Consider the following 57,671-nt stretch of genomic DNA (forward strand, 5'->3'; position numbering starts at 1 on the left):
GGCTGTCTAAGCGTGAGGTCGAGTCGCAATGCAGTCAAATCGAAGAGAAGATAGAGCGGACAGTAGATGCGCGGGTGATGAATGTTGAGCGGGAGTTTATTTAGGTGAGTTGGTTTTATATTTTAACTCTAAAAAATATCTAACTTGTAGGTTGGGTGGAGCTTGCGACACCCAACATTTACTTTAAAAAAGAATATCCTCACCCGCCCCAATTGATAGGAAGCAAGCCATCTGCCACAAATCGATGAAATGAAGAATATTGCCAGTCTTTAACCTGTTTAACATACCCATGTTTAATAGGGTTCATATGAATATAGTCAATATGTGCTCGATAGTCTGATTCATCGCGAATGCAATGCTCCCAAAATCGACGTTGCCAAATACCACGCTCGCTTTTTTTAAGTCTACTACTCGAAATAGATTCTGTTTTGGCAATATTATAAGAAAAGTAATATTTAATGAGTTTTATTCGTTTAGAGAAGTCTGCATCATTATTTGGCATAGTACATAACATATGCAAATGGTCTGGCAAGATAACAATGGCATCAATGTAGAAGGGGTGTTTTTGTTTAACGAGTTTGAAGGAGTGTCTAAGTGTTGCAATTTCTTTGACTAGCAAATCGCTAGACCTATCAGCTAGGTTGATAGTGAAAAAGTAGGTTGCTCCTTTTTGATAGTGCCTTCGATATTGCATGCCATTCTAAAAATGATAATTGATAGCTGATAGTACTTAATTTTGTTGGGTGTCGCAAGCTCCACTCAACCTACGATGGATTCAATGTTAACTATGAACAATGCAAGGTAGGTTGGTGTCGAGGAACGAGACCCAACATAGATAATTTTGTATAATATGAATCGTTGGGTTTCCTTCGTCAACCCAACCTACGAGCTAATACCTTTAGCGTTGAAGAAGTTTGTATCATTTAGAAAAATAAAGGTAATTGGTAGGATTATCTACAAACTTCTACTATAAAAAAGGCCACTCCCTAAAGAGTGGCCTTTTATCAATCATTCACTAACCTGTCTTAGCTGACTTCTTTTAACCCCTGCTTAAGCATCGGCTTTAAGAACTCACCCGTATACGAGCCTTTCACTTCTGCCACTTCCTCTGGCGTTCCTTCCGCAATAATCAGTCCGCCACCTTTACCGCCTTCAGGACCAAGATCAATGACCCAATCGGCCGTTTTGATAACGTCAAGATTGTGCTCGATGACCACGATGGTATTACCTTTATCACGTAGGGCATGTAAGATATTGAGCAGCTTATCAATATCATGGAAATGCAAACCAGTAGTCGGCTCATCCAAGATATACAGCGTTTGCCCCGTATCGCGTTTAGCAAGCTCACGTGCCAGTTTGACCCGCTGTGCTTCACCGCCAGACAGCGTCGGCGCAGACTGACCCAAGCGAATATAGCCAAGACCGACATCCATGAGCGCTTGTAGACGGCGATAAATCGCTGGGATCGCTGAGAAGAACTCAGTGGCATCTTCAACGGTCATATCGAGCACTTCAGCGATGCTCTTGCCTTTATAGTGAATCTCTAAAGTTTCGCGATTATAGCGTTTGCCTTCGCAGGTATCACACGGCACATACATATCAGGCAAAAAGTGCATCTCAACTTTGATGAGACCATCGCCTTGACACATCTCACAGCGACCGCCTTTTACGTTGAAGCTAAAGCGACCTGGTTTATAACCACGTGCGCGGGCTTCTTGCGTTTGGGCGAACATTTCACGTACAGGGGTAAATACTCCTGTATAGGTCGCAGGGTTTGAGCGCGGCGTACGACCGATTGGGCTTTGGTCGATATCGACCATTTTGTCCAAATGCTCAAGGCCACTGATGCTGTCATGTTTATCCGCGATAAGGGTAGACGCATTGTTCAACTGAGTCGCTGCAATCGGCATCAAGGTACGGTTGATCAAGGTTGATTTACCCGAGCCTGATACGCCAGTGATACAGGTCATCACACCAACTGGCAAGCTCAGATCGACATCTTTTAGATTATTACCAGAAGCGCCTTTTAGCTCAATCGTCATCGGTACTTTTTTGGGTTTGGCTTTACCTTTAGCTTCAACTTCTACTGTTTTAGCCTTATGACGAATGGTAGGAATTTCAATTTTTTTCTCACCAGACATGTATTGTCCGGTCAGCGAGTCTGGGGTCGCCATGATCTCATCGATCGTACCTTGCGCGATGATGTGACCGCCGTGCACGCCGGCACCGACACCGATATCGATGACGTGATCGGCTTGACGTATGGCGTCTTCGTCGTGCTCGACGACAAGGACGGTATTACCCAAGTCACGCAGCCGCGTTAGGGTTTTAAGCAAGCGATCATTGTCACGCTGATGCAAACCAATAGATGGCTCATCGAGTACATACATCACGCCCATGAGACCCGCTCCGATTTGGCTGGCAAGACGGATACGCTGTGCCTCCCCGCCCGATAACGTCTCGGCAGAGCGAGCAAGGGTCAGATAATCTAGCCCGACACTGACGAGGAAGTTCAAGCGCTCATTAATCTCTTTAAAGATTTTTTCTGCGACTTCGCCTTTATGACCGCCAATCTTTAAGGTTTTATAGTAATCAGCTGCATCGCCAATGGACAGCTTAACGATCTCAGCGATAGTTTGCTCATCGACCCGCACGTTGCGTGAAATTTCATTGAGACGCGCACCATCGCAGACGTTACAGGTAGTATCAGCCAGATACTTTGCCAGCTCATCACGCACAAGGTTACTTTGGGTCTTGGCATAACGACGCTCAAGATAGGGCAGTACGCCTTCAAATGGTACCGTCTTATTGGTCTTACGACCACGCTCATCGGTGAAGTTAAAGGACAGCTTTTCCTTACCAGAGCCGTGCATGATAAGGTCTTGCTGCTTTGATGACAGCGCTTGCCATGGCGTATCCATATCGATGTCAAAGTGCTTGCAGACGGTAGAGAGCAGACCAAAATAGTACGCATGACGTTTGTCCCAACCATTGATTGCGCCTTGGTTGAGCGATTTTTCATGATGGGTAATCAGCTTCTCAGCAGCGAAGTACTGACGTTTACCTAAACCATCGCAGCTTGGGCAAGCGCCGTATGGGTTGTTAAAACTAAACATCCGCGGTTCAAGCTCAGGTACTGCTCGGTCACAGACAGGGCATGAGTGCTTCGACGACATGACTTGATTGGCGTCCCCGCCCTCGGTAGGATTGCCATCCATAAAGTGTAGCGTGACAAGACCTTGACCCAAGCGCAGGGCAGTCTCCAAACTTTCAGCGACACGGTTACCCAAGTCGTCACGGACTTTAAAGCGATCGACGACGACTTCGATGGTGTGTTTTTTCTTTTTATCGAGCGTGGGTAGCTCGTCAGTATCATAGACGTCGCCATCGACACGCACGCGCACAAAGCCTTGTCCAATTAATTGCTCGAGCAAGACTGTATGCTCGCCTTTGCGCTCACGAATCACAGGAGCCAGTATCATAAGCTTGGTATCAGTAGGCAATGCCATGACCTGATCGACCATTTCAGTCACTGATTGGGCAACCATGGGTTCGCCATGCTCAGGGCAATAAGGCGTGCCGATACGGGCATAAAGCAGGCGCAAATAATCGTAAATCTCCGTAATCGTTCCGACGGTTGAGCGCGGATTATGATTGGTTGATTTTTGCTCAATGGCAATGGCAGGAGAGAGTCCTTCAATACTATCGACTTCGGGCTTCTCCATTTGTGATAAAAACTGACGCGCATAGGCGGACAGGCTTTCGACATAACGGCGTTGTCCTTCAGCATATAGGGTGTCAAATGCCAAAGACGACTTACCAGAGCCAGATAAGCCTGTAATTACCACGAACTTATCACGTGGGATGTCCAGATCGATGTTTTTTAGGTTATGAGTGCGGGCGCCGCGTATTGCAATGTGGTCATTTGCCATCGGTTACAGGTTTCCTATTTGCTAAAAACGTTATTAAAACAACTATATGTGTATGGTCATAAAATGTGAAACAAATTAAATGACATAAGGATGCTACTTCATTTAAATATAACGCACTTAATTGTAAGTCATAAAATTTTATGACGGCTATTTATGAAAATAGCTGCATCAACTGTTTATCAAGTACTACTTATTCAAATGTTAAGCCATTCTTTTTGTCAAAATATTGAAAGCTAAAATTAACAAAAGTTCAAATTAAAGGATAATTAATAAGATTGTTGTTTGGTTGCTAAGTTTTTGATACTTTTTTTAACAACTAAGTCAGTTTTTAATTTTGTATAAAGTAGTCAGTTAATACTCTAGCTTTACAAGAAGATAGACTCATATTAAAAGTATACTATTAAGCCGATTCTACATTTTTAAATGTTATACAACACAGATTACGATAACATTGCTCATGTTCGTAAAATTATTCTATTCGGATGTTTTTTTATCATATTTTGTATAACGTTTTACTTTATTGTCATGCAAGTGCCATTATTCAAGGTATGATTCTGTATTAGATGCACTTAGTAACAAAACTGTCTAGTAAGATAAATGGGTTGCGAATAGATAGTCTATGGTCAGTCTACTTTTAGAGAGAGGCGACTATAGGCTGCCTTGGTGAGCAGGTAAAAGTTTCGGCAACCAAGGAGCGAATGTTTTATACTGTGGGGCTTGATTGACAAGTTAGGCTGATCGCATAAGTCTGTATCGATGACATTACATCGTTGAAAGTCAGATAGATATGATAGATCAATAACGATAAAAGCAGTGAGGCAAGTATGAATAGCGTAGAAAAACGGGCAATCCTCGGGGTCGGCGGCATCTTTGCCCTGCGTATGATTGGTCTGTTTATGATTGTGCCTGTATTTTCTGTATATGGTGACAGTTATGCGCATGCCACACCGTTTTTGATTGGTTTGGCTGTTGGTATTTATGGGCTGGGTCAGGCGATTTTTCAGATACCGATGAGCCTTGCCGCTGATAAATTTCCGCGTAAACCGATTATCTTTTTGGGTCTGATATTGTTTGCTTTGGGCGGTATCATCGCGGCCAATGCGACCGATATTTATGAGGTCATCATCGGTCGGGCGCTGGCAGGGAGCGGTGCGGTGTCGGCGGTACTCATGGCGTTACTCGCTGATGTAACGCGCGAGGAGATGCGTACCAAAGCGATGGCAACTATGGGGCTGACTATTGCCACCTCCATTATGCTAGCTTTTGCCTTTGGCCCACTGCTGGTGGGTTCGCTTGGTATTTCAGGTCTGTTTTGGCTGACATCAGGATTTGCTGTTTTGGCGATGCTGCTACTTTTTGTCGTACCCACGCCGCTACGTGTGCTCAAGCATAATTTAGACAATAAATCGATTGGTCAGCAGTTGGCAAGCGTGCTAAGAATTGGCGATTTAAACCGTTTGCATATCAGTATTTTTGCGCTACACCTGACCATGACGGCGATATTTGTGATTTTACCGCACCAGCTTTCTGACGTATTGGGTCTATCGGTACGTCAGCAGGGCTTGGTGTATTTGCCACTATTATTTATCGGCTTTGCGGTGGCGATACCCTTTATTATCATCGCTGAGAAGAAACGCAAAATGCGTCAGGTGTTTTTGGGTGCAATTGGTCTGATGACCGCTGCCCTTGCGTTACTGGCGCTGGGTAGTCAAGTGGGTGTCGGAATTATCTTGGGGTTGCTCTTATACTTTATGGGTTTTAACTTACTCGAAGCGACAATTCCTTCTTGGATATCCAAACGCGCGCCAGTGGCAAATAAAGCGACGGCCATGGGGCTTAATTCGTCCAGTCAGTTTTTTGGGGCATTTGTTGGCGGGGCGATGGGTGGCTTACTGTTGACGCAGCCAAATTTGCTAGCGTGGGGCATACTGGCACTGATTATGGGCGTCGCGCTACTGATCATTATTCCAATTGCGCAGCCGCCTTATTTGTCGAGTACTACCGTCACTATTCCCAAAAATATTGATATACAAGATTGGTCACGGCAGATGTTGGCGGTAGATGGCGTCGATGAGCTGGTGGTCATGGCAAAGGAGCAAGTAGCGTATCTTAAACTTGACAAAACCCAACTGACAGATTCTTCACGACAAGCGTTGTCGCATTTGGCACAAAGCCCCCTAGATATTTAAACAAAAATTGGTTAAAGTAAAATTAAATTACTGATAGTATGAATTGGTTTCAATAAATGACAGTTCACACGATCTATTAAATTATTCATAAGTAAAAGGACGATATCATGCGCGGAGTTAATAAAGTTATCATTATCGGTAACCTTGGAGCAGACCCTGAGGCACGTCAATTTAATAACGGCGGTAGTGTGACCAATATTTCGGTCGCAACGTCAGAGCAATGGACAGACAAACAAAGCGGTGAAAAAAGAGAAGCGACAGAATGGCACCGTATTGCATTGTTTAATCGTCTAGGAGAGATTGCCGCGCAGTACCTTCGTAAAGGCAGCAAAGTATATATCGAAGGCAGTTTGCGTACGCGTAAATATCAAGATCAAAATGGCCAAGATCGTTATATTACCGAGATTCGTGCTGAGCAAATGCAGATGCTAGATAGTGCAGCCGGTGGTGGTCAAAGCCAAGGTGGAGGCTATGGCAATCAAGGCGGTCAAAACAGCTTTGGTCAGCAAGGTGGGTACAACCAAGCTGGTGGCGTAGCAGCTCAAGGTATGGCGCAGGGCGGCAACCAAGGTGATTATAACAATCAAAACACTTATAACAACCAAAGTGCCCCTCAGCAAAACCAATTTAATCAGCCTAATCAAGCGCCAACTCAAAAGCCTACAGCGATGCCAGATGGTCCTGTCGATGATGATATTCCGTTCTAGGATACTTCTAAGGCTTATCTGTAAAGCGTATTAAAGAGTATATAAATTCAAAACAAAAGAGCCTATATTTATGGGCTCTTTTTTATGGCGTAATTTTTTATGTAGATGATCCAATTTTAAAAGAACATAGTGTCACTAAAGGAGAACTATCAAATTGACGAATTCTTATAATAAACTTATGTCTATAAAATTACTGTCTTATATATCATTTAGCTGCTTTTTATAAAAGGTATGATTTTAATATCAACAACACACTCTACTATTAAAAAATTTGAACATTATTATTGATATTTAGTTGTTCATTAAATAATGAAACTATGTTAATCTCGCACAGTTACTATAGCTAGCTAATTAGACATTGAAAATTATATAATAAATCAAATCGATTTGTATTAAGTCTGGTTTGATTATTAATTTCAAAAGTTATTAATAGTTATAAAGCAGTACTGCTGGTTACCTATCCTTTGCTTAATAAGTTGCAAAACCATATTGAGCTTATCTCTATTTTTAAGACTGAGGTTGTTATGAATAAGAATAATCCAATTGATTTAGATAATCTAAATGTAGATGAGTTACGTGCTATTACAGAGAACGCACAACAACTTATCGCCAAAAAACAGCATCAGCGTCTATATGATGCATATATGCAGTTCGAAAAAATTGCAGAAGACAGTAATAGTACGATTGAAGAGATTTTGAAGGCTGGTGAAAAGCTAGAAAAAAAACGCAGTATTAAATATCGCAATACTGATAACCATCAAGAAACTTGGACTGGCCGTGGTCGTAAGCCCACATGGTTGGTGGATGCACTAGCAGCAGGTCGTGATCTAGAAGATTTTGCTGTATAAAATTCGCTCTAATATAACGACGTATTTATAGTAGATGTAGTTATTATATTGCATTAATTGTACGAGCTATTTATAAACGAGTTATATAATAAAGCGATAATACGTTCATTTGATTAGATTCTAAAAACCAGTATCTTTGTTTGAAGATACTGGTTTTTTTGCTGTCATCTATAGGTAATAGTTTGTTATCATAATATCATTTTTACCTCCAAGAAGAGTAATCTAACTGTGTCCAAAGCATCTGCTTCGTCTCATAAGCGTCCCCGTAAGCTGTGGTGGCTGGTTGGATTTGTTTTTTTTGCTCTGTTTGCGTTATTGCAAATGCCAGCATCTTGGGTCGTTGAGAAGTACGCACCTGACTCGATCTATATACAACATGTCTCAGGTAATCTGTGGCAAGGTTCAGCAATCTGGCAGTTACCAGTAGCGACTGTTCCATTGACGGGATCGGCCGAATGGTCTTGGCAGCCATGGCAATTGTTATTGGGTAAGATAGGCGCTAATGTCAAAATTACTACCGGGCAAACCCGTCTTGATGGGCAAGTCAATATAGGACGAAATTCTTGGCAGGTTGATGATATGAGCGGTAAAATCGCTTCTGACACGCTATCTAGTGTGGTTGATTGGCAACTGCCAAATACACCTGTTCAAGTAAATGCCGTCTCATTGCAACGCCAATCAGGCTCAAAAGTGACTGGCTTTACGACAGCAGATGGTCAGCTCACATGGGTGGGCGGTGAAGTTGGTTATCCAAGTGGGGGCAAAGTGTTTTATATCACGATGCCAGCGACCCGTGCTGAGTTAAATACAGAACAAAAAAACGATAAAAACTTGCTGCATATCAATTTATTAGACAAACAAGATAAGCGTTTGGGTGATTTATATCTTGATGGTGATAACATGCTAGATGTCAGCTTAACGCAGCGATTGTTAGAAAATATGCCCGAATATCAAGGTCAAGCACCGAAAGACACACCGGTAGTAAGTGTTCGCCAACCACTGCTGACAGGCTTAGGGGCGCGTTAAATGACGAGTATTCCAGCACGCCTAAAACCAGTGATAGACAACCTAAATAGGTTCTCAGTATGGTTGTTATTATTAGCGACTGGCTGGTTGGCTTGGACAATCGCACGTTTATTGTGGCTTATACTAGCGCCGCCGACAGCACCTGCACTGCAAATGCAGACATTGCAGAGTAATCCCGCATCTAATGCGGACACCAGTAGTTTGTTTGCGATATTCGCCGATCCCGAACCGGTAACTGCAGCTCCAAAGCCGCCACCTAATGTAAATTTAAAAGGGGTGCTATTGGCGATACCAGAGAGTCTGTCATCAGCATTGTTAGATGTAGAGGGTGAAGTCAAAAACTACCGTATCAATGAGAGCTTACAAGATAGTGGCTACGTGCTGGTTGCTGTCGATTGGAACGCTGTCGTTATCGCTGATGCTAGTGGTAGGGAGACAGTCATTAGCATGGCGGACTCTATGCCACTTGATCAAAGCGATATGGCAGCAGGGAATGTGAGCAATCAGCGCTTGCCAAGTAATGAACCAGTTGATGATTTGCAACCAATGCCATTACCTAATGCCATGTCTAATGACAATGTTGTCAATGCGGCTACTAGCTCCAATGATGGCTCTGACATCGACTCTACAGACAGTGACTCTACGAATAATAACAATGGAACAGGCAACTCAAGCTCTACCATTGATGAAGCTGTCACTGCATTACAAGACAGTCCAGCCAGTTATTTGAGTCGTATGGGAGTTATGGCTGCTGGTGAAGGTTATCAAGTCACCGCTGCAATGCCAGCCGGAATACGCAATCGACTGGGGCTCGAGCCGGGCGATCGAGTACTTAAGGTAAATGGCCAAAACATCGGTAGCGATCCTACACAAGACGCTGGTTTGTTGAAGCAAGTACAGCAATCAGGTGAAGCTCAGATTGAAGTAAAACGTGGAGAGCAAGTGATTACGATTCGTCAGCAGTTCTAAAAGATCTAATTGTGTTTAAATAACGCTGTTTGATCAAACCACTACTATCTTGACCATATAACAATATTGTTAGCGCTATCTTAGCAACGTTTCAGTTTACACTGAGTGATATCACAATGGGTAATTATAACCATGATAAGTTTTTATAAATTTTCAGTAACGCCTCTACGCCATTCATTGCAGCGTCTGCTGTATATATGTCGGCCATTGTGTTTAGCACTGCCGTTATGGGCTGCAACGTTTGGGTTTGCCAGTGCCGAAAGCTGGAAGGTAAACCTGCAAGATGCAGACATTAAAGCCTTTATTAACGAAGTGGCAACGATTACCGATCAAAACTTTGTCCTTGATCCGCGCATCAATGGCAATGTCACCGTAATATCTAATAAAGCCTTGTCTCGTGATGAGATTTATCAGCTGTTTTTGAGTGTCATGCAGGTCAATGGCATTGCAGCGATCGATTCAGGAACGACGATTAAGCTCGTTCCTGATAACGTCGCAAAGCAGTCGGGTGTCGAAGTCGATCTGCGAGGGGATAGTGTGGGTGAAGCCTTGGCAACTCGCGTTATTTATTTGACCAATACACAAGCAGCAGAAGTACTGGGCGTTATTCGGCCGCTAATGCCGCAATCTGCCCATGCTGCTGCTGTGCCTGGAGTCAATGCGCTGGTATTGTCAGATCGCGCTGACAGCTTAAATCAATTAACTACCCTAATTCGCGATTTGGATAACAATGTAAATGATAGTTTGCAAGTCATACCACTGCGCCATGTAGACGCTGAGCGTATGATGGATCTTATCAGTGCTTTAGTTTTAAATACAGGAGGTCAGGCACAAGGAGGCGGCAATCAGCTCAAAGTGATCGCTGATACTTCTAGTGATAGACTGCTGGTTAAGGGCAGTCCTGAAATGATTGCTAAAGTGCAAGAAATGGTCAATCAGCTTGATACAACGCCTTCGCGTCGCTTAAGCGGCTTGCGAGTCTTTCGCTTAAAATATGCAAGTGCTGGTCATATCGCCGAGATGTTACGCGGCTTACTTGCCAACCAGTCTATTAATAGTACGGGAGCGACATCGACTTTAGAGTCAGCTTCACTAAATAGTGCCAGCAGTACAGGTAGTGCATTGGGGAGTAATACCAACGATACACTCAATAATAATGGCTCCACTGGCAGTAATAACTTGACCTCAGATTCTGCGAGCAGCTCAGGCGGGGCAGGCGCGAGCAACGGTGGTCGGCAATTTAGCATTATCGCTGATGAAACGCAAAACTCAGTTATTGTCAATGCAGATCCCGAGCTTATGTTTGAGATTGAATCAGCTGTTAATCAGTTGGATAATCGCCGTGCGCAAGTACTTATTCAAGCTGCTATCGTTGAGGTCTCAGGCGATGATGCCGCCCAACTCGGTGTACAATGGGCACTTGGCAATGCAAACAGTGGCTATGGAGTAGTGAATTTCAATAACGTTGGTGCCAGCGCTGCATCATTAGCAGGCGCAGTATTGTCTGGAGGCGCATCAGGCATTAGCTCTGCGGCAGGCTCTATTGCCGGCGCGTTACTTGGTATTGGGGATAGTAGTACAGACAGTAATGGTAATACACAGTTTTATGGCGCTATCTTGCAAGCGTTAGATTCCTCTACTAGCGCGAACTTGTTATCTATGCCCTCTATTTTGACTTTGGACAATGAGAAGGCCAGCATTTTGGTGGGCCAAAACGTACCATTTGTAACGGGATCTTATACCACTAGTGGCAACTCATCTGAAAATCCATTCCAAACTATTGATCGTCAAGACATCGGTATCAATCTCAATGTTATTCCACACATTGGTGACAACGGCACGGTACGTTTGGAGGTCTCGCAAGAGGTCTCCTCGGTCGTACCTAGTAGTGTTGGTAACGCTAGTGGATTGATTACCAATAAAAGCTTAATCAATACTACTATTCTAGCGGATGATCAACAGACCATCGCGCTTGGTGGTTTGATGCGTGACAACACGACCAGCAATCAACAAAAAGTCCCGGGTCTAGGTAATGTACCTATTATCGGACGATTATTTCGCTCTGATAGTGATAGCACTCAAAAGAGTAACTTAATTATATTTTTACAACCGACTATTTTGCGTGATGGCGGAGCGGTCGCTAGTGTCACTGAGCGTAAATACAATCAAATGCGCGTACTACAGTTGGTCATCGATAAGAATGGAACGATCAAACAGCTACCTCTTAGCGGTACTGAGGGCTGGGATGGTAAGGTTGATGCTGATTATGAGTTGATGCCATTGAACCCGCTTGTACCTAAGCGCGATCAAAAGTCAAAACCGACAGCGCAAGGGTTTACTAAGGTAGATGACACAAATGCAGGCATTACGACATATCCGTTAAAGCGTTAAAATATAGCCGTTTAAGCTCGTTTTTCGGCTTTTTTAAACTATGATGGGGAATCATAACAAAGGCGGGAGCAAAGACGATGAATAAACAAAAATGGCTAACATTAAGTATTGTTGGCATGGCCCTATTGCTGCTACCAAGACGTAGCAGCTGGCAGCAAAATTCACACACTAAAAACTTATCAGAAAAAGGCACTTCAAAAAAAGACAACTCGAAAACTACCAGTCCTCAGCAGACAGACCTGCAACATCAAAATTGTGACAAGAATAAATAAACTGTTAAGAAACAGCTTTTATACTGGCGCACTAAACTCCATACAGTAGAATCAATACAAAAAATCTTAGCTACTTAATAACTCGGTATCAATACATAGATACAGAGTTGCTAAACATTTAAAAATTAAAATACTCTATCCTCATAATCATCTAACTGCTTATTTAGCACTTACTAACCGACTATTAAAATCAACGATAAAGGCGGATTATGATTCATACAGATTCTCATTCAGCGCTAAACCATACCCCACTACCTGCCATTTATCCCCTGATTGATACACATACTCATTTTGATGCGCCAGTCTTTGATAACGATAGACAATCACAGGCGCAGCAGGCTTATGCGCAGGGTGTTCGGCATTTGGTATTGGTTGGTTATTTACAGCGATATTTTTCTAGGCTCTATGAGACGCAGCAGGCAATCGAGCAGATGCATCTATCTAAGGATAAGGATAGAACTGATCGTAGAGATGTGTATCCTGTAGCCCACATTGCGCTTGGTTTACATCCTTTTTATATTGAACACCATACCGACGCGCATCTATCTAGTATGGCGCAAATGGTACAAGAGCAGCGCCCACTGGCAATTGGTGAGATAGGGTTGGATACTTATACTGATGCTATGAAGCAACCTGAGGTTTTTGCTAAACAAGAGCGTTTTTTTAAAGCGCAACTGGACATTGCTGTGCGACATAAGCTTCCTGTCATGCTGCACATTCGTAAGGCTCATGCAGAGGCATTGGCGTTATTAAAGGCACATAGCTATGATGCGCATAAACTTGGTGGTATTGCCCATAGCTTTAGTGGCGGCGAGCAAGAAGCCAAAGCCTTTGTCAAACTAGGCTTTAAGCTTGGTGTGACCGGACAAATCACCAATCATAACGCTAAAAAGCTACGCCGTGCTATCAAAGCTGCCGTTGACAGTTACGGCATAGAGTGTTTGGTCTTAGAGACTGATTGTCCTGATATGATGCCTATTATGTGCAAAAAAGCAGTAGACAATCAATCAACCAGCCAATTAGATAGTCAATCAGCCAATCAATCAGCAACGGGACAAAGTCCAGATAACGAATGGCAAAGTACAGATGGACACAATCGTAATGTACCTGCCAATCTACCTTGGGTGTTAAAAGGACTTAGTGAGTTGCTTGAAGTGGAGCCAAAAGTGCTCGCACCTCAACTGTGGCAAAATAGTTGCAATGCCTTGCAAACTTCTTGGCTTTGCCCTACATAAAGCATTAGTAATTATAAAACATCAGCATTTTTAAAAGACTATTAACCCTAGTGTTATCAATTATAAGAGCTTGTTAGTCATTATGAATCAACAATCACAATCTACAAAAACTAAGCTTCAGTCGGTTATTATTGAGTCAACTTTAGAACATGGCACATTAAATGCAACAACTCATACAGTAAGCGATACCGCCGATGCGAATTCACAATACGAGCGGCGCTTTCAAGGAACGCAGACATTATACGGTATGGCAGCATTTGATGTCTTTGCTGCAGCGCATGTTTACGTTATTGGGGTAGGTGGCGTAGGCTCTTGGGCTGCTGAAGCATTAGCACGTACTGCAGTAGGCAATATTACGCTAATCGACTTAGATGTATTGGTAGCCTCCAATGTCAATCGGCAGCTACCTGCGCTTGATAGTACGTTTGGGCAGAGCAAGATAGCAGCGCTAGGCGCGCGTTTGCAAGAGATTAACCCAAAACTTAATCTGCACTTGGTAGATGACTTTTTGACTGCTGAGAATGTCGCTACACTACTACCCAGTCGTAGTGAGGCAAAAGCTGCCGCAGCTGAGCGAAAGCCGATTGTTATTTTAGACTGTGTGGATGATATGAGTGCCAAACTCGCTATTGCATTACATTGCCGTTTTAACAAGCTAAAGCTCGTTTGTGCTGGTGGAGCAGGAGGGAAGATAGATCCTTCTCAGATTGCAGTCAGCGATTTAAAGGACAGCTATCAAGATCCGTTACTAGCACGTTTGCGTAACAAACTGCGCCATGAAAAAGGCATCAATAGTGCCCTAAAAGATAAATTCGGTATCAGATGTGTGTATTCAACTGAGCCGCCGCGTATAGACAAAAGCTGTCAGGCAGGAGGGTTACAATGCGGGGGTTATGGCTCTGCAGTTGCGGTAACCTCTGTAGTGGCAATGATTATGGTCAGCGAGGCGTTACAAATGCTGAGTAAGCAAGCTGGCGTCTGACCCATTACTTCCTATTAAATTGGAGACAGTTTTGTCGATTCATACTTATCCGCTAGCGCTAGATGAGCATTTACGTATCGCTAAGCTACATGAATACGACGTGCTTAATACTTGTAATGAGCCTGCATTTTCACGTTTGACTGAGCTTGTAAAATTGTTCTTTGATGTGCCCATGGTGGCTATTACGTTTATGGATGAACATGTACAGTATCTAAAATCCCCGCATGGATTTGGTGATCTGTGTACCACTAAGCGTGGCGTGGCGATTTGTAATTACACGGTATTATCTAATAGCGTCTTCACTATACCAGATCTATCTCTTGATGAGCGTTTCGTCGATAATCCATTAGTGACAGAGGATCCTCATCTACGCTTTTATGCAGGGGCACCGATTACCCTAAAGGAAGATAATAAGACCTATCATTTAGGCTCACTTTGTTTGTTCGATACCAAGCCTGATCATACATTTGACGATGATAAGGCTAGACTGCTCATACAGTTCGCTGAGATGGCAGCAGATGCGTTGCAGTTGCAAAAGAATCAACGCCGAGCCAAACATGCCAATCAGATGAAATCTGAGTTTTTGGCAAATATGAGCCATGAGATACGCACTCCGATGAACGGTATCATTGGTATGGTTGAGATGCTCGACGATACTGACTTGAATGTCGAGCAAAGAGTTTATGTAGACAATATAAAAATATCGACAGAGCATTTGCTTGCAATTATCAATGGCATCCTAGACTTATCTAAAGTTGAGTCGGGCAAGATGACTGTTGATGCCATACCTATGGACTTATCGTTGTTATGTGATGAAGTCGTCAATTTATTTGCAGTCAAAGCTCGTCAGCGTGGACTCACACTGGATTATAATTACAGCGAAAAACTGTCTCCTTATATGCAGGGAGATCCAGTAAGACTAAAACAGATTTTGGCTAATCTAGTCAATAATGCGATTAAGTTCACTCGTGAAGGTGGGCATGTCAGTATTGATGTCGCTCATGCACCGCATTGTAAGGAGAATGAGTGCAAAAGTTTGGGCGTAAAAACTGACGAGATAATCTGTCATGATATGACTGTTTGTATTGATATCAAAGATACAGGTGTTGGCATTAAACCTGAGTCATTAGATGCTATTTTTGACGCTTACAATCAAGCAGACAAATCTACCCACCGCTTATACGGTGGTACGGGACTGGGTCTGTCTGTTTGTAAGTCTTTGGTCAATTTAATGGGCGGTCATATTTGGGCAAACAGTGTAGTGGGTGAGGGGACTACGTTTAAAGTATTGTTGCCTCTAAGAGCTATCAGTCAAGCAAAGTATGATGACTGGCAACGCTCGAACACTATGGAAGTTAAGCCCAGTTCTCAGTATTCTGGTCATATACTGTTGGTCGAAGATGATAATGTTAACGCCATGATTGCCAAAAAAGCATTATGTAATAACGGTCACAAGGTCACCCATGTCACTGATGGACAAAAAGCCATAGATCAGTTCTCAGCACACCCGCAGCGCTTTGATGTGATACTGATGGATCATCACATGCCGATTATGGATGGGATGCAAGCAACGATCAAGCTACATGAGATTTATGACCCAGCATCACTACCACCAATTATTGCACTAACGGCAAATGCTATGGATGGCGAGCGCGAAAAATATCTGAAAGTTGGCATGCAAGACTACTGCACCAAACCTTTTAAAAAAGAACAACTCAATGCGCTGGTACAGTACTGGCTCATGCATCAACAAGCAACAAAGAAAAAGGACGATAGCAGAAACCTGAAGGAGTTATCATGACAGATAGTTGCTGGTATTGGAGACCTAATAGCTAGTAAGTAGCTAATAGCAACAACTAAAAAAGCTCAACCATTGTAACAATGGTTGAGCTTTTTTTATGAGTCTAACGTTATTGGCTAACTCGGGTTTGATAGTCGCCTGTGCGCGTATCAACGCGGACGATTTCACCTTGCTGTACAAACAGAGGTACACGTACGACCGCACCCGTCTCTAAAGTCGCAGGTTTACCGCCGCCACCTGAGGTGTCACCGCGTACACCAGGATCGGTTTCAGTAATTTGCAATTCAACGAAGTTTGGCGGTGTGACTGATAACGGCACACCATTGAACAAGGTAATCACACAAAGCTCGTTGCTGTTGTCTTTAAGCCACTTTGGTGCATCGCCAACGGCTGATTTGTCCGCTTGTAACTGCTCAAAGCTTTCTGGATGCATAAAATGCCAAAACTCACCATCGTTGTATAGATAGTTCATTTCAGTGTCTAATACGTCAGCAGCTTCTAAGCTATCACCTGATTTAAACGTTTGCTCGAGTACTTTACCACTACGAAGGTTGCGCAATCTAACGCGGTTAAAGGCTTGGCCTTTACCAGGTTTGACAAACTCGTTTTCAAGAATGGCACAAGGGTTGCCATCAAGCATGACTTTTAAACCGGCTTTAAATTCATTGGTAGAAAAACTTGCCACAAGAGACTCCTAAGGGTTGTAGTAATTATACTGATAGGTTACTGATTAATTATCAGCGCGTCGCCAAACCTGACATGATGATACTGATGCTCAAATACCCATCATATGAGCCAAAGTCTATGGATGGCAAGGGTAAATAGGTATAAACCATGATGTTTGCTTGGCATGCTTTGATAGTGCGCTGATTTACAGCGTATAATGTCGGTTTTTAGGCACACGCATTAGGTTGTCATGATAAACCATTTAATCACACAAAAAAACTGGCAAACGCAATTATCCGAAGCAATTACATCAGTAGATGAGTTGCTTGAGATACTCAATCTTGAAACATTAAAAAATCAAATTTATATACCAGCACATTTCCCTTTACGTGTCCCGCGTGCCTTTGTCGCTAAAATGACTGTCGGTGACGTGCATGACCCTTTATTAAAACAGGTATTACCAGACACCCAAGAACAAATCGCTGTGACGGGTTATGTCACTGATCCATTAGCCGAGAACGATCAAAACCCAATTAAGGGGCTACTACATAAATACCAATCTAGAGTGCTATTAACCGTCACTGGTGCATGCGCTATCCACTGTCGTTACTGCTTTCGTCAGCACTTTGATTATAATGCCAATATGCCAACTTCCACCGAACATTTAGCGATTGCTTCTTATATTAAGGAGCATCCTGAAGTAAATGAGGTTATCTTGAGTGGCGGTGATCCATTAAGTGTCTCTAATCGGCGTTTGTTTGGCTGGCTTGACACCTTGGAGGCAATATCACAACTGACGACCATTCGCTTGCATACACGCATGCCATTAGTGATTCCTGAACGCCTAGATCATGCTTTGCTAGATCGCTTTAGTCAAAGCCGCTGTAACATCGTTATGGTCGTTCATTGCAATCATGCCAATGAGATTGATACCAATACGGCGCAGTATTTGCAGCGTGCACGGGTCGCAGGCATTATTTTATTAAACCAAGCTGTCTTATTAAAGGGTATTAATGACAGTGTTGAGACCCAAATTGCCCTCAGTCGGCGTTTGTTTGCAGCGGGCGTTTTGCCTTATTACTTACATGTACTTGATAAGGTTTTGGGGGCCGCTCATTTTGATAAAGATGAGCAGTCTGCTATTGATCTATATTGGTCGTTGTTAGCTGGGCTTCCTGGATATCTTGTGCCCAAACTGGTAAAAGAGTTACCAAACCGACCATTTAAGGTGCCAATTAATATTTATAAAGACAGTTGAGGTATGCAGCACAGTAAGTTGTGGTAATATGTTTTGCTGAACATTAGTAACGCTTTATAATGCATCACATATACAAGTAATATAGCGCCTGTTCACTTAAGAATAGATGTTTTATTAAAGAGGGCTTATGATGACGTTGTCAGATTTTCAGGAACATCTATCACGTAAGGCACCATTAAAACAATCCTCGCGTAAATATGTGGATGGTCAAGAACAGCAGCTACGCAAGTGGGCTGCAAGCTTACCAACACAAACTGAGGCTCAGCAAGTAGGACAGATAGAGCAGGTGCTCAATGAGCTTACGACCGCAGACTTAGATGATAAACTGCGTCTTAAGCTTTTAATGATTGTGTCTTGTGCATCCGATCGCTTGATTACCTCTTTGCACAAGCATTATCATTATGAGTTAGGCGCACTTAGCAAGGCGCAGCTAATATATGTGGCTCAAGTCAAATCATTATACTATTCGACCATATTAGCCTACGACAGTATCATACAACGTAAAAGCTTGATTTTAAATGAGCAGAAGACCCCGTCGACAGGCCGAGGTTGGAAGCGTTTTTTGTCGTTAGCTAAAACATCACCGCCTATTTTGGCCGCTGCTATTTATCAGTCACTCGCCGTTTATCAAAAATTATTGAGTGAGCAAAACATATCCTACCAGTCATCACCATCGCATTTATGGGTCGCATTTAATGAGCTATACGACTTAGCTTGCCAAATAAATGTGGCACATACCGACTTAAGCATGCAAGTAGTTGCCAAGCAGGCACGAAGCATTCACGATTTATATGTACAGATTTGCTTATGTAGTTTATTGAATGTCCGTGCTATGCGTCGCTCCAATATGCTATTGCTCCAGCGTTTACTACCATTATGGGCAACTTATGTCTATGCCACTATCGAGCCACAGACTGAGACGCGCATCTTTGTAGATTTACAAAGTGGCAATCCACCTGATTATCTTACTGCCAGCTCCGCCATTAATCCCTATGAAGAGCACCATCGTTGTTTGTTTATCGAAATTGGACCATTGTTAACATACTTACAGCAGCGCAAGCAGGCGTTGGTTGATAGTAATAATGCTGCGATTGAATATCAGCTGGTAAATAAAGTACTGATGGCAATGAATCATCGCTATGTTGAGCGAACAATGGCAATATCAACCAAGTATCATTCAAAACAGCGTGCGACCGTTATTAGTGGTTTTAATAATATTCATTACAAGGTGGCTGGTGCGCAGAGCTTGAGGCATCTGATAGCTGTCAAAGAGTTAGCAGATGAGCAGCTACCACGCTATGATACGCAGCCCAAAAAGGATGGTTTACAGGGTAAGCTTGAGGTAGAAGTGGTTGACAGTACAGATATATCATCACAGCTTAGAGCTTTACATTTGTTATCTTCAGAAGATTTAATAGCATCACTATTAAAGACAGCTGATGAGACGAAAGGACAACGATCAGGTTTGTCCAAAGCTGGCATATCAGATGTCGATACAGACAGTAGTAATACGCTTGATACAGCGCCACCACCACTTAGCCTTATGAGTCTGTTCTTATTAGATTATCCCCATAACGACAGCAAATATAAATGGTCAATGGGTATGGTACGCTGGCTCAATCTTGATAATAAGCCCATTGAGGTTGAATGGCAGGTACTTGGTCATGGATTGACGGCTTGTGCTTTGCGTTTAGACATCAGAGACCATCGTGGACAAAGCTTTATGCCAGCTTTTATGGTGGCGGGTGATAAGGACTTACAAACGGAGTTCACCATTATAGTGCCTTCTTATCATTTTCAATCTAATGACAAAGTCATGCTACGTCTCAACGATAAACAAAAAACACTCTGTTTACAGCAATGTCTAATCAATAGTGAAGAGTTTAGCCAGTATAAAGTGATACAGATTTAATTGAATAAGATTGCTACAATCAGCACTTTTATACAAAATTAAGCATTGCTCAAGTCTACTCGTAATCTAGTATACTGTAACGACGGTTATAAGAATAAAAAGGCCCATTATGCGTACCAAAAATATCCTAAATCTCTTAGTTATAGACGAAGACCAGCTTTATGCTGAGCGTTTAGTCAGCTTATTATCTGCTTACTACGATGAAGTCAATCTTGGGTTTTTGGATGACAGAGAAGAGCTGTTAAAGACACTGCGACATCAATGGGACGTCTTGGTATTTGGGCGCGCCTACGATTTAAGCTTTACTGATGTGGTCGGTATCGTGCAGGAGCAAAATCTTGATCTCCCAATCATTGGTCTGATGAGCGATGAGATGGCTAATACTGGTCGCAACGATGACGGTTTGCCCGCAGTCATCGATGGGGTGATGGTAAAGGCACTACTAGCAGACAAAGAGATACAAGTGGTGATGGCGATCTGCCTACAACATGCCAATCTACGTAGCCTACGACAGCTTAACACCCTACGTCATGTACTCTCTGAGGCCGAGCAGCGCGCTAATATCTTAATTAAAAACTCTAAAAGTGCGGTCGCTTATATCGATCAAGGCATTCATATTTTTGCCAATGAACCCTATTTAAAATTGTTTAATTTTGAATCAATGGACGAGATTATTGGTTTGCCAGTCATTGATTTCATTGCTGGTAAAGATAATGTCAAAGGTTTTAAGGAGTTTTTACGTCAATTTGATAAGGGAAATCGTGATCAAGTTGAATTTAACTTTGACAGTAAACGTATGGACGGTAGTACTTTTGAGGCGAAGCTACAACTTGCAGTCGCTACGCTAGATGGTGAGCCAGTTACTCAGATCATCATTCAGCAAAATAACAATAACAGCGCTGAGATTGCTGAGCGTTTGGCCGCAGCAGAGCGACAGGACAGCTTGACAGGACTATACAACCGTCGCGGCTTTGAAGAGCGTTTTGAAGCTCTACATCAGTCGGTAGTAGAAGGCAAAGCCCATGCAGCACTATTATATATACAGTTGGATAATATTGGTAAAATCAGTAGTAGCTTAGGCTTGCAGGGCGTAGACACTACCATTCAGCAAGTGGCTCGTATGCTTGAGCAGACAGTAGCAGAGGGACACATTAGCCGTTTTAGTGATACGGCATTTACAGTGTTAATCGAAGACTTATCCTCTAAAGCGCTGGTCGATCTTGCTGAAAGTATCCGTCAACATATCAGCGATATGCTCATTGAAGTCGATAAACGCACAACCAGTACGACTGTGAGTATTGGTATCGTCAAAATAGAACCCAATGCTGCTGAACCACAAGTATTGTTTGATCGTGCGGTTGACGCGATAAACCATATCAGAGTTGAAACTGCAAATCACGGTAACGCTTATCACTTGTATGATCCAAGTGAGCATGCAAATAGCGACGATAGCGCTCTGGCCGAATATTTGGTAAGCGCTATCACGCACAATCGCTTTGAGCTGTTTTTTCAGCCAATCTATGATATCAACCAAGATCGTAGTGACTTCTTTGAAGTTTATTTGCGTCTACCGTTAGCCGATGCTGATAATACTGTGCTGACACCTGACAAATTTATGACAGTCGCCAAAACGCACCACTTACGTGAAAAAATAGATCGCTGGATATTAATAAATGCCTGCAAACAGTTAAATGAGGTGCGTAAGACCCATCCTGAAGCTCGTCTATTGATACAGCTCACCAGCGCTTCATTGATCGATAAAAAGCTGCCAAGCGTAGCCAGTCAGTTGATCAAGGCGGTGGGCGGTGTATCTGGCGCATTGACAATTCAGTTCAATGAGCAAGATGTTGCCAATCATCTTACCATTGCCAAATCCCAGTTTGCTGCTTTAAGCGATGTCGGTTGTCAAATAGGTATTCATAATTTTGGTACTTCAGCAAAATCGATTGAGATTGCTGAATTTGTACAGCCTGATATGACGCGCCTTGCACATGATTATGTAAATGAGATTAGCAAACCTGATAATTTAGAGGCGATTAAATCTTTAATCGTACGCACCAATGAGCTTAATATTGATGTATTGATGCCCTATATTGAGGAGGCTGCTACGATGTCGGTATCTTGGAGTGTCGGTGCGCGTTATTTGCAAGGGTATTATCTAGAAATGCCAAGTAACACGATGAATATCGCCTAAGCAAGTTTTACTTCAATGAGACTATGTGTTTTCTGAGATTATGTGTTGTCAGCTTAAGCTAGAAACGGTGAGCCCTACCGAGGGTTCTGCTGATCTCAATCTCTTTTGCTTATTACTCAGTAGCCAACTGCTAATGCGTTTTGTCAGAGTACGCATATCAGCTCATAAGCGTACTATCATCTCTGCAACCCCATCGTACGTCTGCTATCGTCCCTACAAGCTGATAAACCGTCTCAACCCATAAATATAAAGAATATATAAATATGCCGATTAACGTCAATATTTCATTCAGTGGTATATTAATTGCAGTGCCTGTATTGATGATGCTTACAGTACTCACTGCTTGCGAGCGTACCCCGCCTGATTATCGTGACCCTGTTACCTTACCCGTGTATAGCGCAGGAGACGCTGATAATGGCGCTATCATTTATGAAGAAGCTTGTGGTCAATGCCATCAGCTAAGTCCAGGAAGTAATAAAAAAGGCCCACAATTAATGAACATATATGGGGCGCCAGCAGCTGAACTGGAGGACTATGACTATGGGGCAGCATTAGCAAACTCAGGCTGGGTATGGGATGCTAAAACTTTAGATCCTTATATTGCTGATGCTCAAAAAGCAATGCCAGAGTCAAAAATGTTGTCAGACCCGATGCCAGACGCCAGTGAACGCGCTGATATTATCGCTTACCTATCCACTTTGCGTATGGCCACTCCTGCTGTCAATAGCGATGGAGAACCCATCAAGGCTGAGCATACAAAAATGAATGATGAGCCAGTTGAGATAGCAGAAGGCGTAGAAAACCAACCTGCCGCCAGCTTCTGATAAAAAGAGTTGCTCAAGCTTGGTTTATTTTTTAACTTTCTCATTGTTATTAGATCGCTTTTGCTTGTGTTTTTTATCTTATTAAAAAAGCGTATTGGATATTACTTACCACTCTTGATGAGTTTATGTGACAATATTTTAGTACGCACTAATAAAGTTGGTAGTTTATTATGCACCAAAGCCATGCTTACGATGTCGCATCTCACAAAAATGTTGTACCTCCATTAGAGTCAGACTCTGGTTTAAGTGATTCAAACGATGTTACCGATGACTATCTAGCCAATCAGCGTCAAGTGGCACAGTTGCTTGTACAACTAAATCAAATCGTGCTTGATAAGCCGCAGGTGGTGAAGCTGGCACTGAGCTGCGTGCTGGCAGGTGGGCATCTACTCCTACAAGACTTGCCTGGCATGGGCAAAACGACGTTGGCTCAAGGGCTGGCGCAGCTACTGGGCTTGTCATACAATCGCGTGCAGTTTACCAATGATATGCTGCCAGCAGATATTTTGGGTATGAGTATCTATAACCAAACCACGCAGAGCTTTGAGTTTCGTAAAGGGGCAATCTTCACACAGCTATTGCTTGCTGATGAAATCAACCGTTCTAGCCCAAAGACCCAAAGTGCGTTACTAGAAGCGATGGAGGAGCATCAAGTCACCCAAGATGGACAGACTTACCGTTTGCCTCAACCTTTCTTTGTCATAGCTACTCAAAACCCAATGCAACAAGCGGGCGTATATCCCTTACCTGAGTCGCAGTTAGATCGGTTTTTGATGTGTCTGTCGCTTGGTTATCCTTCACCAGCTGCCGAGCGGGAATTACTACGGGGACAAGATCGTCGCGAGATACTAGCAAGTTTAAATGCGGCGCTTGAGACAGATGCTGTATTACTTGCACGCCAAAGTGTTCAGCAGGTATATGTAGCAGATGTCGTATTGGATTATCTACAACGATTGGTTGCAAAGACTCGAGTCAGCCAAGAGTACCACGGACTGTCACCTCGCGGTGTATTGTCGCTACAGCGTGCTGCTCAGGCTCATGCATATGTATCTGGACATCAAGAAGTAACGCCAGAGGATATCCAAGCTGTTTTTGCTGCTGTTACAGATCATAGGTTAGGCCAACGATTTGTACCGTCGCATGTCGTTGGCGGGCAAGGGACACAGACTATAGCTCAGCGAATTATGCATGAGGTACCAGTGATTGTGTAAACTAAGATTTGAGCGCACGCTATAGTATAACCACAATGATAAGGCAGTTATGACTTTGTTACCGCGTACCTTGACTCAGCCAATGACGCAAGCATTGGCACGCTGGTTTGCCAAGCGCGCTCCTAAAAGTGACAGTGCTAAGCTCAACTTGCGCAACGTTTATATTTTCTTTAGTAGAGAAGGCGTGCTTTTTGCCGTTTTATTGATTATCACTTTTGTGGCTGGTATCAATTATGGTAACAACTTGGTGCTGGGTTTATGCTTTTATCTTGTGAGTGTATGGTTGATAAGCTTTCATATAACCTTTGCCCATATCTCAGGCTTACAAATCGATCTGATTGAGGTGACAACAGCAGAAGTGGGCTCACCTGTTTGGGTGACATTGCAAGTACGGAGCGAAAGCGAGCAACCCAGACGACAATTGACGTTTGTGTTTGAGCAGTTTAATGATGAAAAAAAGAAGGCCAACAAACGTACTGACCGAAATATAAACAAGTCCTATATTAGTGCAAAGGTGAGTGTGCCGGTATCACGTTTACACGGTACACAAGTCATTCGCTTGCCCATCATGACTAATAAGCGCGGTCAGCTTGAGTTGCCAAGGTTGAGAGTCAGCACTGTATATCCACTAGGAATCATGCGCGCATGGTCGTACGTGTATTTTGCGCGGGCAGCTTGGGTATATCCAAAGCCATTGGCATTTGATAAACAGGCGCAATATATCACTGCAAGTTTGGACGAATTACCGACGGGCGGTGAGTATAGTCAGCATATTCAAGGTCAAGATGATTTTGAGCGTCTTGATAGTTATATCGAAGGCGAATCACTAGCAAGAGTTTCGTGGGCACACATGGCACGTGGACAAGGAATGCTTACCAAACATTTTGCTGATCCAGTCGGTGTGGAGCAGGTATTGGATTATGCCGATATGCCAGCTTCGCATCATGAACAAAAGCTTGCGCAATTAGCGTATGGTGCTATCACCCTTGGTAGGATGGGAGTACCTTTTCAGATGCAATTGCCCAATGCAGGGCAGACAGCAGCTATTGGGCAAGGCGAGTCGTTTGCTCAGGCCTGCTTATTACAGTTGGCAAAAGTACCATGACTGACTCTAACCCAATCTCGAGCAGCACTTCTCATACTACTTTATCTTATTCGACTGTCCTTACGGACTCTGCAAGACAGTCAAGCTTTGAGCAATTGGCGCAAGGCCAACGTAACCATACATCTAACGATGTAAATGATATACAGCGCTCAACAACCAAAACGTGGTACCACAAACTGCTGGCGCTACCAGCTTATTATTGGGTACTACTGACTCAGATACTGGTTGTGCTGCCACATGCCGCTCATTTGCCACTATGGTTGATGGTTTTTGCTCTAGTCAGTATTGTGGCGCAGTTACCACGTGTCAAAGCTAGGTTTGGCCAAGCTTATCACTTCAAACGTATATATCGTAGCGTGCAAATGCTTGGGTTTTTATTAGGATTGGTAGGCTTGTGGTTGACCTATAACACAAGCTTTGGTCTGGATATGGGCGTAGCATTTTTGGTGCTGTGTCTTGTGAGTAAGCTTTGGGAGCTATATAAGCGCCGCGATGCTTATGTGGTATTGAACCTGTCGCTATTTGTACTTGCAGCACTGTTTTTGATGGATCAAGGGCTTGTTACGACCCTTGAAGTTATCGTAGGTACCATTGCAGTTTTGCTGGCATTTATCGCTTTGAATGACGATAGCAACACGCAAGGTGATGGACGCGTGCGTACACTTGGGGTGCTTGGGGTAGGCGCATTACCTTTATTAGTGGTACTGTTTTTGTTCTTTCCGCGTTTGCCGCCACTATGGTCAGTACAATTATCAGGACAACAAGCAACTACTGGTGTCTCAGACAGTATGTCACCTGGGGATTTTGCCAGCTTGAGTCAATCCACTGCGCTGGCTTTTAGAGTCGAATTTGCAGATAAACGTCCACCGCAAAGCGATTTATACTGGCGCGGCTTGGTATTTAGCGATTTCGATGGTGTGACATGGCAACCTAATCGTAGCATCCAGCAGCAGTGGCAGCCAGCGCGACGAATTCCTGTATGGATTGAGCGTGCGATTGCTACTGTTCCTAATAGTGTGCAGCTTGCACCCGATAAGTATGAGATACTTTTAGAGCCAACCCAGCAAAACTGGCTATTTGGGCTTGATTATCCATTTACTCAGCGTACAGACGTCAGTGTCACATCGGAATTTACTTTATTAAAAGACAGTCCGGTGACTCAGCAGCTACGTTATAACGTCCTACGTTTTGCGCCTATGCGTATCGACCCTGTGCTTGATGAGGATTCTCGTCATATCAACTTGACACTACCCAAAGATGGCAACCCACAAGCACGTGCACTTGCTCAGCAGCTGTTTGCGCAATCAGGCTCAGATCCTGTGCGCTATATGCAAGCACTTGAGCGCTGGATTAATCAAACAGAGTTTCGCTATACATTATCGCCGCCACGGCTAAACAATAATCGCATTGATGAGTTTTTATTTGATACCAAAGCCGGGTTTTGTGAGCATTATTCTTCAAGCTTTGCTTTTATGATGCGTGCGGCTGGTATTCCAGCGCGAGTCGTGGCTGGCTATCAAGGCGGTGAACCAAGTCGCGGCGGTGATGTGTGGGAAGTACGACAGATGGATGCTCACGCGTGGACTGAAGTATGGCTTGAGGGTCAAGGGTGGGTACGTGTTGACCCAACTTCGTTTGTCGCGCCAGATCGTGTTGAACAAGGGATGAACGCGCTATCTCAATCTCAAGGCGCGTCGTTGTTTGGCGATGGAGCAGGTGCGCAGATTAGCTACCAACAGTATCAGATGCTTCAAACGCTAAGACGGTTTTCTGACCAAGCCAGTTATTACTGGCAAAAAGACATCGTCGGCTATGACCAAGACAAGCAAGCAGGCTCGTTGTTAAAGTGGTTCAACATCAGCTCAGTTATGCAACAGATCGTTTGGTTAGCTGCTGGTGCCATCGCAGTCATATCTATAGTGACGTTTATACTATGGCAACGACGACGGAAGCGTTGGCATCCAGTAGACTTGCCTTTAATCAAGTTATCTAAACGATTAGGTAAAAAGGATAAAGCACTCGCTCGCCATGATCATGAAGGACAACTAGTATGGCTTGAACGGTTAGCAAATGGCCTTACAGAGACTGATAGTCGGCTTGTCGCCGATAATCTCAAACTAACTCAACAGTATATCAACGATATTAAACAGGACTATCGGCAACTACGTTATGGGCAACTGAGTACGCTTGATGTAAGTCATGTTAAATATCAACAAGTACTTAAAGATCTTAAAGAGAATACGCGCAGATTGTCATAAATATGAGTAGTGTGCTTCCTAATGGAGTTTCCCATAATTGCTATGGTTTTAGATATAGGACTAAGAACCATAAACAGACTTTGATGATGAAATAGTACTTATTTAAAGAATAATTTCTAGTTTGGATAAAAAATGCTTGCAAAGTCTCAAAAACTTGCTAAAATGCTCAACCTAAATAGGCGTATAGCTCAGTTGGTTAGAGCGCTACCTTGACATGGTAGAGGTCGCTAGTTCGAATCTAGTTACGCCTACCAGATTCGAAAAGCCCCAATCTTTATGATTGGGGCTTTTTTTGTCTGTAAAATATGGGCTGTGGCGGAAAGTTCTTTCGTGACACTCTATGATAATGAAAATTTACTTATCTTTAAGACATCTAAAAAGTTAAATAATACTTTGTACTGCATACCTTAGTTATACAACAGCACTCCTTACATTAATATCGCTACCTGCAAATCCCATTAAAAACTCCTTTTTACAACATTTTATTTTCTTACTCATGGCAAAAACCTAAACAAGCAATTAACCTACAAATTTATCTTTGCAGTTTTCTCAGCGAATTCAAATTTCAGGTGCATCGGTTTAGTTATATATAAAAGATAAAGGGTATATGAGGGGTATTATTATCAAAAATATATTCAAATTGTTTTCTGGTCATCATTTATGATATTAATCATGCTAATAATCTACTATAAACAAAAGACGAATAATAACTGAAAATTTTAGTATGCAAGTGTACACAGATTACGTTACAATATAGACACAAATAGCAAGATATAATGCTTTTTTGTATATTTATTAAACTAAATATATGTTATTCGTACTTTTAAAGTATATTAATTGTACTATAAGGTTACAGTAAGGTAATGAGTAAATTACGATTGCAAATGAAATAAATAAACAATTATTTGCTTTTATATATTATTTTTATACCACGAAATTTATGATATCTGGAGATTTACCATGCAATTTAAGAAATTTGCTAAAACCGCGACCTTATTTCTATTCGGTAGCGTAGCTGCTGTTACTAGTGCGAATGCTGCTTCCAGCCCTGCAACCAGTAGCTTTGACGTTAATATGGAGGTTGAGTCTATATGTACTATAAGTGCAGCACCTCTAGCTGTTAAACTTAATAATACTCAAGCAGGCCAAGCGACTGCAGCAGTAACACAATCTACTGATTTAACTGTAAATTGCTCCAAAGGTAACTCTGCTACTATTAGCTTAATACCATCATCAACTAAAAGCGTCAATGGTACTGGTAATTTAGGAAATTCAGAACTTGCAGGAGAACTAATTGCTTATAAGTTGACTTCTGGCTCAGCTGAAGGCGCTGCCTGGGGAGGTACTGGTAATACACTTACTACTACTGCGGCAACTGAATATAAGACTGGTATTACTAACACTATATATCTAACAGTGACTGATGACGCTGACGTGAAACCTGGTGTTTACAGTGACACTATTAACGTATCAGTAGCTTATTAATACTATGTTAGCTCTTCGGTTATGTCGTATAGTACGCCCAACTCTGTTTGTAGGAGCTATACTTTATTCTGGTATGGCAATGGCAGCTGGTCTTCAAGTCTCTCCTATCTCTTTAAGCTTACAAGCTCGAGAGAATGCTAGTGGTTTGACACTAAGTAACTCTAGTAATCATGTGATAAACGCACAAGTGCGGATACATCGATGGATGCAAGACGATACAGGTGATCAACTCATTCCTTCGCGAGAGTTATTAGCGAGTCCACCTATGACAGAGCTAAAACCAGGTGAGCAGCAGTTGGTGCGTATTATCCGTGCCAAAGCACCGCCACAAGGTACAGATGCTGTAGAGGGTTCTTATCGGATTTTGATTAATGAGATACCAGTCAAATTACCAGAACAAACGAGTGGCCTACAGTTCGCTTTAAGCTACTCACTACCAGTGTTTGTGCAGCCCTTAGGGGTCAACAAGACGAGTCCGCAGTTGCAGTGGAGTATGCATCCGCAGCCGAATAACGAGCAGGTCAAAATACGTGTTAGTAATCTTGGTAATGGGCATGCAAAACTGTCTGGTCTGAGTTTTGTTGACACAGCTGGCAATAGCCTAGATCTCCATCAAGGTTTGCTAGGGTATGTGTTACCCGGTGCAACTATGTATTGGACACTGAAAATATCATCCTCTGCTCTAATATCAGGGGGTACATTCAAGGTTATACTGAATGGTACAAAGACGACACCCGACGTCACATTGGATAATACTGCTCGCTAAAATCCTTTTTTTACAAAGTATTGCAGTTTCTACTATCCACGCTGCGGTTCTAACTGAAGGTATCTCTGCTAGCAGTGTCGTTAAAGACACTGCTTTTTCATCTAAACCCCCTATGAATACCTTAGTTTCCAATACCAACGATTTACATAGTAACGATAATAAACTGGTACAGCCTGATACGAAGCGCTATAACCCTAACGATAATTCTGGATTGGATCTGTATTTGGACGTTACGCTAAATGGCGCAAGTAAGGGTCTGATTCACTTTGTCTACCATGACGACCGCCTTTGGGCAACTACTGCTGTCCTACAACAAATGGGCTTTATCTTACCACAAGATGTTAACGATACTATTCCACTCAAGAGTTTGCCTGACCTCAAGATTGATTATGACATGCGTCAGCAATCGCTTGAGCTTATCGCACCTCTTAATATGCTCAATTTAGATACTACTATACGTAATACGCGGACTAACAAGCGTCCGATACCAACCGTATCACCTGGTCTTCTATTGAACTATAATATTCATGCCACTCAAAACCATCACAATGCCAAAAATCTAAGCGCTTATACTGAATTGCGCGCGTTTAACGCTCACGGTGTAGTTAGTTCTACTGCTTTAACTACTGGCAATCGTTCTGCTGATAGTGTCAGTCTTGACGGTGAATGGAAAGGTCAAACGGTAAGGTTAGATACGAGCTGGAGTCAGTCGTTCCCTGACAAGTTACTGACAGTTCGTGCAGGTGATATTCTCACAGGTGCACTGTCTTGGACGCGTTCTACACGTTTGGGAGGTCTGCAGATTGGTACCAATTTTGATCTACAACCCTATCGATCAACCACACCTTTGCCGTCATTTTTTGGGTCAGCTACCTTACCTTCAGAGGTAGAGTTGTATGTCAATGGTCTTGAACACTATAGCGGCCAAGTACCCGCAGGTCCTTTTGAGCTAAAAACTGCGCCCAGCATTAGTGGAGCCGGTACTGCTCAACTAGTGGTGACAGATGCACTAGGTCAGAGCACGACTCTTAATTATTCTTTATATGATACTCATCGTTTGCTACAACCAGAATTACTTGACTGGTCACTAGAACTTGGAGCAGTTCGTGAAAGTTATGGGATTGAGTCTTTTGATTATGGTGACACTATTGCTGCCAGTGGTACATTGCGTTATGGAGTAAGCAATAATTTTACCGCAGAAGCCCATGCCGAGGTGGTTCATGGCCTTAGCAATGCAGGTATTGGTGGGACTTGGCTACTAGGTCGCGCAGGTGGTATTTTGTTTGCTTCGATAGCTGGTAGCGACAGTCAGGGAGAGGACGGTATACAATATAGTACCAATTATTCTTGGAATAACAATAGATTTAGTATGGGTTTTAATGCATTGGGTACTCATGGAGTGTACCGTGATGTAGGCTCACAGTATGGCGCTGCGCCTGTAAGACGTAGTGAGCAAATCTCAACTGGCTATAGCTCACCGTCCCTAGGAAGTTTTGGGCTAAGTTACAATCAGACTACCCAGGCTGAGATGGAGTCTACAAAATTCGTTAGTGCCTATTGGTCTAAAGCCTTTGGTAAAGGCTTGAGCCTAAACATGAATTACAATCATGATCTCAATCATTCTGCTAATAGTAATATTTCCATTGGGGCCTCTTTATCTCTGGATCGCAATATGTCGATAAGCAGTAGTATGCAACACACAGACGAGCATAATGTCGTGATTGCTGATATTTCAAAATCAGTCAAAAGATCAGGTGGTATTGACTGGCGCGCGCAGGTAAGGCGTAGCGCAGCTACCAACTCTGCTACACTTTTAGATAAAAATATAGAAAATTATAATAGTGTTAGTGCGTTGGCTGAGCTAAGTTATCTTGGGCGATACGGACGGGTACAAGGTGGAATCAGCAGTATTGATAGTCAGTATGCTACTTATGCCAGTGGTATAGGATCGTTAGTGATGATGGGCGGTGGTATATTCCCTGCTCGCCAAATTGATAATGGTTTTGCTGTAGTATCTACAGGGGATATCGCTAACGTGCCTGTCCTGTTACAAAATAACCCCGTCGGTACTACCAACAAACATGGACTATTACTAGTAACGTCACTTAATGCCTATCAAAACAATAAAATTGGTATTGACCCTATGCAGTTGCCTGCTGATACGCGTATCAATAAAGTGAATATTGAAGCAGCGCCAATGGATCGCACAGGAGTCATGGTAGTCTTTGATATTGCACCGGTCCGCTCCGCAACTATTATTTTAACAGACAGCGCGTATCAACCGATTGCGCTTGGTAGTCAAGTAAAAATTCTATCTAATGAGGATGCGCCAACGTCAGTGATAGGTTTTGATGGAGAAGTATATCTAGACACTTTAGGGGAGGACAATATACTGGAAGTTACTACGCCTTCTGATGGTATCTGTACAGTGAAATTTCATTACGCCAAGCAAAGTGACGAGATTCCGCTTATCGGTCCTCTTGTCTGTCATAAGGTACAATAATGTTACGACTTCAACGGTATTACATATTACTTATAGTATTAGTTATTTTTTTCTTAACTAAACCTGCAACCACATTCGCTGATATTGGTTCTGGACCCATTAGCTGTACCCGATCAGGTAGTGCGAACAATATCAACAGTTTAAATTTTGGGGTGGTTGATCCTTTATCCAGCCCAGCTACGACTTCGGCAACCCTTAATTATGAATGCAAAGGAAGTGAGGGACATGATTCAACTGCACGAATCTGCTACACTTTTGGACCTTTAAACTCCAACCATCCCTACTATGAACTACTCGGACCAAGTAACTCATTATTAGCTTTCAATTTATTCTCCGATCCAAACTTCACACAGCCAATTACAGATGATGAACCGCTCCAACTGGTGTTGACGGGAAGTAACAGCACGACTATGACTGGTAGTATTACGGTATATGCTCAGACTGTTGCTGGACAACCCCAGCTTATTCCAGGTAATTATACGCTTCAGAACCAAGTGTTTATGACAGTCAATTCAACAGAGGGAAGAAGTGCCCCAGCCAATTGTATTGCCGTAGACAGCTCAGCTTCAACCTATGAGTTCCCGTATAATAGTAAGGCTTCTGTTAATGCGCACTGTGCCGTTACTACAACGGGAGCTTTAGATCTTGGTAGAGTTACTGCGACCACTACACCTATCTTAGGATCGGCGTCTAATCTTATCAATGTCACCTGCACCAATGAAACATCCTACAACATTGGTTTAGCTCCTTCTATGTACAACGGTGTAGTAAATAATAATGGTGTTGGAGTCTTGAGAGGAACCAGAGACAACGTTGATGTGGTACGTTATCAACTCCAATCAAATGGAGGTGGTGCAGTATGGGGCAACAATGGTAACACCTATGCTACCTTAACCAATGGTGTCATAGGTCAAGGTAATGGCGCCGCGCAATCACATACTGTATACGTAACTGTACCAAATACTGATGTAAAGCCTGATAGCTATTCTGACATAGTTACTATTAATGTGAATTATTAAACACTACTTACAGTCTAATGTATATTGTTAAACCCTAAATAAATATGTTTATTAATATTAATAGTAGATTGTTAAAAGACAAAGTACTGGTTGTAGAATCAAACTTTCTAAGACACCTTTAGAAATGCTATATGATTAAATACGAGTTAACCAAATTCAGCTTGTTATAAAAAATCTCCAGTTTAACCACTGGTTTTTTTGTATCTGTAGAATACGAGCTGTAGTGAAAATTTTTTAAAGGTTGACAGTACTTAAACTTAGTTAACAACAAACTTACGCTAGCATATCTAAGAAGCAGTTATCTCGTATTTGAATAAATGAATGTTTAAAAAACAAAGGGAGAGCAAAATGGACTGGATAAGTATTTTTATTTATGACACAACATGGTCTTTTGCAGTAGAAATAACCATACGTACTATAATCATGTTTAGCTTGATTGTTTTGTTGTTACGAAGTACTGGCAAACGCGGTATTCGTCAACTCACTATTTTTGAGTTAACTATGATTTTGGCACTGGGTTCTATCGCTGGTGACCCAATGTTTACTGAAGATTTGCCACTTATTCAAGCAGCGCTCATCATGAGCCTCGTCCTACTTCTCTATAGACTTTGTACTTGGTTTACTACAAAGCACAAGCTCTTTGAGCTTTTATTAGAAGGTAAGCCTACCTATATCGTAGAAAATGGTTTGTTGATACTTGAAGATGTTGAAAAAGGTAAAATGTCGCACGATGAATTTTTTACTGAAATGCGTCAACAAGGCGTGCGTCACCTAGGACAAGTAGAGGTAGGCTTGCTCGAAACAGATGGTGAATTTAGTGTATTGTTATTTCCACACGATGAAACGCAGTATGGACTGCCTATTTTTCCTAAAGAGTTTCAGGTAGCGAAAGTGATAGAAGATGGACATCCTTATGCCTGTATGCATTGTGGCTATGTGCAACATATCTCAGCGCTAAATGAAGTATGCAACCGTTGCTATCATTCAAAAGGTTGGGCGAAAGCGCTTAATAACAAAATCGTGAACTAGTCATTAGTGATTGTTTACAATATCAATAATGCTCTTACAAATAAGGCTATTTATGCTGCGTAGTTTTTGCTCAGGTGGCCCATCACATAAGCTGCGAAAATCATATACTTCATCCTTATAGCCAATACAATAAAAAAAGGTACCAACAGGCTTTTCTTCGGTTTCAGAGCCTCCTTTTTTTAGCAGTCCGGTACAAGCGACATGTAAGTCTGCATCAAACATCGTTTTAGATTTATTGACGAGCTCTTGCGTGACTTCTGATGATTCAGGAGTACAATCATCAATTAACTGGCTGGATATATTCAATACATTCTTTTTTATTGAGACGTCATAGCATACCAGTCCACCCATTAACACATCGCCTGAATACGGACACACAGAGAACCGATGCGATAAATATCCAGCGGTCGCGCTTTCAATAAAGACAATAGTCAGTTGTTTATCCGCTAACACTTTTGCACAGCTATCAGACACAACACCCTCCATTAGTACAATCAGAACCAATCCCGAATATTACAGTACTATTCCATTTGAAAATCAATCTATGTCGTGATTGGATTGCGTAACAATACGTCTTCCATTTTATCGTCGCATAGCACTGGTAATGGCATTAATATTCAACGCACAAAGTAAAAAAGACTGCATCATATATCAATGCAGTCCTTTTTTTACTTTAACGATAGACGATAATACAGAGTTATACGCCTACCGAAAAGTTGTTTTTAGTATTGATTTTCACGGCGCCATTCATCTACGTCACGTTCAGCATCCGCTCGTGAATGACCATAACGCTCTTGGACACGACCAACTAATCTATCACGGTCACCTTCGATATGGGTGAGATCATCATCTGTTAAGTCTGCCCATTTTTGTTTTACTGAATTTTTGAGTTGGTTCCATTCGCCTTTTAGGGTTCGATTATCCATATTGTGCTCATCCATTTTTTGCTGATTCTTGTATTGATTATCCATACTTTGTTCATGGGTGGTTTGATTGTCCATTGTCGTATTCCTTTCTTGTTTATTATCATGTAATTTTCATACATCAGTCTTTGTGTTAATTTTGACTGATATAAATAATATAGAATATTCAATATTATGCCGTCTGTACAAAGTATGTTTATACTTATATCAAGTTATTAATTACATTACTCTAATATTTCAATCATTTAAACATGGTGTTAGACTCTCAGTATTATATATATAACAAGAACTTGCGTAATATAGTAGGGAGTTTCTAATAATCAAAAGCTTGATACAGGCTATGATTTCAGCTTAGACTAATTAATAGCTAAAAATTTATGGTTAGCTTGTAGGGTGAAATATTTACTGCCATGCTCAATGTCAATTAATTCTAAAACAGCTTTTAAGTCACATCTATGTTTGAATTCGATATTAGTTTGAGAATCTTAACGTATCATGCCTTCCAATTAGGCATCGCTTTTATACTGTCGCTCCCAATCGCACTGAATCGTGAGCTTGAAGACAATGGTGCTGGGCTAAGAACTTTTCCTTTGGTGACCATTGCATCATGTGCTTTTATGCTAGTGGGCATGGATATCTATCAAGGATCTGATGCGGAAGCTAGAATCATGTATGGCATTATTACTGGAATGGGCTTTATTGGTGGTGGGGCTATCTTCAAAAATGAAGATGGTGCAAAAGGCACGGCAACCGCTGCTGGACTATGGAATACGGCAGCTATCGGCATCTCTGTTGCCTATGGCCGTTATGAGATTGCCATTATACTGTCCGTAGTCGGATTTTTGATCCTACAATTCTCAAAACCCTTTAAACCAAAACATGAGCGATAAAACTGTCAATGACAAAGAGACTTGTTAAATAAAAAGATTCCCAGTTTAGTTTAACGACTGGGAATTTTTTTGCCTATAAACATGAGCTGTAGCAAAAGTAAAAGCAATCATAACAGCGATACAGATTGATATTGTCATAAAAATACTATAAGATTCATTTAAAATGAACTTTTAAGAAGTGGACTAACGTTACTTTGAGTATTTGTTCTAACAAGGCTCAATTAAGCGTCAAAAGTTTAGCCACTGTTGTCAATGTCAGTACCTCAACTTATCAATGTAATGAAACACTAAGGAAAATATCATGGCGTCACCAAAAACGATAGAGATTGTAAAAGCAACCGTGCCTGTGCTTGAAGAGCATGGCACTGCGATTACCACCGTGTTTTATCGAAACATGTTTAAGGAGCACCCAGAGCTCTTAGACATCTTTAACGAGACCAATCAAAAGCTAGGTCGCCAGCAGACTGCCCTTGCGACCACGGTTTTGGCCGCTGCCAAACACCTTGAAAATTTGGCTGTTTTGTTGCCACAAGTAACCCAAATCAGTCACAAGCACCGCGCCTTACAGATCTTGCCAGAGCACTATCCTATCGTGGGTAAGCATCTACTTGGCGCGATAAAAGAAGTGCTAGGAGAGGCGGCTAATGACGACATCATCGACGCTTGGACTGAAGCTTATGATGAGATTGCTGGCGTCTTTATTCAACTAGAAGAAGATATGTATGAGCAAGAAATGTGGGAAGGTTTTGCGCCCTTTAAGGTCGTTGAAAAGGTGGCAGCAGCCACCGATATCGCCGCCTTTACTGTCATTCCAGTCAATAATAATTCAGAAAACAGCCAAAATATTGACCTAAGTAAGCTCAACCTGACTGCCGGTCAATATATTACGGTAAAAACGGATCCAAAAGACAGTGATCATATCGCCCTGCGTCATTATTCTTTGTATTCTGCTAATACTGATAAAGGTATCCAGTTTGCGGTAAGACGTGATAATCGCAATGAGCATTATGGTTTGGTTTCCAACCATTTACATGATGAAGTAGAGGTTGGCGATACTATTTTATTATCTGCCCCAGCTGGCGACTTTGCGCTCAACCAAGATCTGGTGCAGCAAAACGATATCCCATTAGTTTTGATGAGTGCTGGCGTTGGTGTCACGCCGATCTTATCGATGTTAGAGGCGCAAGTAACAGCGAACTCAGACAGACCTATCATTTGGGTATATGCGTGCCAAAATGAAGAGCATCATGCCTTTGATACTGAGATTAATAAGCTTTTAGAGTCAGCAGCAAACGTTGAAAAAAATATTTTCTACTTTGACGCTGGTCAAATACTCGATGAACGTTATCTTGCGACGCTGCCAGAGCCTGCTGATATTTATGTATGCGGGTCAATGCCGTTTATGGAAAGTATGATTGATGGACTGATGAAGCTTAATCATGGGGTAGATAATGTCCATTATGAGCCATTCGGTCCTAAGATGAGCTTAGAGCTGTCTTAGTTTAATAATTAAAACATATTTAAGTCCTTACTAAATAAAAATAATAGAGCGACATTTAAACGTTTTATTGGGTGGCATTAAGGCCATTCACGTTTAAGTGTCGCTCTGTTTTTTGTATTTAACTTTAACAAAAATAAAGTAGCGTACTTCTCCTTAGTAGTTTTGCACTCATGTAGTTACCTCGTAAACAAATAATAAAAACAGAAACTTACCCTTCACATTACTAGAGTATTTGTATAAAATACCGTCTGTATGGTTTCTTTGGTAAATTTACATAATTGATTGTTGGCCCTTTTACGCTCAATCGAGAGAGTATGCTTGATTTAAAATAGGTAATTTAATTATGAGTCCTACCACTATTGCTTACGGTTATCTCGCGATTGCTATCATTTGTGAAGTGGTTGGCACGACGTTTTTGGTCAAGTCAGAGCAGTTTACGCGTTTGGTGCCGACCTTAATTATGGGCGTGCTTTATGCCATCTCGTTTTATTTATTGACCCAGACTATCAAGACCATACCACTTGGCATCGCTTATGCGCTGTGGGGCGGTCTGGGTATCGTACTGACCTCGCTGGTCGGGGTTTTCTTTTTTAAGCAAAGTCTCGATGCAGCTGCCGTGGTCGGTATCGCGATGATCGTCGGCGGCGTGATGGTGATGAACTTACTGTCTAATTCTGTGGTGCACTGACAGGTAGGTGAAAATGAACATGGACATAAAAATGGAAACACAAAACGCCCATAAACGTAAAAAACAGCCAGAGCTGGTACGGCGAGCACTGCTCGATCAAGCAGCGCGTATCACGCTAGAGCAGGGCTTGTCTAAAGTGACCTTTCAAGCAGTGGCAGATGCCGTCGGCGTGACCAAAGGCGGGGTGATGCATCATTTTGCTACCAAGGACGCGCTTATCTTAGAGGTGTTTTATGACGCGATGGCCAAGTTTGAGGCGGAAGTCAATGCCGCCATGGCAAAGGATCCGGTCAGCTACGGCTCGTTTACCCGCGCTTATATCGATGCCACCATCAGTTTGGGCGAAAAAGGACAGGCCGAGTTTAATAGCCAAGCGACCTTGTATGTGTTGATGCTGGGGGATCGGATGCTACGCGAACGCTGGGCTGAGTGGTCAAATGAGCAGCTAAAAAAACACGCGGATACTGACAACACCGAAACGCTATGTATGGTGCGTCTGGTTGCCGATGGTATTTGGCTCTCGGACTTTTCGGGTATCGACATCTCGGACAAAGCCTCAATACGTGAGCGCTTGTTAAATATGACGCAGCAAGACTTTGATAAACAGCCTTGATAACTGATTTTGACAAATAACTTTGATAAACAGCTTTGATCCATAACACGCACGCAGAAAATTTAACCTTTAACCCATGACGGCATGATTGACTGAACGCTTTTTATAAAGCTTTAGTCGCCTTAAGGAAAACTTATGACAACTACTCAGACAAACGTAAATAATTTACAAGACATTATTGATTTCACACAAACGCAGACCGCTTATATTAACGGTCGCTATCTGGCGGTCGATGATTCTTTAACGACTTTTGACGATATCAATCCAGCGACGGGTGAGGTTCTGGCGACCATTCAGCAAACGACCGCTGAGCAAATCGATGAAGCGGTAAAAGCGGCGCAACAAGGGCAAAAAGTATGGGCGGCAATGACCGCAGTTGAGCGTGGCCGTATTTTGTCAAAGGCAGTTGCGATATTGCGCGAGCGTAATGATGTATTGGCATTGCTTGAAACCAAAGACACCGGCAAAGCTTACTCTGAGACCAAGTATGTCGATATCGTAACCGGTGCTGATGTCGTTGAGTATTATGCAGGGCTTGCACCAATGATTGAGGGTCGTCAGATTCCACTACGTGATAGTAGCTTTGTTTATACGCGCCGTGAGCCGCTTGGCGTCGTCGCCGGAATTGGCGCGTGGAATTATCCGATTCAAATCGCCATGTGGAAAGCTGCACCAGCATTGGCTGCGGGTAACGCGATGATTTTTAAACCATCAGAAGTCACGCCGTTAACCGCCTTAAAATTAGCAGAAATATTTACTGAGGCTGGCATGCCAGATGGCGTGTTTAACGTCGTACAGGGCGATTATCAAGTAGGTGAAGCACTGACCCAGCATCCTGACATCGCCAAAGTATCGTTTACTGGCGGGGTGCCGACTGGTAAAAAAGTCATGGCAAGCGCGGCATCATCGTCGCTAAAAGACGTGACCTTAGAGCTGGGCGGTAAGTCGCCATTGATTATCTTTGAGGATGCCGATATCGATATGGCAGCGGATATCGCCATGATGGCGAACTTCTATAGCACCGGTCAGGTCTGTACCAATGGCACGCGTGTATTTATCCCAAAAGCGCTACAAGCCAAGTTTGAAGAAGCGATTTTGACGCGGGTCAAACGTATCAAACTCGGCGATCCGATGGACGAAGATATTAATATGGGGCCGCTAGTGAGCTTCCCGCATATGGAGCGGGTGCTGGGCTATATCGAGCAAGGCAAAGCGGGCGGCGCGCGTTTATTGGCAGGCGGTGAGCGAGTGACGACAGACGAGCTGGCCGATGGTGCGTATGTCGCGCCAACGGTGTTTACCGATTGCAGCGATGATATGACCATCGTACGTGAGGAAATCTTTGGCCCAGTAATGTCGATATTGACTTATGAGAGCGAAGAAGAAGTCATTCGCCGTGCCAATGATACCGAGTATGGCTTGGCGGCAGGGGTGGTAACCAAAGATCTAACCCGCGCGCACCGCGTCATCGGTCAGATAGAGGCGGGTATCTGCTGGTTAAATACCTGGGGTGAGTCGCCTGCGCAAATGCCAGTTGGCGGTTATAAGCACTCAGGTATCGGCCGCGAAAACGGCGTCGAAGCCCTTGAGCACTATACGCAGACCAAATCTATCCAAGTAGAGCTGGGTAAGTTTGAGTCGGTATTTTAATAATTTGTATTGAGAAGATTCTTAATCAGTAAGATTGATTCATTTGGGATAATTTGGCCTTTTGATTCAATCTTACTGATATGAAATGATGGATTTTTTAATATTATGGAGCGTTTTATGACATCAACCACACCTGAGTATGACTACATCATCGTCGGTGCCGGTTCAGCAGGAAACGTGCTGGCCACGCGCTTGACCGAAGATGCCAACATTAAGGTGTTGCTGTTAGAAGCTGGTCGACCTGATCATCGCCTAGATTTTCGCACCCAGATGCCAGCGGCGCTAGCGATGCCGTTACAAGGCACCACTTATAACTGGGGATACAAAACCGATCCCGAGCCGAATATGAATAATCGCGTGATGGACTGCGGTCGCGGTAAAGGGCTGGGCGGCTCATCACTCATCAATGGCATGTGCTATATCCGTGGTAATGCGCTCGATTTTGATGACTGGGCAAAGATTAAAGGCTTAGAGGACTGGACGTATCTGGACTGCTTGCCGTACTTTAAAAAGTCAGAAAACTGCGACGCAGGCGAAAATGACTATCATGGCGTTGGCGGTCCGGTAGAGATGACCACCTCAAAACCTGGGGTCAATCCGCTGTTTGAAGCGATGATTGAAGCGGGCGTGCAAGCAGGCTATCCAAGCACTGATGACCTAAACGGTTATCAGCAAGAAGGCTTTGGACCAATGGATCGCTTCGTCACACCCAATGGTCGCCGCGCATCAACGGCTCGCGGGTATCTCGACCGTGCTAAACCGCGCAGCAATATCACCATTTTGACCGGTGCCTTGACCGATGTGATTTTATTCGATGGTAAGCGCGCGGTCGGCGTCAAAGTCGAGCATCAAGGCCAAACCAAAAAATTCTATGCTGCCCGTGAAGTGATCGTTTCATCAGGGGCGATTGCCTCACCGCAATTATTGCAGCGCTCCGGCATCGGCCCTGGTCAGTGGCTCAAAGATTTGGGGATTAACGAGGTTTTAGAGTTGCCGGGTGTCGGTAATAATCTACAAGACCATTTAGAGCTGTATATGCAGTATGAATGCAAACTGCCGGTGTCGATTGCGCCTGCCAATAAATGGTGGAATAAACCTGCGATTGGTGCCGAGTGGTTGTTTATGGGTACTGGTCTTGGTGCGTCCAATCAATTCGAAGGCGGCGGCTTTATCCGCACCGATGAGAAATTTACGCATCCTAATATCCAGTATCATTTCTTACCGTTAGCGGTGCGTTACGATGGTCGCAGTGCGGTAAATTCTCATAGCTTCCAAGCGCACGTCGGCTCACTACGCTCACCAAGTCGTGGCCGTGTCAAGCTGACATCAAAAGACCCAAGCGCGCATCCAAGTATCTTATTTAACTATATGTCGCACGAGCAAGACTGGCAAGAGTTCCGCGCGGCGATGCGTATTACTCGTGAGATTATGCATCAGCCAGCGCTTGACCCTTATCGTGGACGTGCTATTGCGCCGACCGATGACCTGGTGACCGATGCGCAGTTGGATGAATATGTACGTAACCACAGTGAGACGGCTTATCATCCGTCGTGTACTTGTGCGATGGGCGAAGGTAATGATTCGGTGGTCAATGGAGAAGGGCTAGTGCACGGTATTAGTGGCTTGCGAGTCGTTGATGCGTCTATCATGCCAAATATAATTAGTGGTAATCTGAACGCGACCACGATTATGCTGGCTGAAAAAATCGTCGATAAGATGCGCGGCAAGCAATTACCACGCTCGGTGGCGGATTATTATGTCGCCAATGGCGCACCGCTCAGAGCCGAGCCGATGCGCGCTTATGGTTCTGTGGTTTAAACGCCAGTATAAGCTATTGAATAATATTAGATAATTTCAACAAGAAGGCCTTTCACAGTAAAGGTCTTTTTTATCAGCGCAGATTTGCTGGTACTTTCGCCAGCATTGGTATCAAGCAAGATGAGCCGCGTTATCATGATTTGCGTTCTATCGTTTTAATTGTTTTTTAAAGGTCTTGCTAAGGGGTCTGCGGATTGCTTAGCAAATTTTTATTGATTGGTACTGCTTTGTGCGTCATGCATTTATGGATACATAATGTGGCGATGATTCGTCAGTTTATAACGGACAAAGCAATATTAGACGGTGTTTCATTTACCTATTGAGGTCTTTTATGTACAGTTCGCCATCAGAAGATGCGACGAAACCCTTGAGTCTAAATAAGACGGTTTTTTTAGGCTCAGCGATTATTTCTATTTTATTGATTATCTGGACGATTGCCTTGCCAGATTATAGTGAGGCATTATTAAGCGCGAGCATGGCATGGGTATCAGAGAGCTTTGGCTGGTATTACATGCTGGTGGTTGCCGCTTATAGTATATTTGCCTTATTTGTAGGATTTTCAAAATACGGCGATATCAAGCTGGGGCAAGACCACGAAAAAGCCCAGTTTCCCTTTTTAGCATGGGCGGCGATGCTGTTTTCTGCTGGTATCGGCATCGATTTATTGTTTTTTGGTGCCTCTGAGCCGTTGATGCATTATCTCACTCCGCATACGGGGCTTGAGCCTGGTAGTGAGGCGGCCATGCGTGAAGCACTGTCGCAGACCTTTTTACATTGGGGTCTACATGGTTGGGGGATTTACGCCCTCATCGGTATGGCCTTGGCTTATTTTGCCTATCGTAAAAACATGCCGTTAGCGCTACGCTCACCACTGACTCCAGTCTTTGGCGAACGGTTAATCAAAGGCTGGCTCGGTGATGGTATCGATACCTTTGGTGTCGTCTGTACGCTGATGGGGATTGCGACCAGCTTAGGTATCGGCGTGTTACAGGCCAATGCGGGTTTGACGCATGTCTTCGGTATCGATTCTAGCAAAATGGTGCAGAGCCTGATTATCTTGGGCGTGGTCGCTGCGGCGGCTATCTCTGCGATGACGGGCGTAGAAAGAGGGGTACGCCGTCTATCTGAATTTAATATGCTGTCTTCAATATTGCTATTGATCGCGATACTCGTGATGGGTAATACCGTGTACTTGCTCAATACCTTTACCCAAAGTATCGGTCAATATTTCCAAACTATCGTTTTCAAAACATTCGATGTCTATGCTTATGACGGCAGCGCTGGTGCCGACTGGAAATCAGGCTGGACGATATTTTTCTGGGCATGGTGGGTCGCTTGGGCACCCTTTGTCGGCTTGTTTATCGCGCGTATTAGCCGTGGCCGTACCTTGCGTGAGTTTGTGTTTGGCGTGATGTTTATACCGCTGGGCTTTATCTTTGCTTGGTTCTCGATCTTTGGTAACTCAGCGATAGACTTAGTGGCTAATGGCGCCACCGAGCTTGGTGAAATTGCTGTTAATGATGCAGCGATGGGTATGTTTGCTTTGTTTGAGTACTTTCCTTACAGTGATATTTTATCATTCGCAGGCGTAGTTATTGGCTTAGTGTTCTTTGTAACCTCAGCGGACTCAGGCGCTCTAGTACTCGCAAATTTAAGCTCAAGAGGCATGACCAATGATACTGATGCGCCAGTTTGGCTGCGTTTGTTTTGGGCGTCAGCAACGGGTTTGATTACTTTGGGCCTATTGTTTGCAGGCGGGTTTGCCTCATTGCAGTCTGTGTCTGTGATCGCAGGTTTACCATTCTCGCTTATCTTGGTGCTCTACATGATGTCAATGTGGAAATCGCTAAAAGAAGAGGGCAATAAGCGCAAAGCCAGTACGGTTGGCACTGCAAACGTGCTCGATAGCGGTAAGAGCTGGAAAGCGCGTCTGCAACGTATCGTTAGCTTCCCTGGGCACGCACAAGTGGAAAGGTTTTTGCAGAATACTGTCATGCCAGCGATGAGCGAGGTTGAAAAAGAGCTGAAAGCGGGCGGTCTTAACACTTCTCTAGATATCCGTAATCTTGATAATATCAGTGAAAGTATAGATGCTGGTAAGGGTCAAGATGATGGTCAGATAGATGGTATCAAGCTGCGCGTCGGTCATGGTGATGAAGATGACTTTGTGTATGAAGTCAATCTCATCAAAGCTGAGCGTCCGAACTTTACGCTGAATACCTCAACCAAGCATGCTGAGTTTTATTACCGTGCTGAAGTATTCTTAAGTGATGGCTCGCAGGAGTACGACTTGGTTGGCTATACCAAAGAGCAAGTACTGGTCGATATTCTGCATCAGTACGAGTGCCATCTGCAGTATTTACACTTAGAGCGTTAATTATCTAGATGTTGAATAACCAGATGTTAACTGGCTAGATGCCGTGACAAGATTGTCTTTTATATGACCCCATAAGTTACAGTTAGCTTATGGGGTTTATTTATGAACTGACGATAGGTAGATAGGAAGGATAGAGTAAAATCTATAGAGACAAGTTTTAAAGTATAGTCAGTGAAAAGTGATATCTATACATCATATACTGCTGGTATAATTTTTTTCGCTTGCTGTGCCTACGCAGACAGAGGCTACAAAAAAATTATACCAGCAGTACCGTAGCGTTTTTAAGGTATTTTCAAGGTGTTTTAACTAGGACATACCTTATATCAGCAAAGGATAAATTTGTGACCACACTCAAATACATCGCTCATTATTCTGAGCACATCCAAAGCCAAGCGGCTCGGCTCATCAGTGAGGGCAGGCTGGGCGATTATCTAGAAAGCAAATATCCCAATCGCCACCAAGTGCAAAGCGACAAGGCGCTGTATCAATACATAAACGACATAAAAAACCAGTCTATGCGCAAGATTGGACCGCTATCGAATGTCAGTTATAGCAGCAAATTAAAAGTCCTCAAGCAGGCGCTGGGGGTTCATACCACGCAGTCTCGCGTCCAAGGTAGTAAGCTAAAATCCCATAACAGCATTACGGTAGCGAGCTTATTTAAAGAAGCACCGCCTGAGTTTTTGCGCATGATCGTCGTGCATGAATTGGCGCATTTTAAGGAGCATGAGCACAACAAAGCATTTTATCAATTATGCTGTCACATGGAGCCAGATTATCGTCAGTTGGAGTTGGACACACGCTTGTGGTTGCACTGGCGTGAGTTGTGATTTGATTAATTGTACGGATTTAACTCATTGATATGACTTAGATTCAACCATAGTTTACCCTTCGCTATATTCCCAGTATTATCTTGACAAGCCTATACGAATGGCCTATAAAAATTATAGAGTATAGGCTATTTCATAAGCGTTTTTTACGCATAGAATAATCAACGCCAAAACATACTAAAGGATATATCTAATATTTTGATGTTTGATCTGACGATTATTACTTTACAGTTTTGAGGCAATCAATGCCTATACTTTGACATTCATTAATGGCTGTTAAGCCAGTGTTGTCAACCTTACCTGCGCACGTGAACGATTTTGATCATTTTGCTTAAGTTCATTACCTGCCTATCAGGACGATTAGGTGACGATTCAGCGATATATGTCGCGCTGGGTTTATAAAAAGGGAATTGATGGAATGATGACATTATCCGATAGTTCTACCATACAACAGATTGCCAAAAACTCCGGACACCACTTCGATGCCAACCGTCATTGGGCAGCATTTTTGACGTTGGGGTTTGGGGCTCATGCTGATGGTGATACCCATATCACTCGTATGAATATAGCGCGCCATTATGGTCCCTTACGTGTCCAAAGACCATTCTACCCTGAGGGTCGCGATGGTTGCTGTCATGTCTATCTGCTACATCCGCCTGGTGGTATCGCTAGCGGTGATACGCTCAACATCGATGTTACTGTAGCGTCAAACGCGCATACTTTGCTAACGACAACTGCTGCCAATAAGCTTTATAAAGCTGATAGCAATGGCGTTGCTTGGAATCAGCATACCTATCTAAAAATTGCTAATGACGCTACTTTAGAATGGCTACCACAAGAAACGCTCGCTTTTAATGGCTCTCGCGGCGAGCAGACCATCATTATTGATTTAGAAGACAACGCTAAATGCTTGGGATGGGAGATTCTTGGTCTTGGTCGCCCTGCCAGCAAGCTGCCTTTCGTCAGTGGTCGCCTCGAACAGCGTTTTCAACTTACTCGTAATGGTCGTCCATTATGGATAGAGCGCCAATGCATAGATCCAGATCATCCCAGATTCGCTGGCATGTGGGGGCAGGGCGGCGCCACTGTGCATGCGACATTATGGGCGGTTGGAATGGACGATCCGCTAGAGGCCATCACTGCACTACGTGAGCATATACCCGCTGCCGATCACTGGGCAGTTACCTATCGTCGTGGCGTATTGCTGCTACGCTATTTAGGCGTAGAGCGTAACGAAGCGTGGGAGTTATTCCAGCAAGCGCGAGAAGTGCTACGTCCGCGACTGACCGGAAACAAAGCCATCACACCACGAATTTGGTTGACTTAACGATTGGTGCCCAAGCATTTGCTTGGGGGCTGCCAAACGCTTTTATCTGTCTATTTATTAATAATTAATAACATAAGCCTTCTAATGACATAGGCTTTTAATAAAACAATAACGATAACCATAATATAAGAAGGAGTCAGCGATGGAATTAACGCCAAGAGACAAAGATAAATTGCTATTGTTTACTGCAGGGCTACTTGCTGAGCGCCGCAAAGCTAAAGGCCTCAAACTGAATTATCCTGAAGCAATAGCGCTGATCAGTTGCGCCATTATGGAAGGTGCGCGTGAAGGCCGTACTGTGGCAGAAATGATGAGTGCCGGGCGCGAAATCCTTACTCGAGATGACGTTATGGATGGCATCGCTGAGATGATCGAAAGCCTGCAAGTTGAGGCAACCTTTCCCGACGGCACAAAGCTTGTGACCGTTCATAACCCTATTGTCTGAGGAGACTTGCTATGATTCCTGGTGAACATCAGCTAAAGAGTGATGACATTGAGCTATGTGCCGATCGTGAACCTATCACTATCAACGTCGCAAACACGGGTGACCGTCCTATCCAAGTCGGCTCTCACTATCACTTTGCCGAGACCAACGCAGCTTTAGATTTCGACCGTAAAAAAGCGTATGGACACCGCTTAGCGATTGCGGCAGGTATGGCGATACGTTTTGAGCCGGGTCAACACCGTGATGTACCCCTTATTCCTTTTTCAGGCTTACGCCATATTTATGGTTTCCGCGGTGAAGTAATGGGTCCCTTAGATCAGGGTCAGAACCAAAACTCAGACTCAGGAGCGAACTCATGAAAATTACTCGCCAAGCTTATGCAGATATGTATGGTCCAACGACCGGCGATAGAATTCGTTTAGGCGATACTGAGCTGTGGATCGAGATAGAAAAAGACTACACGCATTATGGCGAAGAAGTCATGTTCGGTGGTGGCAAGGTGATTCGTGATGGTATGGGTCAAAGTCAGCGCTGCGACGATGCTGTGATGGATACTGTCATTACCAATGCTATCATTATCGACTGGTGGGGTATCGTGAAAGCCGATGTGGGTCTAAAAAATGGCCGCATCGCTGCTATCGGAAAAGCCGGTAACCCTGATACCCAGCCTGATGTCGATATCGTCATTGGCCCTGGTACCGAAATCATCGCTGGTGAAGGTCAAATTTTGACAGCAGGTGCGGTCGATACTCATGTGCATTATATTTGTCCGCAACAGGTGGACGAAGCATTAATGAGTGGCTTGACGACTATGATTGGCGGCGGTACGGGACCAGCGACTGGCTCAATCGCGACCACTCATACTCCAGGTCCTTGGCATTTGGGCAAAATGATGCAGGCCGTGGATGACTTGCCCATTAATATTGGTTTTCTTGGTAAAGGTAGTGCCAGTACTCCTGAAGCGCTGGTGCAACAAGTAGAAGCGGGCGCAATGAGTCTAAAAATCCATGAAGATTGGGGCGCGACTCCAGCCTCTATAAGCAATGCCTTAGATGTGGCCGATCGCTACGATATACAGATTGCTATTCATGCCGATAGCTTAAATGAGTCAGGCTTTGTAGAAGATACGGTAGCGGCATTTAAAGATCGCTGTATTCATACCTACCATTCTGAAGGCGCTGGTGGTGGTCATGCGCCCGATATTATCGTCGCTTGTAGCCTGCCCAACGTCTTACCATCATCTACCAATCCGACACGCCCTTATACGATTAATACCGTTGATGAGCATCTCGATATGTTGATGGAGTGCCATAATCTAGACCCAAGTATCCCAGAAGACGTCGCCTTTGCCGATTCGCGTATCCGCCGCGAGACTATTGCTGCCGAAGACATTCTCCATGATATGGGTGTGATTTCGATGATTTCATCTGACTCACAAGCGATGGGCCGTATTGGTGAAGTGGTGTGCCGTACTTGGCAAACTGCGCACAAAATGCGTCTACAACGTGGCCTGTTACCAGAAGATAAAGAACGCGGGACGGATAACTTCCGTGTGAAGCGCTACATTGCCAAATACACTATTAATCCAGCAATCACTCACGGCGTTGGTCATGAAGTTGGTTCTATCGAAGTGGATAAGCTGGCGGATTTGGTATTGTGGAAGCCGGGCTTTTTTGGGGTTAAGCCATCAATTATCCTCAAAGGTGGCATGATAGCAGGTGCTGCGATGGGTGATCCTAATGCGGCTATTTCTACGCCGCAACCTGTGCATTATCGCCGTATGTTTGGTGCGCTTGGTCGTGCCGCTGCCGCAACACGAATTACTTTTGTCAGTCAAGCGGCTATGAATACGGGACTAGAAGAAAAGCTTGGTCTAAAGAGTAGACTGGTTGCGTGTAAAAATGTCCGCCAAATGCGTAAGAGCGATATGAAGCTTAATGACGCTTGTCCAGAGTTGACAGTGGATCCACAAACCTATGAAGTTCGTGCAGATGGCGAGTTACTGACTTGTGAGCCATTGTCTGAATTACCATTAGCCCAACGTTATCATTTGTTTTAGAGCGCTTGTAAGGATATTAATATGCTTGAATTAATAAAAAGAATCGACGGCAGCACTCAGGCCGATGTACACGACACCCTGACGCTACCTTATGAGCTACGCATACGTGGCCGGTTAAAGGCGGTGACTGATAGCGGCCTTGATGTTGGTTTGTTCCTTGATCGTGGTCCGGTACTGCGTCATGGTGATTTACTACAAGCGAGTAGCGGCGAGATCATCCAAGTATGCGCCGCTGATGAGCCAGTCACTACCGCTTATGTTGAGGGCGGCTTAGCGCTGGGACGGCTAAGTTATCATTTGGGTAATCGTCATGTATCGCTCGCCCTTGGTAGCGACGAAGATGGGCGTCATTGGGTGCGGTTCCCGCCAGATCACGTGTTAGAAGAATTGGCAGTTCTGCTAGGAGCAACCTTGAGCCATCATCAAGCGCCATTTGATCCAGAGTCTGGGGCTTATGCGCAAGCTGGCCGTGAACACTCTCATTCCCATGAACATGCACACGCCCATTCTCATGCCCACGAACACGCGCATGACCACTCTCACGAACACAATCATGCCCATGGACATTCCCATCATGACGACCATAACCATGCACACTGACGTACAGCCAAACGCAACCAGCGATTTGGCGCTGCTGGGACTGATGCAACTGATTAGCCCTGCATTGCCAATCGGTGCATTTGCTTGGTCGCAAGGCCTAGAGAGTGCATTTGAGCTTGGCTGGGTATGTAATGAGACTGAGCTTGGCGAGTGGTTAGAGGGCGTACTTGACGATGGCTTGTCTCGCTGCGAATTGCCAGTGCTGGCACGCTTGCAAACCTGCTGGGAGAATGGGGATAGTGAAGGTCTTACCTTTTGGAATGATTGGATACATGCCAACCGTGAGACTGCTGAGCTGAGCGACGAAGACATACGTTTGGGACAAGCACTGATGCGCTTGCTCAACAGTTTAGAGTTGCAGCCGCAGACAGCCTTAGGTCATGCCAAGCTACCAGAAGAGCCCGGTTATGTGACGGTTTTTGCTTGGACGGCCCATCAACGCCACGTGCCGATACGCCAAAGTCTACTCGGCTTTGCTTGGGGCTGGCTGGAAAACCAACTAGCAGTCGCCTGTAAAGCGATGCCCCTTGGTCATACTGCCGCGCAGCGTTTAAACGAGCAACTACGCCCGCAACTGGTCGCTGCTGTCGATACTGCGCTGGCTTTAACCGATGAGCAGTTGGGTCCGATTTTACCGGGCTTAGCACTCGGTAGTGCCCAACATGAAACCCAATATTCTAGATTATTCAGAAGCTAATTGTTTTTATTTTGCAACCATTTCTATTTTACGATCGCTTTAATTTTATAACAACTTCGTTTTTTATGATCGCTTTGACTAACAATATATAAGGAAAGATAGCCATGAAACATTGTTTACGAGTAGGGGTCGGTGGGCCAGTTGGTTCTGGCAAAACGGCCTTATTACGCCAGTTATGTAGTGCTTTAAAAGATCACTATGACATCGCTGTGGTCACCAACGACATCTACACCCGTGAAGATGCTGATTTTTTACTTAAGCACGACGCCTTGCCGGCTGACCGTATTCTCGGCGTAGAAACAGGCGGCTGTCCGCACACGGCTATCCGCGAAGATGCTTCTATGAATCTTGCTGCGATTGATGATTTGCAAACGCGTCATCCTAATCTAGAGCTGGTGTTGGTAGAGTCTGGTGGCGATAATTTAGCCGCGACCTTTAGCCCAGAGCTGTCTGATTTAACTTTATACGTCATCGATGTCGCTGCTGGTGACAAAATCCCTCGTAAAGGTGGCCCAGGGATTACCAAATCAGATTTATTGATTATCAATAAAATTGACATCGCTGAATATGTACATGCCTCCCTAGATGTGATGGAACGTGACTCGAAAAAGATGCGCGGCGAGCGTCCTTTTATATTTACTAACTTATACGACGGTGTGGGCGTAGAAGAAATCATTAGCTTTATTTTAAAGCAGGGCATGTTACCTGAGCGTCGTCCTGGAAAGCTAAGCGCTGATGCTTAACTATCAGTGCTTAAACGCTTTTATAGTACAAGTAAGATATAAAAAACAGTTGTATACCAGTTAACAATAAACAAAAAGAACAGAGGGAGAACACCATGAATAAAATGACCAAGTTGCCAGCGGTGAAACTATTAATGACCATTGGGCTGATGCTGACGGCCACTTTAGCCGTTGCCCACCCTGGCCATGGTGAACATGTGAGCAATGGTTTTCTTAGCGGTTTATTACATCCATTGATGGGTCTGGACCACTTATTAGCCATGGGTGCGATTGGTTTTTGGAGTATCCGTCAAAATACCACGATGAAACGTGGCACGCCTTTGTTTGTGGTTGGTGGCATGATAGCGGGCGCAGGCCTTGCTTGGGCTGGTGTCAGTCTGGCTGGGATAGAGACAGGCATTGCCATGTCAGTATTGCTAGTCGGTGTACTAATTGCGACGCTCGCAAAACTGCCGACGGCTGTTGGCGGCAGTTTGGTTGCGTTGTTTATGGTCGCCCACGGTTATGCTCACGGCACTGAGATGACCCAAGGCTCAAGCTTGCTGCTTTATATGGCAGGCTTTGTGGTCGCAACTTTAGCGATTACCTTTGTGGGTCGCGGTTTAGGCACAGCGATGCTCAAAGCCGATAACCGTATTACTCGTGCATTAGGCGGCGTGGTTGCTGTCATTGGTGGAGTATTGGCTGCTGGCTAATCGCTACTAGCTGATCTTCACTAGCTAGTCTCTACTAGTGCTGCAACCCAGTTATCATGATAAATCTAAAAAGCCGCACAGATTTCTTGCGGCTTTTTGAGTTTAAGTATCTGATTTTACGCCGACACTAGCTTTTAGTGGCATACGATACTGCTTTTTTAAACTGAGATTCATATAAAAACACATATCAAATAGGGAATACCGATATGAACGACACTACTAATGACACTATCATAAAAGTATCAAGAAACACGGACATTGCCCCGCAAAACTCACTTTCTACCCAAACTGTCGCGTTTTCGCATTACAACTATATCTCAGCACAACTGCCTGTGAATATTACTACTGGCGCTTTGGTCGCGAACGATATAAAAGTGCAGGCCGCACAATGCCTAAAAAACATCAAAACTATTGTAGAAAGCATCGATCATGATATGAATGATGTGATTAAAATTAATATATTTTTAAAAAATATCGCTGACATTAAAGACATAGATACGATTTATCCAGCATTTTTCCAAGGTTATCTGCCGACACGGACAGTCATAGCAGTTGCAGAATTGCCAATAGATAATGCCTTAGTACAAATGGATGCTGTCATATCAAATGGAGAAGGCACGTATCCGCAAGCGCCAGTTGAGCTGGTAAAGGTACCAAGAAACAATGAAAATGTTCCAAAGGATTCAGTATCTCCGCATACCATTGCTTTTTCACATTACAATAATATCTCAGCGCAATTACCTGTTGATATTGAAACTGGTGAGCTGGTCGCTGGTGGTGTCAAAGAGCAGACACAGCAATGTCTACAAAATATTGAAGCGATTTTAGATAGTATTGATGTTCCTCTTCAAGAAATTGTCAAAGTAAATATCTTTTTAAAAGACGTGGCCGATGTAGACGCAGTAAATGATGTTTATAAAACATTTTTTCCAGAGACAACCAGTACTGGTGATCCTGCCTACTTACCTGCCTTGACGATAGTTATAGCGTCAGATTTGCAGCTAGATGCCTTGGTGCAGGTTGATGCAATCGTGTCTCATGGAGACGGCACACCGCCCCAAGCCACGGAAGATAAACATGGTATCACTATTAAAGCGAATAACACTGATAAAGCACCAAAGAGCCCGCTATCAACGCAAACGGTGGCATTCTCTCATTACAACCATCTCTCAGGTCAATTACCTATCAATCCTGAAACCGGCAAACTAATTGACGGTGACATAAAGGCGCAGACCAAGCAATGTTTAGAAAATATCAAAGCCATTGTAGAAAGTACCGCTCATGTGATGGATGATGTGGTAAAAATGACCATTCAACTCAACAATATCAAGGATATCGATACGGTTAATGAGGTATACAAAACCTTTTTTGACAACGACTTGCCAGCTAGGACGGTGATTGGCGTCGCTGCTATTCCGATGGACGCATTGATACAGATTGATACTGTTGTATCCAACGCTGAAGGTACGCCACCAGCGTCATAATGGTAGCGAGTATTACCATTATTATTTAGTAGACGTTAGATTTCTTAATAAAAAAGTGCCAGTCATTTCAATAACTGGCACTTTTTTTAGATCTTCCTAACAATAGGAAGAAAGTTTACTTAGAAAAAACGTTAATTAAAAGGGGTGCTATTTAAAAAAGGAACTGTTTAAAAAGAGACAGTGTGGCTTTTATAGTTGGCAAGTAATGCTGTATTTACGATCGTTTACTGAGCGGATACTCAGAACGCCGCGATTGGCTTTGGTATGCCACTCATAGCTGGCTTTAGAGCTTGATTCTTTAATGTAGCGCGCACCAGAGCCCGATACTGCTCGTTTAAGACTTACTCTTTGATTTTTTGTACCAAGTTTGGGCAGCGTCAAGCTTAAATTAGCCACTTTACCATTCGCTGAATAAATAGCAGTCACTTTACTATTATCTTCACAGCTAAAAGCATAAGATTTTTGTATTTGAGGTTTATGTCCACTATGAGCGTTGTTTATTGGTGCATTAGTCGCACATGCTGCTAATAATAAAATAGTAGGGGTTACAACCAGTAATTTTTTCATGATATTCCTCGATAGTGCTAGTAGCTGATAAGAGTAGCAATGCGAGGCGTATCTTACAATATGTGGCGGCTATTTTATCAGTCGCTATTATTATTTAGCGCATCAATTATTGGGTGCATTAATATCTGCCGCTACCACGTTATCAGTTTGACGCGCCGCCATCCGATCATTGGCTTCTTGCACCGCTTTTTCGACCAGTGCATAGTCAGAGTGGCGTACATCTTGGCCGCTAATATAGTTAATGACCAGCTCGGCGATATTTTGTGCATGATCACCAATCCGCTCAAGCGCGCGCAACACCCACACGATATTGATGACCTTGGAGACGTGGCGCGCGTCCTCCATGATATAAGTCATCAAGGCACGAATCGCCGACTGATACTCCTCATTGACCACATCATCATTGCGCATTACCTCAAACGCCTGCTCAGCATTGGACTGACTAAAAGCCTCTAGCGCATTGTGCAGCATCAGACGTACTTGATTGCTCAGATGCTGCACTTCGGCATAGCCATACGCTGATTTGCCTTGGGCGGCGAGCTTATTGGCCATTTTGGCGATTTTGACCGCTTCATCACCGATGCGCTCCAGATCCACCACGCCTTTACTGATGGACATCACCAAACGCAAGTCACCGGCCGCAGGCTGGCGCTTGGCGACCAATAATAAGATATGCTCATCGAGCTCGACTTCCTGCCGATTGATATCAAAATCCATCTCGATGACTTCTTGCGCCAGTGTGTCATCCTTGTCAATAAGTGCGTGAATGGCTTTGGCAACTTGGCTGGCTGCATGGTCGCCCATCACCAAAAACAGACGAATGGCTTCATCCAAATCTTGATCAAAACTTTTGGAGATATGCTTGTCACTTTGCATAAGAGGTATTCCCTGAATATCTGTATATTAACGGCGTGCTGCTAGCATAGCTGTATTGTTGTTATTAAAAATTAACGATAGTTTTAATCTGTACAGCGTTAGCCATAACGACCCGTAATGTAGTCTTCCGTGGCTTTTTGCGTAGGCGTGGTAAATATCTGATCGGTCTCGCCCATCTCAACCATATCGCCCAGATACATATAGACCGTGTAGTCTGACACTCGCGCCGCCTGCTGCATGTTGTGAGTGACGATGGCGATGGTATAGTCGTTTTTTAAATCCTCAATCAAATCCTCGATGGCGCCTGTCGAGATTGGGTCAAGCGCCGAAGTTGGCTCATCGAGCAGTAGCACTTCAGGCTTGGTAGCGACACTACGAGCGATGCACAGACGCTGCTGCTGCCCGCCTGATAGCGACAAACCTGAGGCTTTGAGCTTGTCTTTTACCTCCGGCCATAGTGCCGATTTTTTTAGCGCCCATTCCACCCGATGGTCCAGCTCAGCTTTGCTTAGTCTTTCATAAAGACGCACACCAAAGGCGACATTGTCATAGATAGACATCGGAAACGGCGTCGGCTTTTGAAATACCATACCGACCTGCGCACGTAGCAGGTTGACATCGATGTCTTTGCCCAGGATATTTTTGCCATCGAGGTTGATACTGCCTTCTGCACGCATGCCAGGATATAAATCATACATACGGTTAAAGGTACGTAGCAGGGTTGACTTGCCGCAGCCGGATGGCCCGATAAAAGCAGTCACTTTTTTATCAGGAATGTCGATATTGATGTTTTTAAGTGCCTGAAAATCCCCGTAATAAAAGCTTAAATCACGAATTTGCATCTTCGCTGCTGGCATGTCTTTGGGAATATCATGCTGTGTTTGCTTGGTTAAGTTTGCCGCATCTGGCTGCGACAGTTGCGTGGTCGTCGCCATCGGTCTGTTTAATAAGCTGGCTGTGCTCGTATCAAAGTTGTTGCTATCTGCTGTGCTACGCGTTTTGCTGATGACGTCATTCATAATGTTATCCAACCTAGCTTGATGAATATAAATTTAAGTAACTGCTATATATAAAGTGATTTGGCGGTAGGCGTTATCTACTCTGGCTACTATTTGCTGGAGCTGCGACCACCGATAAACCTTGCCAATACATTTAGTACCAATACCGAAGCAGTAATCAGCAATGCAGCGGCCCATGCAAGTGTATGCCAATTATCATAAGGACTCATGGCAAACTGATAAATAGTGTTCGGCAAGTTGGCAATCGGCTCGCCCATATCGGTACTAAAGTATTGATTATTCAATGCTGTAAATAGCAATGGCGCGGTCTCACCAGTGATTCTGGCAAAGGCCAACAGCACACCAGTGGTCAGCCCCGCTCGAGCCGCCTTAATCGTCACTTGCGTGACCATCTTCCACTTCGGCGTGCCCAGTGCATAGGCCGCTTCACGAATGCTATTGGGTACCAGATTGAGCATGTTTTCTGTCGTGCGTACCACCACTGGCACCACAATCAGTGCCAATGCTAATGCGCCTGCCCACCCAGAGAAGCTTTGACCTTTAACCATCAAGGCATAAATAAACAGACCAATGACAATCGAGGGGGCAGAGAGCAAAATGTCATTTAAAAAGCGCGTCACTTTGCCAAGCAGGCTGCCTTGCGCAAACTCAGACAAATAAATCCCTGTCATCAGGCCAATGGGCGCGCCGATAAACAATCCTGAAAACGCCAACATCACCGAGCCGACAATGGCGTTGCGTAGGCCGCCTTCGCTCATCGGCGGCGGAGTGTCGGCAGTAAAGATAGGCATTTGCACCATGCCCTGAAAGCCTTCGACAAACAGCGTCACCAGTATCCAAAACAGCCAAATCAAGCCAAATACCATCGCCGATATGGCAAAACCCAAACCCAGCTTATTGGCCCAGCGCCGTTTGTTATAAAGACGCTTGTCGTAGCGGCTATCAAAGCCAGTCTGCGCAGGTAACGCTGAGTGCATCGCATTAGTAGGCATAAAACTCATTTCCATTTTTCAAGATTTTTTGTCAGCCTGTATATCGCTATCGTCTGTATGTCGTTATGTATTAGCGGTTGCCTGCTTTTTGATCCATACGCATCAGCATGAGCTTAGCCAGCGATAGCACAATAAAGGTGATGATAAATAGTATGAGGCCAAGGTGCAGCAGCGAGGCCAGATGTAGCTCACTAGAGGCTTCGGCAAACTCATTGGCCAGCGCTGAAGTAATGGTGACGCCAGAGGTAAACAGACTTGGACTGATATTAAAGGCGTTACCAATAAGAAAGGTCAC

General features: G+C 43.7%; 51 protein-coding genes and 1 tRNA gene (2 of these 52 only partly in view). 42 read left to right on the forward strand and 10 right to left on the reverse strand.

Annotated features, from left to right (window positions below):
- On the forward strand, positions 1-104 hold the final stretch of the coding sequence (locus BTV98_RS01245) for a DUF503 domain-containing protein (RefSeq protein ID WP_058369339.1). It extends 178 nt beyond the left edge of the window; only the last 104 of its 282 coding nucleotides appear in the window; its start codon lies beyond the left edge, outside the window; the stop codon is at positions 102-104.
- Positions 105-199: 95 nt separating this feature from the next.
- Here BTV98_RS01245 and BTV98_RS01250 read toward each other — a convergent pair whose 3' ends face one another.
- Positions 200-619 (reverse strand): transposase, encoded by a 420-nt coding sequence (locus tag BTV98_RS01250; RefSeq protein WP_256713810.1) that lies wholly within the window; start codon positions 617-619, stop codon positions 200-202.
- A 406-nt stretch (positions 620-1,025) separates the two neighbouring features.
- Positions 1,026-3,932 (reverse strand): excinuclease ABC subunit UvrA, encoded by a 2,907-nt coding sequence (gene uvrA / locus BTV98_RS01255; protein WP_058369337.1) that lies wholly within the window; start codon positions 3,930-3,932, stop codon positions 1,026-1,028.
- 824 nt (positions 3,933-4,756) lie between these two features.
- Here uvrA and BTV98_RS01260 point away from each other — a divergent pair.
- From BTV98_RS01260 to BTV98_RS01305, 10 genes are all read left to right on the forward strand, one after another.
- Positions 4,757-6,121, forward strand: coding sequence for an MFS transporter (locus BTV98_RS01260; RefSeq protein WP_075102748.1), 1,365 nt, complete (start codon positions 4,757-4,759; stop codon positions 6,119-6,121).
- Between the two features lie 107 nt (positions 6,122-6,228).
- Entirely contained in the window at positions 6,229-6,828 is a 600-nt protein-coding gene (ssb, locus tag BTV98_RS01265; RefSeq protein ID WP_075102749.1) for a single-stranded DNA-binding protein, read from the forward strand.
- A gap of 524 nt (positions 6,829-7,352) precedes the next feature.
- Complete coding sequence (locus BTV98_RS01270; protein ID WP_075102750.1) at positions 7,353-7,676, forward strand: H-NS family nucleoid-associated regulatory protein; 324 nt, start codon at positions 7,353-7,355, stop codon at positions 7,674-7,676.
- Between the two features lie 228 nt (positions 7,677-7,904).
- On the forward strand, positions 7,905-8,702 hold the full coding sequence (gene gspN, locus BTV98_RS01275) for a type II secretion system protein N (protein WP_075102751.1): 798 nt from the start codon (positions 7,905-7,907) through the stop codon (positions 8,700-8,702).
- Positions 8,703-9,671, forward strand: coding sequence for a type II secretion system protein N (locus tag BTV98_RS01280; RefSeq protein WP_058368333.1), 969 nt, complete (start codon positions 8,703-8,705; stop codon positions 9,669-9,671).
- A 132-nt stretch (positions 9,672-9,803) separates the two neighbouring features.
- On the forward strand, positions 9,804-12,062 hold the full coding sequence (gspD, locus tag BTV98_RS01285; protein WP_058368332.1) for a type II secretion system secretin GspD: 2,259 nt from the start codon (positions 9,804-9,806) through the stop codon (positions 12,060-12,062).
- A 77-nt stretch (positions 12,063-12,139) separates the two neighbouring features.
- Positions 12,140-12,334 (forward strand): hypothetical protein, encoded by a 195-nt coding sequence (locus BTV98_RS01290; RefSeq protein WP_058369333.1) that lies wholly within the window; start codon positions 12,140-12,142, stop codon positions 12,332-12,334.
- Positions 12,335-12,543: 209 nt separating this feature from the next.
- On the forward strand, positions 12,544-13,569 hold the full coding sequence (locus BTV98_RS01295) for a TatD family hydrolase (protein ID WP_058369332.1): 1,026 nt from the start codon (positions 12,544-12,546) through the stop codon (positions 13,567-13,569).
- A gap of 247 nt (positions 13,570-13,816) precedes the next feature.
- A complete protein-coding gene (locus BTV98_RS01300; protein ID WP_227511775.1) occupies positions 13,817-14,551 on the forward strand; it encodes a ThiF family adenylyltransferase in 735 nt (244 codons plus the stop codon).
- Between the two features lie 31 nt (positions 14,552-14,582).
- Positions 14,583-16,352: a GAF domain-containing hybrid sensor histidine kinase/response regulator gene (locus tag BTV98_RS01305; protein ID WP_227511774.1), complete on the forward strand. Its 1,770-nt coding sequence runs from the start codon at positions 14,583-14,585 to the stop codon at positions 16,350-16,352.
- Between the two features lie 109 nt (positions 16,353-16,461).
- Here BTV98_RS01305 and efp read toward each other — a convergent pair whose 3' ends face one another.
- On the reverse strand, positions 16,462-17,037 hold the full coding sequence (efp, locus tag BTV98_RS01310) for an elongation factor P (protein ID WP_058369330.1): 576 nt from the start codon (positions 17,035-17,037) through the stop codon (positions 16,462-16,464).
- Between the two features lie 231 nt (positions 17,038-17,268).
- Here efp and epmB point away from each other — a divergent pair, with 231 nt between their 5' ends.
- The 14 genes from epmB (at position 17,269) to BTV98_RS01375 (ending at position 34,582) form a co-directional block, all read left to right on the forward strand.
- Positions 17,269-18,276 (forward strand): EF-P beta-lysylation protein EpmB, encoded by a 1,008-nt coding sequence (gene epmB, locus BTV98_RS01315; protein ID WP_058369329.1) that lies wholly within the window; start codon positions 17,269-17,271, stop codon positions 18,274-18,276.
- Between the two features lie 127 nt (positions 18,277-18,403).
- Positions 18,404-20,188 carry a hypothetical protein gene (locus BTV98_RS01320; RefSeq protein WP_058369328.1) on the forward strand — a complete coding sequence of 595 codons (1,785 nt, stop codon included), beginning with the start codon at positions 18,404-18,406 and terminating at the stop codon, positions 20,186-20,188.
- A gap of 109 nt (positions 20,189-20,297) precedes the next feature.
- Positions 20,298-22,382, forward strand: coding sequence for an EAL domain-containing protein (locus tag BTV98_RS01325; RefSeq protein ID WP_058369327.1), 2,085 nt, complete (start codon positions 20,298-20,300; stop codon positions 22,380-22,382).
- A 25-nt stretch (positions 22,383-22,407) separates the two neighbouring features.
- Positions 22,408-22,626 carry a hypothetical protein gene (locus tag BTV98_RS13495; RefSeq protein ID WP_143505592.1) on the forward strand — a complete coding sequence of 73 codons (219 nt, stop codon included), beginning with the start codon at positions 22,408-22,410 and terminating at the stop codon, positions 22,624-22,626.
- A 19-nt stretch (positions 22,627-22,645) separates the two neighbouring features.
- Positions 22,646-23,206, forward strand: coding sequence for a cytochrome c family protein (locus BTV98_RS01330; protein WP_082638050.1), 561 nt, complete (start codon positions 22,646-22,648; stop codon positions 23,204-23,206).
- 170 nt (positions 23,207-23,376) lie between these two features.
- On the forward strand, positions 23,377-24,417 hold the full coding sequence (locus BTV98_RS01335; protein ID WP_082638049.1) for a MoxR family ATPase: 1,041 nt from the start codon (positions 23,377-23,379) through the stop codon (positions 24,415-24,417).
- Positions 24,418-24,466: 49 nt separating this feature from the next.
- Positions 24,467-25,522: a DUF58 domain-containing protein gene (locus tag BTV98_RS01340; protein ID WP_058369326.1), complete on the forward strand. Its 1,056-nt coding sequence runs from the start codon at positions 24,467-24,469 to the stop codon at positions 25,520-25,522.
- On the forward strand, positions 25,519-27,780 hold the full coding sequence (locus BTV98_RS01345) for a DUF3488 and transglutaminase-like domain-containing protein (RefSeq protein ID WP_058369325.1): 2,262 nt from the start codon (positions 25,519-25,521) through the stop codon (positions 27,778-27,780). Before BTV98_RS01340 ends, BTV98_RS01345 begins: the two co-directional genes overlap by 4 nt.
- Before the next feature lie 177 nt (positions 27,781-27,957).
- Positions 27,958-28,034, forward strand: a tRNA-Val gene (locus BTV98_RS01350).
- Positions 28,035-28,740: 706 nt separating this feature from the next.
- Positions 28,741-29,265 (forward strand): spore coat protein U domain-containing protein, encoded by a 525-nt coding sequence (locus tag BTV98_RS01355; protein WP_058369182.1) that lies wholly within the window; start codon positions 28,741-28,743, stop codon positions 29,263-29,265.
- 79 nt (positions 29,266-29,344) lie between these two features.
- The gene (locus BTV98_RS01360) at positions 29,345-30,031 is read left to right on the forward strand and encodes a molecular chaperone (protein ID WP_082638043.1); all 687 of its coding nucleotides are present in this window, start codon (positions 29,345-29,347) and stop codon (positions 30,029-30,031) included.
- Positions 29,982-32,534, forward strand: coding sequence for a fimbria/pilus outer membrane usher protein (locus tag BTV98_RS01365; protein WP_083606053.1), 2,553 nt, complete (start codon positions 29,982-29,984; stop codon positions 32,532-32,534). The genes BTV98_RS01360 and BTV98_RS01365 overlap by 50 nt, the downstream gene beginning before the upstream one ends.
- A complete protein-coding gene (locus tag BTV98_RS01370) occupies positions 32,534-33,553 on the forward strand; it encodes a spore coat protein U domain-containing protein (protein ID WP_058369184.1) in 1,020 nt (339 codons plus the stop codon). The genes BTV98_RS01365 and BTV98_RS01370 overlap by 1 nt, the downstream gene beginning before the upstream one ends.
- A 348-nt stretch (positions 33,554-33,901) precedes the next feature.
- Entirely contained in the window at positions 33,902-34,582 is a 681-nt protein-coding gene (locus tag BTV98_RS01375) for a DUF421 domain-containing protein (RefSeq protein WP_058369185.1), read from the forward strand.
- A 3-nt stretch (positions 34,583-34,585) separates the two neighbouring features.
- Here the strand turns inward: BTV98_RS01375 and BTV98_RS01380 are convergent, their stop codons facing one another.
- Both BTV98_RS01380 and BTV98_RS01385 read right to left on the reverse strand, forming a co-directional pair.
- A complete protein-coding gene (locus BTV98_RS01380) occupies positions 34,586-35,068 on the reverse strand; it encodes a CinA family protein (RefSeq protein WP_058369186.1) in 483 nt (160 codons plus the stop codon).
- Between the two features lie 236 nt (positions 35,069-35,304).
- A complete protein-coding gene (locus tag BTV98_RS01385; RefSeq protein WP_058369297.1) occupies positions 35,305-35,508 on the reverse strand; it encodes a CsbD family protein in 204 nt (67 codons plus the stop codon).
- A 452-nt stretch (positions 35,509-35,960) separates the two neighbouring features.
- Between BTV98_RS01385 and BTV98_RS01390 the strand changes: the two genes are divergently transcribed.
- From BTV98_RS01390 to BTV98_RS01470, 17 genes are all read left to right on the forward strand, one after another.
- Positions 35,961-36,395 carry an MgtC/SapB family protein gene (locus tag BTV98_RS01390; RefSeq protein ID WP_058369256.1) on the forward strand — a complete coding sequence of 145 codons (435 nt, stop codon included), beginning with the start codon at positions 35,961-35,963 and terminating at the stop codon, positions 36,393-36,395.
- Positions 36,396-36,696: 301 nt separating this feature from the next.
- On the forward strand, positions 36,697-37,896 hold the full coding sequence (locus tag BTV98_RS01395; RefSeq protein ID WP_058369257.1) for a globin domain-containing protein: 1,200 nt from the start codon (positions 36,697-36,699) through the stop codon (positions 37,894-37,896).
- 343 nt (positions 37,897-38,239) lie between these two features.
- Positions 38,240-38,584 (forward strand): multidrug efflux SMR transporter, encoded by a 345-nt coding sequence (locus tag BTV98_RS01400; protein ID WP_058369258.1) that lies wholly within the window; start codon positions 38,240-38,242, stop codon positions 38,582-38,584.
- Positions 38,585-38,615: 31 nt separating this feature from the next.
- Entirely contained in the window at positions 38,616-39,197 is a 582-nt protein-coding gene (locus tag BTV98_RS01405) for a TetR/AcrR family transcriptional regulator (RefSeq protein ID WP_058369259.1), read from the forward strand.
- 135 nt (positions 39,198-39,332) lie between these two features.
- Positions 39,333-40,847: a betaine-aldehyde dehydrogenase gene (betB, locus tag BTV98_RS01410; RefSeq protein ID WP_058369260.1), complete on the forward strand. Its 1,515-nt coding sequence runs from the start codon at positions 39,333-39,335 to the stop codon at positions 40,845-40,847.
- A gap of 117 nt (positions 40,848-40,964) precedes the next feature.
- Positions 40,965-42,665, forward strand: a complete 1,701-nt coding sequence (gene betA, locus BTV98_RS01415) for a choline dehydrogenase (protein WP_075102976.1) — start codon at positions 40,965-40,967, stop codon at positions 42,663-42,665.
- 331 nt (positions 42,666-42,996) lie between these two features.
- Positions 42,997-45,042: a choline BCCT transporter BetT gene (gene betT, locus BTV98_RS01420; RefSeq protein WP_075102753.1), complete on the forward strand. Its 2,046-nt coding sequence runs from the start codon at positions 42,997-42,999 to the stop codon at positions 45,040-45,042.
- Positions 45,043-45,383: 341 nt separating this feature from the next.
- Positions 45,384-45,872: a M48 family metallopeptidase gene (locus BTV98_RS01425; RefSeq protein WP_058369262.1), complete on the forward strand. Its 489-nt coding sequence runs from the start codon at positions 45,384-45,386 to the stop codon at positions 45,870-45,872.
- A 421-nt stretch (positions 45,873-46,293) separates the two neighbouring features.
- A complete protein-coding gene (locus tag BTV98_RS01430) occupies positions 46,294-47,199 on the forward strand; it encodes an urease accessory protein UreD (RefSeq protein ID WP_058369299.1) in 906 nt (301 codons plus the stop codon).
- A gap of 142 nt (positions 47,200-47,341) precedes the next feature.
- Entirely contained in the window at positions 47,342-47,644 is a 303-nt protein-coding gene (ureA, locus tag BTV98_RS01435) for an urease subunit gamma (RefSeq protein WP_058369263.1), read from the forward strand.
- Positions 47,645-47,655: 11 nt separating this feature from the next.
- Positions 47,656-48,003, forward strand: a complete 348-nt coding sequence (locus BTV98_RS01440; protein ID WP_075102754.1) for an urease subunit beta — start codon at positions 47,656-47,658, stop codon at positions 48,001-48,003.
- Positions 48,000-49,703, forward strand: a complete 1,704-nt coding sequence (gene ureC / locus BTV98_RS01445; protein WP_075102755.1) for an urease subunit alpha — start codon at positions 48,000-48,002, stop codon at positions 49,701-49,703. The genes BTV98_RS01440 and ureC overlap by 4 nt, the downstream gene beginning before the upstream one ends.
- A 21-nt stretch (positions 49,704-49,724) precedes the next feature.
- Positions 49,725-50,303 (forward strand): urease accessory protein UreE, encoded by a 579-nt coding sequence (locus tag BTV98_RS01450; RefSeq protein ID WP_058369266.1) that lies wholly within the window; start codon positions 49,725-49,727, stop codon positions 50,301-50,303.
- Positions 50,278-51,000 carry an urease accessory protein UreF gene (locus BTV98_RS01455; RefSeq protein ID WP_256713812.1) on the forward strand — a complete coding sequence of 241 codons (723 nt, stop codon included), beginning with the start codon at positions 50,278-50,280 and terminating at the stop codon, positions 50,998-51,000. Before BTV98_RS01450 ends, BTV98_RS01455 begins: the two co-directional genes overlap by 26 nt.
- A gap of 104 nt (positions 51,001-51,104) precedes the next feature.
- On the forward strand, positions 51,105-51,743 hold the full coding sequence (gene ureG / locus BTV98_RS01460; protein WP_058369267.1) for an urease accessory protein UreG: 639 nt from the start codon (positions 51,105-51,107) through the stop codon (positions 51,741-51,743).
- A 95-nt stretch (positions 51,744-51,838) separates the two neighbouring features.
- A complete protein-coding gene (locus BTV98_RS01465; RefSeq protein ID WP_075102756.1) occupies positions 51,839-52,438 on the forward strand; it encodes a HupE/UreJ family protein in 600 nt (199 codons plus the stop codon).
- A gap of 206 nt (positions 52,439-52,644) precedes the next feature.
- Positions 52,645-53,922 (forward strand): RidA family protein, encoded by a 1,278-nt coding sequence (locus BTV98_RS01470; RefSeq protein ID WP_058369269.1) that lies wholly within the window; start codon positions 52,645-52,647, stop codon positions 53,920-53,922.
- 189 nt (positions 53,923-54,111) lie between these two features.
- Here the strand turns inward: BTV98_RS01470 and BTV98_RS01475 are convergent, their stop codons facing one another.
- The 5 genes from BTV98_RS01475 to pstC all read right to left on the reverse strand — a co-directional run.
- Positions 54,112-54,489, reverse strand: coding sequence for an MliC family protein (locus tag BTV98_RS01475; protein WP_075102757.1), 378 nt, complete (start codon positions 54,487-54,489; stop codon positions 54,112-54,114).
- A 102-nt stretch (positions 54,490-54,591) separates the two neighbouring features.
- Positions 54,592-55,365: a phosphate signaling complex protein PhoU gene (gene phoU / locus BTV98_RS01480; protein WP_075102758.1), complete on the reverse strand. Its 774-nt coding sequence runs from the start codon at positions 55,363-55,365 to the stop codon at positions 54,592-54,594.
- Between the two features lie 98 nt (positions 55,366-55,463).
- Positions 55,464-56,222: a phosphate ABC transporter ATP-binding protein PstB gene (pstB, locus tag BTV98_RS01485; protein WP_218612937.1), complete on the reverse strand. Its 759-nt coding sequence runs from the start codon at positions 56,220-56,222 to the stop codon at positions 55,464-55,466.
- A gap of 251 nt (positions 56,223-56,473) precedes the next feature.
- Positions 56,474-57,361 carry a phosphate ABC transporter permease PstA gene (gene pstA / locus BTV98_RS01490; RefSeq protein ID WP_256713828.1) on the reverse strand — a complete coding sequence of 296 codons (888 nt, stop codon included), beginning with the start codon at positions 57,359-57,361 and terminating at the stop codon, positions 56,474-56,476.
- An 85-nt stretch (positions 57,362-57,446) separates the two neighbouring features.
- A protein-coding gene (pstC, locus tag BTV98_RS01495; protein ID WP_058369301.1) for a phosphate ABC transporter permease subunit PstC crosses the window boundary here: on the reverse strand, positions 57,447-57,671 show its 3' end. 729 nt of this gene lie beyond the right edge of the window; only the last 225 of its 954 coding nucleotides appear in the window; its start codon lies beyond the right edge, outside the window — the gene reads right to left on this strand; it ends in the stop codon at positions 57,447-57,449.

Origin of the sequence: Psychrobacter sp. Cmf 22.2 (assembly GCF_001921745.1) — a bacterium.
Lineage (GTDB): Bacteria > Pseudomonadota > Gammaproteobacteria > Pseudomonadales > Moraxellaceae > Psychrobacter.

Bases quoted from the DNA above. Each gene is read 5' to 3' on its own strand.
- BTV98_RS01470 (WP_058369269.1), top strand. From the start codon at position 52,645: ATGAACGACACTACTAATGACACTATCATAAAAGTATCAAGAAACACG.
- BTV98_RS01340 (WP_058369326.1), top strand. From the start codon at position 24,467: ATGACTTTGTTACCGCGTACCTTGACTCAGCCAATGACGCAAGCATTG.
- BTV98_RS01390 (WP_058369256.1), top strand. From the start codon at position 35,961: ATGTTTGAATTCGATATTAGTTTGAGAATCTTAACGTATCATGCCTTC.
- BTV98_RS01290 (WP_058369333.1), top strand. From the start codon at position 12,140: ATGAATAAACAAAAATGGCTAACATTAAGTATTGTTGGCATGGCCCTA.
- BTV98_RS01360 (WP_082638043.1), top strand. From the start codon at position 29,345: ATGGCAGCTGGTCTTCAAGTCTCTCCTATCTCTTTAAGCTTACAAGCT.
- BTV98_RS01370 (WP_058369184.1), top strand. From the start codon at position 32,534: ATGTTACGACTTCAACGGTATTACATATTACTTATAGTATTAGTTATT.
- ssb (WP_075102749.1), top strand. From the start codon at position 6,229: ATGCGCGGAGTTAATAAAGTTATCATTATCGGTAACCTTGGAGCAGAC.
- BTV98_RS01330 (WP_082638050.1), top strand. From the start codon at position 22,646: ATGCCGATTAACGTCAATATTTCATTCAGTGGTATATTAATTGCAGTG.
- BTV98_RS01440 (WP_075102754.1), top strand. From the start codon at position 47,656: ATGATTCCTGGTGAACATCAGCTAAAGAGTGATGACATTGAGCTATGT.
- BTV98_RS01355 (WP_058369182.1), top strand. From the start codon at position 28,741: ATGCAATTTAAGAAATTTGCTAAAACCGCGACCTTATTTCTATTCGGT.
- epmB (WP_058369329.1), top strand. From the start codon at position 17,269: ATGATAAACCATTTAATCACACAAAAAAACTGGCAAACGCAATTATCC.
- gspD (WP_058368332.1), top strand. From the start codon at position 9,804: ATGATAAGTTTTTATAAATTTTCAGTAACGCCTCTACGCCATTCATTG.
- BTV98_RS01385 (WP_058369297.1), bottom strand. From the start codon at position 35,508: ATGGATAATCGAACCCTAAAAGGCGAATGGAACCAACTCAAAAATTCA.
- BTV98_RS01270 (WP_075102750.1), top strand. From the start codon at position 7,353: ATGAATAAGAATAATCCAATTGATTTAGATAATCTAAATGTAGATGAG.
- BTV98_RS01325 (WP_058369327.1), top strand. From the start codon at position 20,298: ATGCGTACCAAAAATATCCTAAATCTCTTAGTTATAGACGAAGACCAG.
- BTV98_RS01300 (WP_227511775.1), top strand. From the start codon at position 13,817: ATGGCAGCATTTGATGTCTTTGCTGCAGCGCATGTTTACGTTATTGGG.
- BTV98_RS01260 (WP_075102748.1), top strand. From the start codon at position 4,757: ATGAATAGCGTAGAAAAACGGGCAATCCTCGGGGTCGGCGGCATCTTT.
- ureA (WP_058369263.1), top strand. From the start codon at position 47,342: ATGGAATTAACGCCAAGAGACAAAGATAAATTGCTATTGTTTACTGCA.
- BTV98_RS01375 (WP_058369185.1), top strand. From the start codon at position 33,902: ATGGACTGGATAAGTATTTTTATTTATGACACAACATGGTCTTTTGCA.
- BTV98_RS01430 (WP_058369299.1), top strand. From the start codon at position 46,294: ATGACATTATCCGATAGTTCTACCATACAACAGATTGCCAAAAACTCC.
- BTV98_RS01450 (WP_058369266.1), top strand. From the start codon at position 49,725: ATGCTTGAATTAATAAAAAGAATCGACGGCAGCACTCAGGCCGATGTA.
- BTV98_RS01395 (WP_058369257.1), top strand. From the start codon at position 36,697: ATGGCGTCACCAAAAACGATAGAGATTGTAAAAGCAACCGTGCCTGTG.
- BTV98_RS01345 (WP_058369325.1), top strand. From the start codon at position 25,519: ATGACTGACTCTAACCCAATCTCGAGCAGCACTTCTCATACTACTTTA.
- uvrA (WP_058369337.1), bottom strand. From the start codon at position 3,932: ATGGCAAATGACCACATTGCAATACGCGGCGCCCGCACTCATAACCTA.
- betT (WP_075102753.1), top strand. From the start codon at position 42,997: ATGTACAGTTCGCCATCAGAAGATGCGACGAAACCCTTGAGTCTAAAT.
- pstB (WP_218612937.1), bottom strand. From the start codon at position 56,222: ATGCCAGCAGCGAAGATGCAAATTCGTGATTTAAGCTTTTATTACGGG.
- pstA (WP_256713828.1), bottom strand. From the start codon at position 57,361: ATGCACTCAGCGTTACCTGCGCAGACTGGCTTTGATAGCCGCTACGAC.
- phoU (WP_075102758.1), bottom strand. From the start codon at position 55,365: ATGCAAAGTGACAAGCATATCTCCAAAAGTTTTGATCAAGATTTGGAT.
- BTV98_RS01465 (WP_075102756.1), top strand. From the start codon at position 51,839: ATGAATAAAATGACCAAGTTGCCAGCGGTGAAACTATTAATGACCATT.
- BTV98_RS01405 (WP_058369259.1), top strand. From the start codon at position 38,616: ATGGAAACACAAAACGCCCATAAACGTAAAAAACAGCCAGAGCTGGTA.
- BTV98_RS01280 (WP_058368333.1), top strand. From the start codon at position 8,703: ATGACGAGTATTCCAGCACGCCTAAAACCAGTGATAGACAACCTAAAT.
- BTV98_RS01475 (WP_075102757.1), bottom strand. From the start codon at position 54,489: ATGAAAAAATTACTGGTTGTAACCCCTACTATTTTATTATTAGCAGCA.
- BTV98_RS01365 (WP_083606053.1), top strand. From the start codon at position 29,982: ATGGTACAAAGACGACACCCGACGTCACATTGGATAATACTGCTCGCT.
- betB (WP_058369260.1), top strand. From the start codon at position 39,333: ATGACAACTACTCAGACAAACGTAAATAATTTACAAGACATTATTGAT.
- BTV98_RS01320 (WP_058369328.1), top strand. From the start codon at position 18,404: ATGATGACGTTGTCAGATTTTCAGGAACATCTATCACGTAAGGCACCA.
- ureG (WP_058369267.1), top strand. From the start codon at position 51,105: ATGAAACATTGTTTACGAGTAGGGGTCGGTGGGCCAGTTGGTTCTGGC.
- BTV98_RS01380 (WP_058369186.1), bottom strand. From the start codon at position 35,068: ATGGAGGGTGTTGTGTCTGATAGCTGTGCAAAAGTGTTAGCGGATAAA.
- ureC (WP_075102755.1), top strand. From the start codon at position 48,000: ATGAAAATTACTCGCCAAGCTTATGCAGATATGTATGGTCCAACGACC.
- BTV98_RS01335 (WP_082638049.1), top strand. From the start codon at position 23,377: ATGCACCAAAGCCATGCTTACGATGTCGCATCTCACAAAAATGTTGTA.
- BTV98_RS01455 (WP_256713812.1), top strand. From the start codon at position 50,278: ATGACGACCATAACCATGCACACTGACGTACAGCCAAACGCAACCAGC.
- BTV98_RS01400 (WP_058369258.1), top strand. From the start codon at position 38,240: ATGAGTCCTACCACTATTGCTTACGGTTATCTCGCGATTGCTATCATT.
- BTV98_RS01295 (WP_058369332.1), top strand. From the start codon at position 12,544: ATGATTCATACAGATTCTCATTCAGCGCTAAACCATACCCCACTACCT.
- betA (WP_075102976.1), top strand. From the start codon at position 40,965: ATGACATCAACCACACCTGAGTATGACTACATCATCGTCGGTGCCGGT.